Raw genomic sequence first — 55187 nt, forward strand, 5'->3', positions numbered from 1 at the left:
TCCGGTCTTGAGCCCCGGGGCCTTCTGCTTCTCCGCCTCCATGGCATTGGAGCCCTCGCTGATGGAGGAGTGGACCTCCACGTCATCGTTCGGGTCGGTGGGCTCAGGAACATGCGCTGACTCTGTGGGTTTTGATGTCCCCGCCAGGTCCTCCATGGCGTTTTCTGCTGCCTTGCCGATGCTGTCGCCGATACCCATGTGACTGCTCCTTCTCACGTCGCGTGCCGGGCGCCCCAGCGGATGCCCGGAGCATTACCCTTCCAGAATTATCAGCATGCTTACAATTAGTCCAGAGCCGGGGCAAGGAACCGCGGCCGGGCAGGAAGGACGCAAGCACCATGAGCAGCTACCATCCCGAAAATGATCCAGCAAACCCGGACCAGCCGGGCAAGACCCCGCCTGCCGATGCCAGGGAAGGCGTGAGCCAGCCAGCTGCCGGCCAGCCCGGCGGCGCCGGTCAGGGCGGGAAAGACTCTGCCGGCTCGTCGAATCCGGATCCCGCCGAGGGCAACATCACTGGGCTGGAACCGGGCGGGGGAGTACCTCCGGGCGAGACGCCTCCGGCGGAAGACCAGATGAGCGGCGACCAGGGGCACAGCGAATAGCACCAGCGGCGGCTGGTCCTCCGGATGTCCGCCGGAGGGCCGCCGGCCCCGCTGACGGCGGGGTCAGTGCGATTCGTTGGCCACCGACGATTCGCCGGCCTGCCCGCTTCCCGCAAGATGGCGGTTGATCCCATCCACGTCCAGGCGGCCGTTCCAGCTGGCCCAGTCTTTGGGCCGGACAGAAGGCCTGCCCAGCAGGTAGCCCTGCCCGGCGCTGATGCCCAGCTCGGTGAGGACTTTGAGTTCCCCCACGGTCTCGACGCCTTCGGCGACGAGGGTGGTGCCGATCTGCTCCGCGAAGTCCACCAGGCAGGCGGCCAGGGCGCGCTGGATGCCGTCATTGTCCACATCGCCGATCACGTTCCGGCCCAGTTTCAGGAAGTCCGGCCGGAGGTGCACCATCCGGCTCAGGGCTCCCGCCCCTGAGTGGGTGTCGTCCACGGCGATCCTCAGGCCCCGGTCCCGCAGCGGATTGATGGCGGAAATGAACTGCGGGTATTCCTCGTCCTTGACGGTCTCCGTCATTTCGAGCACAACCCGGTCGATGGGCAGGTCGATGTGGTCGAACAATTCAGGCAGGCGGGGGTCCAGGCAGGAAGCGGGCGAAATATTGAGGGACACGAACAGGTTCCCGGGAAGCGACTTCGCCGCAGCGGCCGCAGATCCCAGCGCTGCGAATTCCAGGTTCGCGCCGAGGCCGACGGCGGCGGCCTCGGCAAACCACAGTTCCGCGGCAGCTCCGTCATCGCTGACGAACCGGGACAACGCCTCGACTCCCACCACGGTTTTTTCTTCCAGCCCATAGATTGGCTGGAAGGCGGTCATGAGCATCTGGCTTTCGAGCAGCGCGCTGATGCGTGACATGCTGCGGATCGCGTCGATTTGTTCTGCCACTTTTGGCGGGACCGCGGGGGTGATCCGCATTTCCCGGGCGCTCTCCAGCGTTTCCACGGTGTTGGCGTCGCTGCGCCGCGTTTCCAGGAGATATTCGAGCAGCGCCCGTTCCGGCACTCCCGGATTTTCGTCCAGGCTGTTGCTCAGCCGCTGCCGGACAGCCTCTCCGGACGGATCAGTATCCGCCAGCACAGCGGCAATAATTCCCCATGCTTGTGTACGAACCGACATTAGCTACGCCCCCAGTTGACGAAGTAATGACCCAGTGGCCCCGATGTTGTTCAATTTCCAAACGCCTTTTAATTCCGGTGTCCATGCTGAAACCTGATTTTCGCGGCGACGAAAACCAGACACCGCACGATGATCGTATATCGCGGGAAACAAAAGCGCAGTACTTTACCCCTGTTGGGCTGCGCTTTCAGCCCGGCCCGCCAACAATTCGGGAATTTGCTCGGGCGGGACGGGCCTGCTGAAGAAGTAGCCCTGCGCGCTGAGGCAGCCCAGGCCGCGAAGGAGCTCGGCCTGCTCCGCCGTCTCCACGCCTTCCCATACGGCCTCCAGCCCGCAGGCCCTGACCAGTTGCAGGACCGCTGCCACCAGTGCGGGCTGGGTCGGATCGGTTCCCAGACCGGTGATGAGGGACCGGTCCACCTTCACCCGGTCCACGGGAAGCCGGCGCAAATAACTGATGGACGAGTACCCGGTGCCAAAATCGTCGATCTCGATGCCCACGCCCAGGCCCCGCAGCCCGCCCAGTGAATAGCGGTCCAGCTCGTTCCCTTTGACGATTGCCACTTCCGTCAGCTCCAGCACTACCTGCTCAGGCCTCACGCCGGTTTCCTTCAGGACATTCCTGACGTCCTCGATGAACTGCAGGCTCTGCAGGTCGGTGGCCGAGATATTGATCCGGACGGAGAACCGGCTGTCCACCAGCCCTGCGCCGATCCAGTCGCGGAGCTGGTGCACCGCGGCCCGGAGCACCCACAGCCCCAGCTCGGAGATCAGGCCGGCCTCTTCGGCGAGGGGAATGAACTCATCGGGCATGATGAAGCCGCGGGTCGGATGGTTCCAGCGGACCAGGGCCTCCACGCCTTCGATCCGTCCGGTAGCCAGCTCAACCACGGGCTGGTAGTAGAGGGTCAGGCCGCCATCCTTGAGGGTGGCACGCAGGTCCTCCACCAGCTGGCTGCGGAGCCTGCGGACCAGCAGGAGCCCGGGTTCGAAGCGGTGCAGCCGGTTCTGGCCTTCCGCCTTTGAGGCATACATGGCGACGTCGGCTTCCATCAGCATGTCCTCGGGGGTCTTGCCGCCACCGCCGGCGCTGAGCCCGATGCTCGCACCGCAGCGCACGCTGCGGCCGGGCAGCTCCACCGGCTGTCCCAGGGCCGCCAGGATGCGGTGCCCCACGATGCCTGCCTGGTCCGGGGACGCCGCGGGCAGGACAATGGCGAACTCGTCACCGCCCAGGCGGGCAACCACGTCGGATTCACGAACGGCGCCGCGGATCCTTTCTCCCACGGTCACCAGGACATGGTCGCCGGCGGTGTGGCCCAGGCTGTCGTTGATGGATTTGAAGGCGTCCAGGTCCATCAGCAGGAGGGCGGGGCCCTCCCCGGACTGGGGGCCGGCGTCGTCCGCCTCCAGTGCGCCCTTCAGCGCGTCGATCAGGGCGGAGCGGTTTGCCAGGCCCGTGAGCGGGTCCTGCATGGCCATCTTCTGCATTTCCAGGTGGGCCTCGTGCAGGAGCTGGGTCCGCACCTGCACGCGCTGCTCGAGCTCTTCGTAGATGATCTGCAGGTCCTCGGCCAGCAGGTTGGTGCCCATGATGATGGCGTCGAGTTCATCGCGCGCGGGAGACACCTCGATCCGGGAGGTGAGGTCGCCGGAGGCAAGGCGCACGATGCCTTCCAGGAGCTGGGAGAGCCGCGGGTCGTTATCCGCAAACATTCTGTTCCTGCATCGGGTTCAGTTTTCCTGGCTGCGGGTGTCAAGGGGGAGGCTGACGGTGACCGTTGTACCGCTGCCCAGGGTCGAGGACACATCGATCCGGCCGCCGTGCCGGGACACGATGTCCTTGGTGATGGCCAGCCCCAGGCCGGTCCCGGGAATGGCGCCGGACATGGCGTTGGAGGCCCGGTAGAAACGCGTAAAGACGTGGTCGATCTCATCGCTTGAGATGCCGATGCCCGTGTCCGCGACGCTGACGGTGGCCCAACGGGTGCCATCCGATGCCGAGTGCGACTCGCTGCCCACCTCGATCCGCCCACCGCTCGGAGTGAACTTGATGGCGTTGGAGACAAGATTGGTGAAGACCTGCTGCAGCTGCACCTCATCGGCAAGAATCTCCGGGTCCTCGGGAACCGGGTCCACCGCGATTGTGACGTTTTGCTGCGTGGCCAAGGGCCTGAGTGCTGCCGCAACCAGGTCCAGTGTTTGTCCCAGCCGCACCGGGGTGAGGTGCAACAGGCTGTCATCCAGGCCATTGCGCGAGACGCTCAGCATGTCCTCGATCAGGATCCGGAGCCGCTCCGTGTTCCGGACCACGATGTCCAGCATCTGGTGGACTTCGGGGGAGACGGGCTGCTCGGTGCTCTCCTGGATCATGTCCAGGTAGGCCATGATGGACGTCAGCGGAGTCCGCAGCTCATGGTTCACCGTTGCCAGGAAGTCCGTTTTGGCCTTGTCGAGCTGCTGCAGCTGCTTCACCACCTGCTGCTGGCTGCTGATCAGGTGGCTCTGGATGAGTCCGTACGCCGCATTGCCGGCCACGTGCTGCATGAGCCCGAGCTCGGTGCCGGACCATGTCCGCGGTCCGTCAAGCATCGCGATCCAGATGATGCCCAGCGACGAGCTCCCCTCGCCCATGGGCACTGCCAGCGACGAAACGGCATTGGCGATTCCCGGTGCAGGCGCATCTCCCGCCGCAGGCTCGTCCGTCCCGGCAGTGGACATGGTCTCGGCATTGGCCCAGAGCCGGTCCGCCGTCTGCTGCGCGTATTCTTCATCCGGAAGCGCCTGTTCGGGGAGGGGCTCAAGGCCCGGCCTGCTCCAGGCAGCGTTGATACGGGGAACCCGGCTGTCTTCGAAAGTGGACAGCCATACGTGATCCGCCTTGAACGTCCGGCCAAAGCCGGCCACCACATGGCGGGCTATCTCCTGCGGATCGTTCGTTGCCCGGACCGCTGCCGATACCTCCCGCAGCTGTTCGCGGAGGGCTTCGGTTTCCTGCCGCGCGGCTTTGCGGCGGGCCACCTGGTCGATCAGCGCGGTGGCGCGGTGGACCAGTTCCCGGGGCGGCGGCGGCTTGGCGATGCAGTCGTGTATGCCGGAGGGGCTCATGGCTGCGAGCTCCGCAGGATCGTCCAGGTCCAGTACCACCAGGACCGGCGCGGAAGTTTCCACGGCGGAGAGCGAAGCGTCCGCCACCACCACGGAGGGCTGGCAGGAGTCCACTGCCGCCGCAAGCTCGTCAGCGTTCCCCGCACACTGGACGCTGTAGCCGGCGTCCCGCAGCGTCCGGGCGTACGAATCCAGCCGCCCGCCGTCGGGATCAGCCACGACGGCGCTGCGATCGCTCAGGTCACGCGGCGATTCAGCCGCCACAGTGCCCCCTTCCCTCCCAGTTGACTCTCATTGTATGGCGACGCCGGGCGGGCGGACCGGTGAAAAGGGCACGTTAAGGGGGCGGCGGACTTAAAGGTCCCGGCGGGGGCGGGGGAAGCGCCGGAATTACGGGCATGCAGCCTGCAGCAATCCGGCAGATCGCATCCGGGAGCAGCAGACACCTATATTTGTTCCGTGTCCTCCCCAGCGAAGTCCCCTGCCGCAAAGTCTGTGCGTTCCGCCCTGCAGAAATACCTGATGGTTCCCAAGCTCATCAGGCTGTCCCGCTCTGCCCCCAAGGACCGGCCGGTGGCATGGGACACGTACTGGGCGGGCATCCGGGGCAGGGGAGCAGGAAGTGAAATTCTGTGGGATCCGGGTACGGACAATGAGTTCCTCGGCTACCGGGACGTGCTGCTCCGTCACCTGGACCGTGGACTTCCCGTCATAGATATGGGGTGCGGGCACGGACGCTTCACCAGGGCACTGGCCGGCGTCTTCGCTGAGGCTGTGGGTGTGGATGTGTCCGGGCACGCGGTAGCCCATGCCGAAGCCCAATCCGGCGCGCAGCCCGGTGCCGGCGGCCGGGCAAGCAGGGTCCGCTACCAGGCCCTGGACATGACCAAAACCGGCGCGGCCGGAGCACTCGACATCCAGGGCGACGCCAACGCCTTCATCCGGGGCGTCCTTCACGTCCTGGATGCGGCTGACCAGGCGGCGATGGTGGAAAACCTGCGGCTGCTGGCCGGCAGCCGCGGCACAGTGTTCCTGGCGGAGACGAATTTCCAGGGCAACCCGGTGGAGTACGTCTCCCACCTCGGCGCCACGCCCCGCAACATCCCGGCTCCGCTGGAACGTGCGATCCGCGGGCTGCCCATGCCCGGACACTTTGGCCCCGATGAACGCTCCCGGGCCTTTCCGCCGGAGGCTTGGGAGCTCCTGGCAGACGGCGAGGTGGCCATTGAAACGAACCCAATGACCGGAGTTGGCGGACAAAGCCGGGTTCCGGGCTATTTCGCGGTGCTGCGGCCGAGGAAGTAGCCGTCCCCGGTTCTCTTTCCGCAACTGTCGCTTGTCCCGGCTGGTGTTCCCCACAGTTGTTCCACAAGGTACTTCCAGAACCCTTGACACATGGCCGGATCTGGAGGCTAGATGGTAAGTAGACTTACTAGTTAGCGACCTTGGGGAAAGGACGGCCACCGTGGCACAGGACAAGGGCAGCAAGGCCAGCGAACGCGGAACGGAACCGGAAGATCTGGGAGCCGGCCCCGACGAAGGCAAGATCCGCACTGGCCCCGAGTCATCAAAATCCCTCAAGTACTCACAGGAGGTCACCTCAACGGAGGACGAACCCGAGCGCGAAGGCCGGAGCCTGGCCACCACGCACCACGAAGTGATCCGGCAGTGGGCCGAAGAACGCAACGGCGTTCCGGCCACCGTGGAAGGCACCGAGCACGGCGACCATCTCGGAGTGCTCCGGATCGATTTCGGTGGCGAGAACGACAAGCTCCGCCACATCAGCTGGGAGGAATGGTTTGAAACCTTCGACTCCCGCGGGCTGAACTTCATCTACCAGGAACAACGCAGCGACGGCCAGCAGTCCAATTTCTTCCGGCTGGAAAATCCCGGCCGCGAAGACGCTTAAGCCGTTACCCTTCCAGCCGCACACGGCCCAGCACCGGCCACCCACGCCGGAGCTGCTTTGCCGCCGGCGGAAGCAGAACCCACAGGAACTACCATGCGCAAACTTATTCCTTCCGGTGGCCTCCGGACGATGCTGCTGCCCCCCACCTACGGCCAGCACGTTACCCGCTCCACGGAATTCACTGTTCTCTCGGTCGAGATCTGGGCCACCGGGCTGGTGGTCAACATCCATATGGCTTCCGATGGCGGACCTGAGCCACGCATCATCCTTGAGGACCACTTCGGCACCGAGTACTTCTTCCAGGACTCCGCCACGCTGGGGTCCCGGAATTTGCAGGTTTTCAGCCCGTCCGTGCCGCCCGGAACCAGGAGCCTGACCATAAGGTCCGCCGATGATCCCGAAGGCCGTCCGGTGGTGACCTTCGCCGTCCCGCTGATGGCCGTGCCGGAAGCGGAACACTCCGCACAGGACGGCGATACCCGGCAGGAGGAACTCCGCCGCCCGGCCTAGCCAGCTGAGGAGCAACTCAGCCGTCATCCATCCACGTACTGCCCCGCTTGACTGACTGAAAGGCTGCCACCATGCAGGACACCGCAGGATTCACCCCAAGCACCGCCATCGTGACGGGATCGGACTCGGGCATAGGGAAGGCTGCCGCCGTCGCCCTTGCCCGGGCGGGGATGGATGTCGGCGTCACCTGGCACTCGGACAAAGCTGGGGCCGAGGACACTGCCGAGGAGGTCCGCCGGCTGGGACGCAAAGCTGTGGTGCGGCAGCTGGACACCACCGAACTGCGTGCCGCTGCCGCCGTCATTGAGGAACTGGCAGACGAACTGGGCGGAGTCGACGTCTTCGTCAACAACGCAGGTGCCGGTGACGGGACCAAGTTCCTGGACCTGGACATCGACACCTGGATGCGAACCCTGGACACCAACCTCAACGGCGCGTTTGCCTGCCTGCAAGCAGCGGCCCGCCGGATGGTGAAGGCGGGCAGCGGAGGGCGCCTCATTGCGGTCACCAGCGTCCATGAATTCCAGCCGCGGGTGGGGGCGTCCGCCTATGACGCATCCAAGCACGGGCTTGGCGGGCTCATGAAGACGCTGGCCCTTGAGCTGGCGGAGCACGGCATTACAGCCAACAGCGTGGCCCCGGGTGAGATCGCCACGCCCATGACCGGGCAGGAAGATGAGGACCCCACCACAAAGGACCGGCCGGGTGTCCCGCTGGGAAGGCCCGGCGACGCGCGGGAAATTGCTGCCGTCATCGCCTTCCTCGCCTCGCCGGCGGCCAGCTACGTCAACGGCGCCTCCTGGGCAGTGGACGGCGGGATGCTGCAGATGGGCCCGCAGGCAGGATCGCACATCACCAGCCACGAGTGGCGCGAAGGCTGACCCAGCCTCCGCCCCCGCGCCAGTCACGCTCCTCGCCCTGACACAGGGCGCCCCGCTGTCCGCATTTCGGATTTGGCAAGCGCTTTCCAATCGCCGGCTGGCATGATGGAGCCCATGCGCATTCTTATTGCTCCGGACAAGTTCAAGGGTTCCCTGACGGCGGCTGAAGCCGCTGCTGCCATCGCGGAAGGTGCGCTGCGGGTGTACCCGGAGGCCATTGCCGCCCAGTTCCCCATCGCCGACGGCGGCGAAGGAACCTTGGAGGCAGCCGTGGCCGCCGGCTTCGAGGAGCGGCTCAACGCCGTCGTGGGTCCCATCCTGGCACCCCTCGGAGCCGCATGGGCCATCCACAAGTCCGACGACGGCAAGGTCACCGCCGTCATCGAAACGGCCCAGGCCTCCGGCCTTGCGGACATGGAGCCCACCCCGGCCAACGCGCTCCGGGCCCACAGCTACGGCTGCGGCCAGCTCATCGCTGCGGCCCTGGATGCCGGGGCCACCGAAATCGTGCTGGGGCTGGGCGGATCGGCAATGACCGACGGCGGCAGCGGCGCCCTGCGGGCCCTCGGGCTGAAGCCGCTGGATTCCGCCGGGAACGTAGTACCGCTGGGCGGCGGATCACTTGCCGATGTCGCCTCGCTGGACACCAGCGGCCTTGACCCCCGGCTGGTCGCCACCACTTTCAGGATCGCCGTGGACGTCCGCAACCCGCTTTTTGGGACGTCGGGCGCCGCGCATGTCTTCTCACCGCAAAAGGGCGCGGACGCGGACACCGTGGAACTGCTCGACGCCGGCCTCCGCAACTGGGCATCGATCCTCCGTGAGGCAACTGGCCGGGACGTGAACGTCCCCGGGGCTGGCGCCGCGGGCGGCTTCCCGGCGTCGTTCCTTGCCTTCACCGGGGCCACGCTGGAAGGCGGCTTCGCGCTGGTGGCAGGCCTCACCGGCCTGGCGGGACAGTTGGGCGGGGCTGACCTGGTGATCACCGGCGAGGGTTCCATGGACTCGCAGTCCTTGACCGGAAAAGCGCCCATCGCGCTCGCGGACGCGGCACGGGAGCGCGGAATCCCCGTGATCGTGGTGGCCGGGCGCATCCTGGTGACGCCTGAAGAGCTTGCTGAACATGGGGTAGTGGCTGCCGCGCAGCTGCTGGACGTTGCTCCCAGCCCGCAGGACGCCGTCGCCCACGCCGCCAAGTACCTGGCCTGGGCAACAAGCCAGGTACTTGAGGGCGCCTGAATAACTACACGATGGTGGTGTTGCGGCGCCGCCGCCAGACCAGGATCAGGATCAGCACCACGACGGCTATCCCGGCGATGAACCATGGGGCGTAATTGACCCTGGTGGCCTCGTTTTCAGCCGACTCGCCCGTGCCCGGATTCGCAGGGCCGGTGGAAGCGGTATCGCCGGGGGAAGGCGTCGGGGATGTGCCCGTTACTGCCGATCCGGCCGCGGACGGTGCGGTGCCTTCCTGCGCTGCAACAGGCGCCGCGCCGGCGGAGGGCATGGCCTGCGCCGCTCCCAGCGAAAACGCGGGTGCGGCGATGAGCAAAAGTGCCAGGAGTGCAGATTTCAGGATCGTTCGCATGCTCTTTACCTTTCGGGGGGAAGCGGCTTAGGCGCCGGTGTCTTGATGGGGTTCTGCGACGGGCTTGGACTCGGGTGATCCTTTTTCGCGCAGGTAGACCGACGCCCCCACCAGGACGGCGACGGCCAGGAATTCGCTTTGCCAGTTCTGGAATGATTCGAACCAGAAGCGGCTTGTGCCCACATACTGAAGGGCTGTGACGGTGGGCTGGCCGTGGCTCTGCTGTTCCTCGTTGTAGGCCTCTACCCCGCCCAGCGCGTGCGCCGTAAATGAGCCCAGGAACAGCAGGAACAGGAGGATCGACAGTGAATGCTCGTAGACCTTCAGGACGGCGCCGCCTGCCTTGACCGGCCAGGGGGTGGCCTTCGTGATGGCCGCCTGCCTCGGGTCCTCGTCCTGGGGAGCGTCCTTGCCCACCGGCTTGGATTCGGATGAGCCCTTCTGGAACAGGAAGACAGTCAGGACCACATACATGGCCATCTGCAGGAACTCGGACTCCCAGTTTTCAAAAGTGGCCTCGATGAATTCGCCGGTGGCCATGAACTGGAGGACTGAGACTGCGGGTTCGCCGTGCGCCTGCTGCTCCTCGCTGTAGTTGGCGGCCCCGCTGAGGACCATGCCGGTGAAAAACACCAGGAACAGGCCCGCGTTCACAAGGAGCAGCCCGTGCTCCTTGACCCACTTGCCCATTGCTATTCCCCGTTCGTGCCGGGCGATGCCTGCCCTGCCGCAGCGCGCCTGTTCAAATGGAGGGGGACATACACCAGCAGGATCACCATGACAGCCATCAGCGCTCCGCCGGCTGTAAGGCCGGCGGAGCGTCCGGCGGCCACGTCAAAGACCAGTGCAGCGGTGCCTGCGCTCAGGAGAGCGATGCCGGCGAGGGTGATCTTCGCGATCGTATCCCCGCTGGAGACCAGGGTTTCCTTAAGGCGTTTCCGGAAGAGACGCCGGTGCACGCTGACCGGGAGGAGGATGAGCGCCGTAGTCAGCGCGGCAATCACCACGTTGGCCAGGTAGAGGACCACCTGGAAATCATCAAGGTCTTCAAACCGTTCCTGGAAAGGCAGCGTCAGCAGGAAGCCGGCCAGGATTTGGACGCCCATCTGCAGTACCCGCATCTCTTGCAGCAGTTCGGCCCAGTTCCGGTCCAGCTGCTCCTCACGGGTTTCGTTCCTGCCCGTTCTGCCCGTGTAATCCTCCACCTCGGACATTGCCTCTCCTTCCTCTGCCTGCGCCTTGTTCCCTTTCTACTCTTCCCGTACCCAGAAACAAGGCAGCCGTTGCACCCACAGCAACATTTGATAAGTTTACTGATTATTCGCCCTGATCGGTGGACTTTGCTCCTCCGGCCGGGATAGCTTCGAAGAGCAGGTGAACGGCGGAGCTCTTCGAAAACCGACACAGTGAGCAGGCGGACTATGAGCGACACAGACAAGCAGGTGGACCAGCCCAAGGATCCCCGGGGCGGCTACCACGCTGGCCCGTTCCCGGAGCAGGAGCAGAAGCAGCCCGGTCTCACGGGGCCCATGGAACCGAAGCCGGACCACGGGGAGCTGAGCTACGAGGGCCACGGAAAACTGCAGGGCAAGGCGGCACTCATCACGGGCGGCGACTCCGGGATCGGCAAGGCCGTGGCCATAGCGTTCGCGCGTGAGGGTGCGGATGTGGCCATCTCCTATCTCCCGGAAGAGGAAGAAGACGCCCAGGACACCGCGGACTGGATCCGCAAGGCCGGCCAGCGCGTCCTCCTGTTCGCCGGGGACGGCCGCGAAGAGGCATTCAGCACCCGTATTGCCGAGGAAACAGCAGCCGCATTCGGCCGGTTGGACGTGGTGGTCCTGAACGCCGCCTACCAGAAGAACCGCGAGAGCCTGGAATCACTGCCCACAGAGGAATTCGACCGGGTCTTCAAGACCAATCTCTACTCGCTGCTCTGGACAGCGAGGGCAGCCGTGCCGCACCTCAAGCCGGGCGCCTCGATCATTACCACCGCATCGATCCAGGCTTTCAATCCGTCCCCGGGACTGATCGACTACGCCATGACCAAGGCTGCCCAGGTGGCGTTTACCAAAGCACTGGCCCAGGAACTGGGCCCCAAGGGCATCCGGGTCAACGCCGTGGCCCCCGGGCCTATCTGGACGCCCCTGATCCCGGCCACTGAATGGCCGGAAAAGCTCCCCAAGTTCGGCCAGGACACGCCCCTTGAACGGGCAGGCCAGCCGGCCGAACTCGCCGCCGCCTACGTGCTGCTGGCCTCCGAGGACGGCTCCTACATCTCCGGGGCGGTAGTGCCGGTAACCGGTGGCAAGGGCCTCTAGGCAGGAAGCGGCCGGCAGCAAGAAGTTTCATCCCAACGGACAACAGGAGGAAATGATGACGCAGGAAAACCAGCACGCACAGCCCGAGACGGACCCCGGCGGCTACGGCACGCCCACCGCGGAGCAGGAACTGGGCGAAGGTCAGGGCGCTGCGGGCGGCGGATCGGACAGCGTAGGCACCAATGAGCCCCAGTCCGGCAGCGGCGGGAATCCCGTGCCGCGCGACGCGGACCTTCCCTCCAGCGCCGCCGAAATCGATGAGTCCAACGACGACTCCCGGGGCTCCGCTCCGGTCTCCTCCGAACCCGGACAGGAAGCCGCCGGAATTCCGGACGGCAGCGGCAGCGACCTCCCCAAAGAGAAGTCACCGAACGACGACGACGAGAGCTTCGACGCCGGCTGATCGGCTGGCCGCCGCCTTTTGACGGCATGGCACCCATTCCCTGAAGGCCTCCGCCCTGGTTCCCCGGAACCGGGGCGGAGGCCTTCGGCGTGCCCGGCATAGACCGGCCGTGAGGTGGGTAAGGATCACGGCGAACCCCATTCGCAATCAATGCCCTCATGCAGGCGCCAGGAGGCGGGACGTGGCCAGGAGATCATCAGAACAATGGGCGCAGCGCGTGGAGCTGCCGGACACCGTGGACGTGGATGTCCTGTTGCCCACCTGCAACCGCCCGGCTGAACTTGCCGTCACCCTTGCAGGTCTTGCCGCGCAGGCCGAGCCGTCCTTCGCCGTCGTCATCAGCGACCAGTCAGCCGGCAGCCCCGGCTGGGAACATCCTGCTGCGGCGGCCATGGTGCGGGTGCTTGAAGCCCAGGGCCGGCCGGTGACCCTCCTCCGCCACCTGCCGAGGCGTGGCCTGGCTGAACACCGCCAGTTCCTGCTGGAGCAGTCCAGCGCTGAGAAGTGCCTGTTCCTGGACGACGACGTCTGGCTGGAGCCAGGGGCGCTCCACCGGCTCAGCTGTGCCCTTGACGAGCTGGGGTGCGGTTTCGTGGGAATGGCACCGCAGGGCCTGTCCTATCTTGAAGACAGGAGGCCCGAGCAGACCGCAGCCTTTGAGGCGTGGGAGGGCCCGGTTACGGCTGAGCGGATCCGGCCCGGCGCGCCGGGTTTTGAGCGGTGGCCCCTGCACAGCGCCGCAAACCTCAGCCATATCAGTGCCGACCTGTCCCTGCAGCCTGGCCAGTGGGTTCCGTACAGGGTGGCCTGGCTGGGCGGTTGTGCGATGTACCGCCGCGATGCACTTACCGCCGCCGGGGGCTTCGCCTTCTGGGACAGCCTGCCGCCGGACCACGCCGGGGAAGACGTCGTGGCCCAATGGAGGGTGATGGAGTTGCACGGGGGAGCCGGCATCCTGCCCTCAGGGGCTGTACACCTCGAGTCGCCCACCACGGTGCCCCGCCGGGATGTGGAGGCGCGCGACGTCGTGCTGAGCCAGGAGCAGGCCGGCTGATCCATACGTCCCCCCTCCCTTGAAACGCGCGGGGGACGTATTCTTAGAAAGAGGTTTTGCAGTAGGCCGGAGCGCTTCAACCAAGGCGTTGATTATGGCCGCGGAACCCACAGGTCAGCTCGGCTGGGGACCCCTTCCAGTACCCCCGGAACAGGTGTTCGACAGCAAGGACGTTGAAACCTATCTCTGGGACGTCACGCGCGACTTCATGGCCGATATCAAGGGCAGCCAGCGCGGCATCAGCTGGGCTGCCACTATCCTCCGGCTGGGGCAGGCACGTACGGTGGCGGCCAGCACGGAGAAGGCGCTCGAAGCGGACAGGGAACAGTGCTCCTTCGCGGACGGGCCCGTTATGGAAGCGCTTCGCACCGGCGAATTCGTGCTGCTGTCCGACGTCAGCCGCGACCGCCGCTGGCCAGGGTACTCCAGCGCGGCCGCCGGGCATGGCGTGCAGTCCCTCCTGTCCGTGCCCATCGCATCCGAGGGCGGAACGAGCGCTGCGATCAACCTTTATGCCGCCTCTCCGCACGCCTTCAGCAGCGACGACCTCCTGCGGAGCCGGACCTATGCACAGCAGGTGGCCAGGGCCCTGCGTGTCGTAGTGCGGGTCGCGGAGCGCGCTGAAGCGACGGCGGGGATCGCCGTCGTGCAAAGCTCCCTTGTCCTGGTGGACCTGGCAGTGCGCAGCCTCATGGATGAGTACGGCCTTAGCCGCGAGGGGGCGCTTCGGTTCCTGCAGACGCAGGCGCTGCACCACGAACTCGACCTGCGCGATGCCGCCCTGAACGTAGTGGTGCCGGGTGCCGGGAGGGAGGGGCCCGGACCCCAGCCGGGCAGGGAGCCTGCCGGACTGAGGCAGGGACCGCCCGACGGCGTCGCGGACTTCCGCCTGCTGCCTCCCGCCGAGCTGGACCAGGAGGAGCAGCCCCGCCGGCGTAAAGCCCGGCGCGCCAAGGACTCATCGCACACTGAAGAGGGGAGGACGGCATGACAACGCCGATGCAGGAGCAGCGGCCTGGCCAGCCGGTTGGCCCGGGATTGGTGCGCCCGGCGGAGCAAGCTCCTGAAGCAGGGCGGCACCCATGGCACCGCTTTGTGGCACTCGGCGATTCCTTCACCGAAGGGGTGGGGGATCCCGAGCCCCTGAACCAGGGCGGGCTGCGGGGCTGGGCTGACCGGGTGGCTGAGGAGCTCAGTGCGCGGCAGCCTGATTTCGCCTACGCCAACCTGGCGGTCCGGGGCCTGCGGCTGCAGGAGATCCTCGATCAGCAGGTGGGCCCGGCGCTGGCGGCGATGCCTGACCTGGTGACGCTGTCCGGCGGCGGCAACGACATCGTGTTCCGCCGCAGCGATCCGGACAAGCTGGCCGAGAAGATCGACGCCGGGGTGGAGCAGCTCACCCGCTCCGGAGCCACGGTGGTTCTTTTCGCCGGCCCGGACTGGGGCACCACACCGGTTTTCGGCCAGATACGCGGCAAGGTGGCCATCCTCAACGAAAACCTGCACATGGTGGCCGCCCGGCATGGCGCCGTCATGGTTGACCTCTGGTGCCTGCGCGACCTTACCCGACCCGGCATGTGGGACCCTGACCGACTGCATTTCTCGCCGCTGGGCCACCACACCATAGCTTTGGGGGTGCTGCAGGCCCTGGCCGTTAGCCACAGCCTTGAACCGCTGCAGCCCAAGGCGCTTCCACCGCGCAACTGGAAGGAAGCCCGGGCGAACGACCTCGCCTGGGCCCGAGAGTACCTTGTTCCCTGGGCGATCCGCCAGGTCAGGCACCCCGTGGGGGCTCCGCTGGTTCCCAAACGCCCCCGTCCCGGGCCCGTCGTCGGGCACGGGCATCTGCCGGTCATCCATCCGGAGGGCGTGCCCGCCGAGCCCGTTTCCCTGAAGGAGGCCTAGCGCCTTTTCGGTGCGCGTTTCGCGGCGGCCTTGGCCTCCGGCGGCAATCCGGCGTGTTCGGTTTCGGGCTCGGCTACCGTGCCCCGGGCCTTCGCGATGGCCTTCATGCCGTGGTAGATCACCAGCGCGGCGGCTGACCCCAGGGCGATGCCGGTGAACTTCAGGTCACCAATTGTCCAGGTGTAGTCTGCGATGCCGACGATCAACGCGACGGCGGCAGTGGTCAGGTTCACTGGGTTCGAGAAATTAACCTTGTTCTGTACCCAGATCTTCACGCCGAGGATTCCGATCATGCCGTACAGCATGGTGGCTGCGCCGCCCAGCACTCCGGGCGGGACGGTGGCGATGAGCTCGCCGAACTTGGGGGAGAAGCTCAGGAGGATGGCGAAGACGCCCGCCACCCAGTAGGCCGCCGTCGAATAGACCTTGGTGGCGGCCATGACGCCGATGTTTTCGGCGTACGTGGTGGTGCCGGAGCCGCCGCCAAAGCCGGCCAGGACGGTGGCTGCGCCGTCAGCCATCAGCGCACGTCCGGAGACGCCGTCGAGGTTCTGGCCCGTCATTGCGGCCACGGACTTCACGTGGCCGATGTTCTCCGCCACCAGGACCAGCACTACGGGCACAAACAGGCCCAGGACGCCAACATGGAACTCGGGGGTCTGGAACTGCGGCAGGCCAACCCAGGCCGCGGCCTCCATCTTGTCGTAGCTCACCTCGCCGCGAAGCATCGCCACAAGGTAGCCCACCACGACGCCCACCAGGATGCTGAGGCGGCCCAGGATTCCCCGGAACAGCACGCTGACCAGGATGATGGTAGCCAGCGTGACCACGGCGGTGACGGGGGCGGCGTCGAAATTCTGCTTTGCCGCAGGCGCAAGGTTGAGCCCGATCAGCGCCACGATGGCGCCAGTGACGATAGGCGGCATCAGGCGGTTGATCCAGCCCGCGCCGAACTTCTGGACGATGGCCCCCACCAGCGCCAGGGCCGCGCCGGCCATGACCACTCCACCCAGGGCTCCGGGCACGCCGAACTGCTGCTGGGATGCCATGATGGGCGCGATGAACGCGAAGCTTGAGCCCAGGTAGCTGGGAACCCGGCCCCTGGTGATCACCAGGAACAGGAGCGTTCCGATGCCGGAGAAGAACAGTGTGGTGGCAGGCGGCATGCCCGTGATGATGGGCACCAGGAAGGTGGCGCCGAACATGGCCACCACGTGCTGCATGCCCACGCCGATGGTCAGCGGCCAGGCCAGCCGCTCATCAGGGGCCACCACATGCCCCGGCTTGATGGACTTGCCTGTGCCGTGCAGCTTCCATTTGATTCCGAGCATGCTCATGGGCGGAGGCCTTTCGGGGGCTTTGGGGGGGTGCCGCGAGGGGCGGAGATTGACTGGGATAAGAATACCGCCCATGCACTCGCGCCGGACTGCTGTGTCCGAGGTCACGGGCCGTCACGGGAAGAGGATGCGGCTGCTTGAAGTTGCAACCTTTGGAAAGCAACGAGGCCAGCCCCAACAGTCGGGGAGGCACAGCGAAAGGTAAGCCAATGACCATTGCCCACGAAGAAGCGGTTATCGATTCGGCCGCCGTCGACGCTATTTTCGCGCAGGCCCGCACCGCCAACTCCTTCACCGGAGAGGTGAGCGACGAGCAGGCACAGGCCATCTACGAGCTCACCAAGTTCGGCCCCACCGCTTTCAACTCCCAGCCGTTGCGCGTCACCTATGTCCGTTCGGACGAAGCCCGCGCCAAGCTGGTGGACGCCCTCATGGCAGGCAACCGCGCCAAGACGGCCTCTGCCCCGCTGGTGGCCATCCTCAGCTATGACACGGACTGGGCCGGCCAGTGGGACGCCTTCCTCCCCGGCTACAACGCCCCCAAGGCCATGTACGACGCCAACCCGGAACTCGCCGCCGCCACGGGCAACAACAACGCGCACCTGCAGGCCGGCTACTTCATCCTGGCTGTCCGCTCCCTCGGGCTCGCAGCAGGCCCCATGACGGGAGCCGACTTCGGAGCCATCGATGAGGCGTTCTTCCCCAACGGCGGCCAGAAAAGCTTCCTGGTGGTCAACATCGGCCAGCCGGCCGAGGACGCCTGGGGGGAAGCGAAGCCCAAGTTCGCCTACGAGGATGTTGTCCGCACCGTCTAGGACGCTCTCTCACTTAATGTGCACTTTTTGTCAACGCTCCTTCACCCGGTGAAGGAGCGTTGGTGGTTAAGGCGCATTAAGTGAGAGAGCGTTGGGCTGTGCCGGCGCGGGTGGGGGAGTGGGAGACTGGTGCCATGCCGATGCGGAACCTCATCTTCGTGGCGTTCGCGGAGCCGGTGGCGGAAGGCTCCGTTTTCCTGCGCACGGACTGGCCCCTGCACATCACGCTGGTGAGGTTCGACGTCGGGACTGCCGATGGTGCCGACGTCGCCGTCCGCCTCGCCGAACTGGCAGGCCCACATGCGGCCGCGGCCCTGGGCCTGAACCTCCTGATGGGGGAGGACGCGGGTTTCGGCCGGAACGGCTCCGTGCCCGTCAGCCTTGTCCAGCCGCAGCCGGACCTGCAGGCCCTGCACGAGCAGCTGGCCACGGCAGTTGAAGGCTCTGGCGGAAGGATCCTTACGCCGGCCCACACCAGGTCCGGCTACCGGCCGCATCGCCCACCAGCACGGCCGCCGCCTGCATCCGGGCGAAACCCTGGTGCTTGACCGGATCGCGCTGGTGGACATGGCGCCGGACGGTGACCATACCGTCCGGCGCATCCTGCGGCTGTGGGCCCTGCCGGAAAACCGGGGCAGCTAGGCGATAACGCTGTCCACCAGGGCCTTGGCTTCCGCCTGGACCTGCTTGAGGTGCTCCTCGCCCTTGAAAGACTCGGCGTAGATCTTGTAGACGTCCTCGGTGCCGGACGGGCGGGCGGCGAACCACGCATTCTCGGTGACCACCTTGAGCCCGCCAATCGAGGCGCCGTTGCCCGGCGCCTCCGTCAGTTTGGCCAGGATGGGTTCCCCGGCCAGGCTCGTCGCAGTGACGTCCGACGGCGACAGCTTGCCGAGTGCCGACTTCTGGTCCCGCGTGGCTGCTGCGTCAATGCGCGCGTAGACGGGAGCGCCGAACTGGTCCGTGAGGCCCTTGTAGAGCTGGGACGGCGACTTGCCGGTGACGGCAGTGATTTCCGAAGCGAGCAGCGCCAGCAGGATGCCGTCCTTGTCCGTGGTCCAGACACTGCCGTCCAGCTTGTTGAAGGAAGCGCCGGCTGATTCCTCGCCGCCGAACGCACCCTCGCCGGAGAGCAGGCCCGGCACGAACCACTTGAAGCCCACCGGAACCTCAACGAGCTTGCGGCCCAGGCTCTCGGCCACGCGGTCGATGATGGAGGATGACACCAGGGTCTTGCCCACCACGGAGGCCGGGTTCCAGCCGCTGCGGTTGCGGTAGAGGTAGTCGATGGCCACGGCGAGGTAGTGGTTCGGGTTCATCAGCCCGCCGTCAGGTGTAACAATGCCGTGCCTGTCGGCGTCGGCGTCATTGCCGGTGGCGACGTCGAATGCGGCCGAGCCGTCCGCACCAGCAGACATGCGCTTGATCAGGGAGGCCATGGCCGCCGGGGAGGAGCAGTCCATCCGGATCTTCTCGTCCCAGTCCAGGGTCATGAAGGCCCACTGGGGATCCACGGTGGGGTTCACCACGGTGAGGTTCAGGTGGTGGCGCTCGCCGATCTCGCCCCAGTAATCCACGGACGCGCCGCCCATGGGGTCCGCCCCGATGCGCACCCCGGCGTCGCGGATGGCATCCAGGTTCAGGACGGAGGGGAGGTCGTCCACGTAGCTGCTGAGGAAGTCGAACTTGCCGGTGCTGTCCGCAGCCTGGGCGTCGGCCAGCGGAATCCGTTTAACCCCGCGCAGGCCGTTCTCGAGAAGCTCGTTGGCACGGTTGGCGATCCAGCCCGTGGCATCGGAATCGGCGGGCCCGCCGTGCGGGGGGTTGTACTTGAAGCCGCCGTCTGCCGGCGGGTTGTGGCTCGGCGTCACCACGATGCCGTCTGCCTGCGGGGCGCCTGCGGCGGCCTTGCGGTTATACGTCAGGATTGCGTGGCTGAGCGCCGGGGTGGGGGTGTAGCCGTGGCGGGCGTCCACGAGGACCTGGACGCCGTTGGCTGCCAGGACCTCCAGCGCGGAGTTCTGCGCCGGCTCGCTGAGGGCGTGCGTGTCCTTGGCCAGGAACAGCGGCCCGGTGATGCCCTGCCCGGCCCGGTACTCCACGATGGCCTGCGTGATGGCAACGATGTGCTGCTCATTAAAGGATGCCTTCAGGCTGGAGCCGCGGTGTCCGGAGGTACCGAACGCCACGCGCTGGCCGGGATCACCCAGATCGGGCGTGATGTCGTAATACGCGTCAAGAAGCGCAGTGATGTCAACAAGGTCCTGGGGTTGGGCAACTGTGCCCGCGCGGCTAGCCATGCCACCAGCATGCCAGACAGGGACCTGAGTCAAAACGATCCGTCCGGAATCCGGCCACTGTGTCCGGCCTGTGACGGAAGATCGTCATCAAACGAGTAGTGAACCTGAGTACCGGGCCCACCAAAGTACTTATATACCGCCTGCTGCACGCCCTGTTACTTTCGAGAAAGTCGGGGAAATCATCCGTAAGCAAGGCACGACGGCGGCCCTCCGCCGTCGTCCTTCCGGCAGGGAAGCAGGGGCGGCCATGGGGGCAGGAGACGGGAAAGCCGAGCAGTCCAGGCTGGCCGCCGAAAGGGTGGCCAGGCTCAAGCGCCGGCTTGACGAAGCGGAGGTTTCGACAAAGCCCTGGGACGCGGATGCCGTAAGCGGGAAGGTGGTCGCGGACAAGCTGGGCGAGCTGGTGCCGCGCGGCTGGTACGTGCTCCATGACGTGCACTGGCCCGGCCGGCCGAAAGCCAACCTGGACCACGTGCTCGTGGGGCCGGGCGGAGTTGTGGTGGTGGACTGCAAGAACTGGACGGGCGAAGTCCGGGTGTTGTCCGGGGTGCTCTGGCAGGGGCGGTACGCAAGGACGCAGGCTGTGGAAGGCGCCCTGGCCCAATGTGCCGCGGTGTCCTCCGTGGTTTCGCCGCCGTACCGGAGGCTGGTCCGTCCGCTGATCTGCATGGCCGCCCAGCCGGACCTGTTTGGGGTGACCGGCTCCGACGTGGCCGTGGCCGGAACGCAGCGTGTGGTTGGCGCCATCGAGGCGTTGCCCCAGGTGCTGGACCAGCAGGCGGTGGCGGGACTGTATGCGCAGCTGGGCCAGGAGCTGACGCATGAACAGGAACCGGGCATCATGGCGTTCCGGCACGTCCGCCCGGGCACGGTGGTTCCGCCGTCGGCGCCACCCGCGAATGCCGCAGCCCCGGCGCTGAGGCCGGGTCCACCAGCGCGTCCGGTGGCCCGGCGCGGTTCTTCGGCAGTCCGGGCCGGGGGAGGCCACACTCCAGCGGGACGCCGGCCGGGTTCAAAAGCCCGCCGCCCCGGTACCGCCGGTGCCGGACAGCTGGCCCTGCTTGCGGCGTTCGTCATCTTCGCCATGTACGTGTTGCCCTACTGGGGCCAATAGATCCGCCCCTGGGGCGGGGGTAGGCTGGAACCAAAATCCGTAGGGGGAACCATGTCTGACCAGCCCGGCCAGCGGCCTGAATCCGGCCAACCTGAGTCCAATGCACCGTCCGGCCTCGAGCCGCCCCGGTTCGCGCCGCCGTACGGCAGCCAGCCGTCCCCGCCGCAGTACGGGCAAGGCGGCTACGCGCAGGACCGCTTTGGGCAGGACAGCTCCGGACAGGACAGCGTGCGGCAGGACAGCTACGGGCAAAGCGGGTCCGGGCAGGGCACGTACGGGGAACCCGGCCAGTATGGCGGAGCCTACGGCCAGCCGCCGAGCCCGTTCAGCCAGCACCCCGCTCCCTACGGCCAGCCCGCGGGCCCGTACCCCCAGCAGGGGTACTACGGCATGCAGCCGGAACCGAAAACGCTGAGTATCGCCAGCATGGTGTGCGGCATCGCCTCGGTGATCATGGGGTGGCTCCTGCTCCCGCAGATTGCAGCAATCATCACCGGCCATCTGGCGCTCAAGCGCGAACCCGCCGGCAGGGGCATGTCCATCGCGGGGCTGGTCCTGGGATACCTGTGCCTCCTGGGCTACGGCGCGTTCTGGCTGCTGGCCATCATCGGTCTGGCGATTGCCGGGTCCAGCAGCGGTCCGACGTACACGTTCTAGGCGGCACCTGACGCCAATCCTGCGTGAGCGCTGTGCCAGGCGCAACGCGGCGGCCCGCGCCCGCGGACGTGCCGGCGTCGTGCATTCACCGCCGGCGCCCGCCCCATCAGCGCCGGCGCCCATCCCTTATCCGGGCGCCTGCGTTGGCGGGATGTTGTGGTTGAGGCGGAAGACATTCTGGGGATCGTAGCGGTCCTTGAGTGCCACCAGGCGCTCGAACTTTTCCGGACCGTACGCTCTTCGCGCGGCGTCCACGCCCTTCAGCCCCACCTCGGCGCCGAGGAAATTGACGTACTCGCCGTGCTCCGCGAACGGCTGCATGAGTGCGTAGGCTTTCCGGGCAAACGCGGTCAGCCGCTCGTCCTCTGAAGGGTCGCGCCAGAAGCCGTAGACATTGAGCCAGTACCGGGCAGACCGGTTGGGGAACGCCGTCGCGTCCTCCGGCACCTGCCCGAACTTCCCTCCCATGTGGTGGATATCGATGCCCGTGCCCTCCCACGCCAGCTCGGATGCGAAACCGAGCAGCACATCCGCCGAATCCTCGTCAAGGCGGGAAAAGGAAACGTTCTTCCAGTAGCCGCGCGAGCCTTTGGGAAAGGCGCTGTCCATGGCGCTCTGCCAGGTGGTCCACGGGGCAGGGCCCACCTCCTCCTCGTCAGGCGGGGCAGCGGCACGGAGCCGGTCTGCCAGGGCGAGGCCGGCCTGCTGGTCCTCCGCCACCCACGCGAATCCGATGACCATCCATGGATCGCCGCCCATCCCGAACTCCGCCGGAAAAACCAGGAACGAAACTATGGGGTTCATTTCCTCCGGCAGGTCCCGGGCCCACTCGGCAAAAGCCAAAAGGGCGCTGCGCCAGTGCTCCCTGCGGTAGAACAGGTTTCCCCCCAGTGGCTCCGGCGGCAGTGGGCGGGCACGGAAGGTGAAGGAGGAGACCACGCCGAAATTTCCGCCACCGCCGCGCAGCCCCCAGAACAATTCCGGGTTCTCCTGCGCGCTGGCGTGCAGATGCTCTCCGGTGGCGGTGACAACGTCCACAGCTTCAAGATTGTCCAGGGTCAGGCCGTCGGAGCGGGTCAGCCACCCCACGCCGCCGCCAAGGGTAAGTCCCGCCACGCCAGTTCCGCTGATCACGCCCAGCGGGACGGCAAGGTTGTGGGCGGCAGTGGCACGGTCGACGTCGGCAAGGGTGGCTCCGGGCTCCACGGTCACCAGCCTGCTCCCGGCGTCCACATCGACGCGTTTCAGCGGTCCCAGATCCAGTACCAGTCCGCCTTCAACACTGCCGTGCCCGGCGACGTTGTGCCCGCCGCCACGGACTGCCAGCGCCAGCCCGCTGCGCCGGACGGCGTCCAGTACGGCGTCGATGTCGGCGGTCGCCCCGGCACGCACGACGGCGCGTGGCCGGAGATCGACCATGCCGTTCCATACCGTGCGGGCTTCTTCGTACAACGGATCATGCGGCTCGATGAGGGTGCCGGACAGCCGCGTGCGCAGTTCGCGGAGCGTCTGCTGTACTTCCAGTTCCCTGTTGGTGTGATGGACGGTGGACATCATCAGTGCTTCCGTTACGGGTCTGAGCCCTTGCCTATGAGGGGAAGTGAGAAGCGCCGGGGCGCCTCGACGGAAGAAATGCCTGCGGGAACCGGCGGGCAGGCTCATGCGATGTCCAGATTTTAGGATCGCCGGAAGGCCGGGTCAACAAGTTTCTGGCCACGGTCGCGGCTTGCGTTCGCACACAGCCATGCGGCGGCCGCCTGTGTTTGACCCTGCGGACACTGTGGCCGGATGCTGCTAGCGGAGCAGCTCCACGTCCGAGACCAGCTCAATGTGGGCAAGCATGGCTTCCGCTGCTCCCGCAGCGTCCTGGTTCCGAATGGCCTCGGCGATCTTCCGGTGCGAGGCGAGCGACTGCTCGGGCCGGCCGGGCTGGCCCAGGGATTCCATCCGCGTTTCCAGGATCATTTCCGCGATAAAAGCCATCAGCTGCGCAAGCACGGAGGAATGGGCCGCAGCAGTGATGGCCTCGTGGAAGAGCTCATCGCCGTGGGCGCCGCGCTCGCCGTCCTTGATCTCCCTGCCCATGACGTCGAGGGCGTTGTCAATGGCAGCGAGGTCCTCATCAGTACGGCGTGCCGCGGCGAGGGCGGCAAGCTTCCCCTCCAGGGTGCTGCGCGCCTCGACGATCTCAGGCAGCCTGCTGCGGTGCTCGCGGAGGCCTTTGATCACGGAGGCGACACTGGGCCTCCGCGCCAGGACCGCCCCGGTCCCGTGCTGGACGTCAATGACGCCGAGCACTTCGAGGGCCACCAGGGCCTGGGCCAGGGTGGCTCGGGAAACACCCAAACGCTCCGCGAGGTCTCGTTCTGCCGGCAGCAGGTCGCCGGGCTTCAGTTGCGCAGATTCGATGTAGGACAGGATCTGCTCCACCAGCTGTTCATACAGCCGGGGGCGGGTAACGCGTTCAAGTCCCAGCCGTGATGCCTTCTCCACAAAGCCCTCGCTACGTCGTCGGTGCTTCCAGACTACAGCCACTGCTATTGACAGATTGACTTGGTGTCTAGGAGGCTAGTCCAGTGAGCCAGTTACTCACGTCACACTTTTCGTTCCCCAATGGAGGACCAACGATGTCCGCTCCTGTTTTATCGATCATCATCCTGGCGGCGATGTTTTTGCTCGCCACCGTCCTGCCCCTGAACATGGGCGCGCTGGCCTTCGTTGGCGCCTTCCTCCTGGGCACCGTAGTGCTGGGCATGACCACCAATGACATCCTGGCCAACTTTCCCGGCGGGCTGTTCCTGACCATCGTTGGCGTCACGTACCTCTTCGCCATCGCCCAGAACAACGGCACCATCGACCTGCTTGTCCGCGGGGCGGTCAGGATGGTTGGAAGCCGCGTCGCGCTGATTCCCTGGGTCATGTTCGCCGTCACCGCCGTCATTACCGCAGTGGGCGCACTGTCTCCCGCCGCCGTCGCCATCATTGCCCCCATCGCGCTCAGCTTCGCGGGCAAGTACAAAATCAACCCCCTCCTGATGGGCATGATGGTGATCCACGGTGCGCAGGCCGGCGGGTTCTCTCCCATCGCCGTCTACGGCGTCACGGTGAACGGCATCCTGGCCAAGACGGGCCTGGACTTCAGCCCCACCGCGCTCTTCCTGTCCAGCCTCGTGTTCAACCTCATCATCGCCCTGGTCCTCTTTGTTGTCCTTGGCGGACGGAAGCTGCTGTCCTCGCGGGTGAGCCACTTCGTGGAGCAGGCCGCGGAGGCACGGATGGCAGTGAGCGTCGGTGCCAAGGCCGCCTCCGACGTTCCCTTCAAGGGCTTCGGCTCCGGCATGTACGGCCCCCGGGATCCGGCTGGCGACGGCGTGGCCGCAACCAGGGAGCGCTCCGAGCGCATCCCGCAAATGGTCACCATCGCCGGCCTCATTGCGCTGGCCGTCATCGCCCTCGGCTTCAAGGTGGACGTCGGATTTGTCTCCATCACCATCGCGATCGTGCTGGCCCTGGTCTCGCCGGCAGCCCAGAAGGGTGCCATCAACAAGATCAGCTGGTCCACCGTGCTGCTCATTTGCGGCATGCTGACGTTCGTCGGGGTGCTGGAGGAAGCCGGAACCATCGAATTCGTCTCCAACGGCGTGGCCGGGTTGGGGATGCCGCTGCTGGCGGCGCTGCTGATCTGCTACATCGGGGCCGTGGTGTCCGCCTTTGCCTCCTCCACCGCCATCCTCGCAGCCCTCATCCCGCTGGCCGTCCCGTTCCTTTCCACCGGCGAAATCGGCGCTGTCGGCGTGATCTGCGCCTTGGCCGTGGCCTCCACGATCGTGGACGTTTCGCCGTTCTCCACCAACGGCGCACTGGTCCTGGCCAATGCTCCCGAAAGCGTGGACAAGGACCGGTTCTACAAGCAGATCCTGGGCTACAGCGGCGTGGTCATCGTGGCCGGGCCGGTCCTGGCCTGGCTCGCGCTGGTGGTCCCCGGGTGGCTCTAGCCGGCATCAAAACCAGAACATTCCCTCTCATGAGACAAGGAATTAGCGCATGAGCAGAACCGATAGCACGCAAGGCCCCCTCTCCGGCCACCTCGTGGTTGACCTGAGCCGGGCCCTGGCCGGGCCGCATGCCGCCATGATGCTGGCCGACCTGGGGGCACGCGTCATCAAGGTGGAAAACCCGGGCACCGGCGACGACACCCGCGGCTGGGGCCCGCCGTTCGTCGGCCCGGAGGATGATCTCCAGTCCACCTACTTCATGTCCTGCAACCGCAACAAGGAATCCATCAGCCTGGACCTGAAGAGCGGGGACGGGCAGGCTGTGCTGCGGCGTCTGCTGGAACGTGCGGACGTGGTGATCGAGAATTTCCGCCCCGGCGTCATGGACCGGCTGGGCTTCTCCACCGCCGCCATGCACGGGATCAACCCCCGGCTGGTGATCCTCTCCATCACCGGATTCGGGCACGACGGTCCCGAGTCCCAGCGCAGCGGCTACGACCAGATCCTCCAGGGCGAGGCCGGGCTAATGTCCCTCACCGGCTCCGGGCCCACGGATCCCCAGCGTGTCGGCGTGCCCATCGCGGACCTGCTTGCCGGGATGAACGGCGCCTCCGGCGTGCTGGCGGCCCTGGTTGAGCGGGGCCGGACGGGCCGCGGGCAGGTTGTGCGCACCTCCTTGCTGGCCTCACTGATCGGGGTGCATGCCTTCCAGGGGACCCGCACTACCGTTGCGGGCGAAGTTCCGCAGGCCCAGGGCAACCACCATCCGTCCATCGCGCCCTACGGACTGTTCGCCTGCCGGGGCGGGAGCGTGCAGATCAGCGTCGGCAGCGAACGGCTCTGGACCTCCTTCGCGGCCGCCTTCGGCCTGGACCCGGCGGCGGCGGGCTTTGCCAGCAACGCTGAAAGGGTGCGGAACCGCTCCGGGGTGATTGCCGCCGTCGAACGCGTCTTTGCGGACTACGACGCAGCGGAGCTGCTGCAGAAACTGAACGACGCCGGGATCCCGGCAGGCAAGGTGCGCTCGCTTGACGAGGTGTATGCGTGGGAGCAGGTGGCATCCCAGGGCCTCGTGGTGGACGTGGACCATCCGCTGCTCGGCAAGGTCAGCCTGCCCGGCCCGCCGCTGAGGTTCTTCGCCCCCGGGGACGCCGCGGAAACCACGCTGACCCAGCACGACGCGCCGCCGCTGCTGGACGAGGACGGCCAGGACATCCGCCACTGGCTGGGCATGGCAGCCGCTGTTGCGGCCGGGGCGAAATAGCATGCCGACGACGGAAAAGGTGCGGCACCTGAGTGCGGCTGAACTGCTGGACAACGTGGTGGACCAGGGCTCCTTCGTCTCCTGGGATGCGCCGGCACAGGAACCCGAGGTGTCTGCGGAGTACTGCCGCGACCTGTCAAAGGCCCGGGAGCGGAGCGGCACCGACGAGTCCGTCATCACGGGGGCGGGGCTTATCAGGGGCCGCAGGGTGGCGGTGATCGTCAGCGAATTTTCCTTCCTGGCCGGGTCTATCGGCCACGCGGCGGCGCAGCGGATCGTCGCCGCCGTCGAACGCGCCACCGCCGAGGGGCTGCCGCTGCTTGCCGGCCCGGCCTCCGGAGGCACGCGCATGCAGGAAGGAACGCTGGCCTTCCTGTCCATGGTAAAAATCACCGGGGCAGTGCGGGCGCACCGCCAGGCCGGGCTTCCGTACCTGGTTTACCTGCGGCATCCCACCACCGGCGGCGTTATGGCGTCCTGGGGGTCCCTGGGCCACATCAACATCGCCGAGCCCGGGGCATTGCTGGGATTCCTGGGCCCCAGGGTCTACGAAGCGCTGCACGGTGAGGTATTCCCCGGCGACGTGCAAACAGCGGAGAACCTGTTCAACAAAGGGCTGATCGACGGCGTGGTGGAGCCAGGCCAGCTTGCCGACCTCGTGGCCCGGGCACTGGATATCCTGTGCGCAACGGCGGGACCCGTACCTGCCCCGCCCGCGACGCTCACGGTGAGGCCCGCCGCCGCGGACGCCTGGGCCTCCGTCGGCATCTCCCGCCATCCCCGGCGGCCCGACCTGAGGCAACTCCTGAAGTACGGTGCCGTAGACGCCCTGCCGCTTAACGGCACAGGCCAGGGGGAGAAGGACCCCGGGCTGCTGCTTGCCCTGGCACGCTTCGGCGGGCAGTCCTGCATCGTCCTGGGGCACGCGCGCCCACTGCGCAAGGACGCCGCCGGCATGGGTCCCGGTTCCCTCCGCGAAGCCCGGCGCGGCATGAAACTTGCGGAGGAACTGCGGCTGCCGCTGCTCACGGTCATCGACACTGCGGGCGCGGCGCTCTCGCCGGAGGCGGAAGAAGGCGGGCTGGCGGGTGAGATAGCGCGGTCCCTGCACGAACTCATCGGGCTGGCGGCTCCGTCAGTCTCGGTGCTGTTGGGCCAGGGGTCCGGGGGAGGGGCGCTGGCGCTGCTGCCCGCGGACAGGACCATCGCGGCGCAACACAGCTGGCTCTCCCCGCTGCCTCCCGAGGGGGCCAGTGCAATCGTGCACCGCACAGTGCAGCATGCTCCCGCGATGGCCCAGGCACAGGGAGTGAACGTGGCTTCCCTTTACGCCGACGGACTGGTGGACCACATCGTGGATGAGCGGGACGACGCGTCCCTTGAACCCCGCGAGTTCTGCCGGCGGATGGCCCAGGCCATCGAATACGAGCTGGCGTCGATCGCCGGCCTGCCCGTGCCGGAGCTCGTTGCCGCGCGGTCCGCGAAATACCGAAACCTCGGCGCGGGGTAACCGGCCCGCGGCGGGCGAGGAGCCGCCGTCGGGCCTTCAGCCCGGCTGTTGGTGCCCGACTGCTGGCGCCAGGCTGCCGGTGCCCATGCGGCTGGTGCCCAGGCTCCCGCTGCGCATGGCTGATCCTGTCCCCGGTTGCTTTGCGGCGGCCCGCTTGCAGCGGGTTGGCGCTACTTCCGCTGGCGGAGCCGTGCGCGGTGGGCGTTCCTGCGGAGCTGGAGGATGCTGGCGCCCCCGGCCACGGCAACCAGGACCCCTCCGGTCACGCTGGCAATAAACAACGCCATGCCCAGCGGTACAAGGCCTTCGAGGCCGAAGTACCGCACGGCCACCTGGTCCTGGTTTTGCAGGATAAAGATGATCAGCAGGATCAGCAGCACCAGGGCGGCCACCACTGCCGCCCACACCACTCCCGCGCGGGTCACTCCGGGCTGATCCCCAGCAGAAGGTTGTGGCACGGGAGTGCCCGTGCCTGCCGGCAGGGATGCGTCCGGGCGGGACTGTGCCAGGTCGGCGGAGGTGTCTGCAGTGGAATCCGGAGTGTAACCCGCAGCGTAATCCGCCGGGAAGGGTGTGCGGGACGGTGCCGAGGGGCCGCCGGCATGGTTTCCGGGTCCCTGCTCCGGCTGTCCGGCGGGTGGGTAGTTTCCGGTACTCATGCTGGTTCCCTTCGTCACGCGTCAATGATAAGCATGCTTATGGTTACACCTTAGTGGGAGCGTTTACCAGGGCACAATGCGGGGCGCTCCTGCTCCAGCCCACCTCAGGCGCTTTTCCGGTTCCTATGGTGCCGGAAACAGCGGAGGGGCCTTCACTGAAGACCCCTCCGCGGACCGTGACGTGGCCTTAAACCTTTTCCCTGCTTCGTTCAGCTGAAGGGGCGCCGGGCGTCCGGGTCTTCCGCCATCCGGGGAATGCCCAGAACGTGAAGTCCTGGGCCTTCACCGGCTTCTCCGGGGTTTCCGCCGGGGTTTCGTGCTTTGCCTCGGGTTGGCGTTCAATGTCTTTCCTGCCCCACCCGAAGTCCTTGCTGGATGAATAGCACATCACAAACCTCCTCACCGTGACTGCCCTTTAATCGTCCTCCCGATCGGCGGCGGAGTCGACACTTTCGCCTATAGCCCTGGCGCTGCTTGTGGCGCTGCCGCACTCCTGCGCGGCCGCCGGCCCGTCACGCGCCAGTGGCCCTCACTCGTCCGGCGCCGGTCACCTGCCGGCGGCAACGTCGTCGGCTTCCTGCGGCCGGTGGAAATCGCACGGTCCGTGGTGCCGGAGCGGCAGGAGGCAGGTCCGTCCGGTGGGGAGATGGACCAGGGCGCAGCGGCCCTGCCCGGCCAGGTCCTCCCTGATATTGGCGTTGCTGAGGTCAGGCCTGGCTCCATCCGGTTGAGGTCGCGCGTCGCTGGCAGTAGTGACGGGATTTTCAGCTTTCATACGGCGACTCCTCGTCGAGCAGTGGCCGGCGGAAGGTACCGCGGCCTGTGGCACTGCCACAAGTCTGCTCCGCACGGGTTACGGGTGCATTAAGCCGGCGTTAGGAGGAGGTCAACAGTGGCGCCGCGGGCGGCCAGTTCAAAAATCCAGTTGGCGGGCCACCTGGAGCAGGAGGGTCTCTGATCCCATGGGCCCCACGAGCTGTACTCCCATCGGCAGTCCCTGTCCTGGCGTCCCGCCGGTCCAATGCACGGGCAGCGTAATGGCCGGCAGGCCGCACACGTTGACCATGGAAGACCAGGGCGCGAATTCGCACTGTTTTCGGTAGTCGCCGTCGGCATCGCCCGGCCACTGCGCAGCGGGCCAAAGGTCGGTGCCGTGCATGGTACCGGTGAACCAGCCCACCGGGCGCGGTGTCTGGGCAAGGGAGGGCATGAGCATCAGGTCCCACTGCGCGTACTGCGCCATGGTGTCGTGCTGGAATTGCCGCAGGAACGCCACGGACTCAGCGAGTTTCGCCGGGCTCCGCTGCTGGGCCCGGCGCCTGAAGGTCCGGGTCAGGGGCGCCAGCAGCGCTTCGCGGTGGGGACTGATCCTGGCCGCCCCTACTGCGGCGGTCCACGCGGTAGTAAACGCGTCGGGGTACCGGTTGTCGTACCGGATGGAAGCGTCGCTGAGGGCATGTCCGGCATGCTCCAGCAGGTCCCCGCCCATCCGAAGGGCGTCCAGCGCATCCTGCTCGGGCACAAACGGAAAAGTGCCGGACCACGGGCTGTCCAGGCTGATGCCGATCCGCAGCTTTGGCGGCTCTTGGCTGACCGCTGCAAGGTAGCCGCCGTCCGGCCTGCCGGAAGCGTCAGAATCGGTCGCAGGTCGCGCGCCGGGTCCCGCCAGGGCATCCATCATGAGCGCCGCATCAAGGGAATTCCTGGCGAGGGGGCCGGCCACCACCAGGCGGGCAGGATCACCAGCGCTCTCCCCGGCAGGGACCACACCGCGGCCCGGCTTGAGCCCTACCAGTCCGCAGGCGGCAGCGGGGATCCGGACGGAGCCGCCGCCGTCGGTGCCCGGTGCGAATGGGAGCAGCCCCGCGGCCACGGCAGCAGCGCTGCCGCCGGAGGACCCGCCTGAGCTCCTGCTCAGGGCGTGGGGATTGCGCGACGGCGGCGCGATCCTGTTTTCGCTGTAGGCAGTCAGTCCGAATTCGGGAACCTGGGTTTTGCCCAGCGCGATTGCGCCCGCTTCCTTGAGCAGGGCCACCAAAGGGGCGTCGCTGGGCGCCGGCTTGTGATCCAGCGCCGCGCTGCCGTGTGTGGTCACCACGCCGGCCACATCCGTTAGGTCCTTGAAAGCCAGGGGCATGCCGTGCAGCATCGACAGTTCCCCGGCAGGCACCTGGGCCCGCGCCGAGTCCGCAGCGCGGGCGTCTGCCATCGCCTGTTCCGCCGTCACGGTCACAAAGGCGCCCAGCAGGGGGTTCTGCTGCTCAATCCTGGCGAGGAAATGCCCCGCAGCTTCCGCTGCTGACACATGCCCTTGGCGCAGGAGGTCCCGAAGGGCCACGGCCGACAGTTCGTGAAGTTCAGTCAAGGCCGCACGCATCCACACCAGGGCATTGATCGGGCAGGAAGCTTCGGCCTCCTGTGATGGCACGGGCCTGCTGCTCAGGGAACAACGGTTCCTCCTAGGGTCACTCAGAAGCTTAACGCGGGTGGAGCCGGACGCCGGATGGGGCCCAAAGCACTAGGCTTTAAAACGACACCGATCCGCGAAGGCAGGACCCTCCATGAGCGATTTCGATAACGTCCCCGTCGGCGACATCCCCGATGACGCCGTCATTCTTGACGTCCGTGAGGACTATGAATGGGTGGCCGGCCATGCAGATGGCGCCCTCCACATTCCCATGGACCAGCTTCCGGTGCGGCTGGAGGAACTCGATCCGGACGAGGACGTCTACGTCATCTGCCGCACCGGCGGGCGCTCATTCCGCGTTGCCCAGTGGCTCACCGGCCAGGGCTATACCGCCATCAACGTTTCCGGCGGCATGGACATGTGGCTGGAGGCCGGCAAGCCGCTCGTCTCCGATAACGGCCTGAAGCCGATGGTCATGTAGCTGATGGTGCTGTAAGCCGGGCCCGCCGCCCGGCACGCGTCTGTTCACGTCCGGACCGGGCTTCCGCTGCTGCCGCCGTCTCTGCCCCCGGCGCGCCTGCCCGCGCTCATACCTCAGAAGGAATGTTTATGTCTGTCTCCTCACCCGTCTATGCCTTCCTTGGGCCAGAGGGTACCTTCACCGAGGCAGCCCTCCTTCAGGTGCCGGACGCCGCGCAGTCCACCCGGGTTCCGGCGTCGAACGTCAACGCGGCACTGGACAAGGTGCGTGACGGCTCAGTCCATGCCGCGATGGTCCCCATCGAAAACTCTGTTGAAGGCGGCGTCTCCGCCACCCTGGACGCGATCGCCGGCGGCGACGAACTGCGGATCATCCGCGAGGTCCTGGTGCCCATCAGCTTCGTGCTGGTTGCCCGCCCCGGAATCCGCCTGGCCGATGTGCAGCGGGTATCAACCCACGGCCATGCCTGGGCGCAGTGCCGCCGGTGGATGGACGCGAACATTCCGTTGGCCGAATACGTGCCCGGCTCATCCACGGCTGCTTCAGCCATGGGGCTCGTGGAGGAGGGCTGCCATTATGACGCCGCCATCTGCGCTCCGCTGGTAGCCCGGGACCAGCCCGGACTCTCGGTGCTGGCTGAGGATATCGGGGACAATTCGGAGGCCGTCACCCGCTTTATCCTGGTCAGCCGCCCGGGTGTCCTGCCTGCACGCACGGGGGCGGACAAAACCACGCTGGTGGTCCCGCTCCCCGAAGACCGGCCCGGTGCCCTGATGGAAATCCTGGACCAGTTTGCCAGCCGCGGAGTGAACCTCAGCCGGATTGAGTCCCGGCCCACCGGACAGTATCTGGGCCATTATTTCTTTAGCATCGACGCCGACGGGCATGTGGGCGACGAACGGGTGGCCGATGCCCTTGCTGGGCTCCACCGCATCAGTCCTGCGACCCGATTCCTGGGGTCATATCCCCGGGCCGACATGCAGGCGGCGCCGGTGGAACCGCACACTGCTGACCAGGCCTTCCAGGCAGCACGGGCGTGGGTTGCGGAGATTCTCAGGGCCGCTGATGAAACCGCCGAAAGCGGTTCCCACGCTTCGCCCAAAGCGTAGGTGAATGCCGTTCGAAGTACTTCCGCGGGTTGTGGACAATGCGTATGCTTACTTGATCCACACGGGGGATGGCCCCTAACGAAGGGAGCGCGTCATGACTGCCAGCGGCACCGAAAACGACGGCCAGGGGATGATCGTCAACCCCCGGCCCACTGCCGACAACCAGGACTGGGACGGGGATGACGCCGACCGTGCTGACCGCCTGCGCTTTGAAGAAGAGCAAGCCATGATCCGTGAGCAGTCCGAGGCCCATGCCGCGGCAAAGGCCGCCGAGGAGAAGAAGCGCAGGAGCGAATAGCCCCTAATCCTGCGCCTTCACCCGGATCAACAGGGACCGGGGCTCCACCTGGACGGTGAGCCTGGTAGCTTCTCCGGCCGTGTCGCCGTCCAACTGGATGGCCATGGGTTCCGGGCATTTGATGACCACCCTGCCGGACCGGTAGACGGTCATAACGGGCAGTTTCCCGCTGTGCTTGAACATGATCTTGACGTACATCAGCAGCCAGCCAAGGGCACTGCGCGGACTCATCACCACCACGTCCAGCATGCCGTCGTCAATCATGGCCTGCGGAATGAAATCGATGCCGCCCGGGATCAGTCCGCAGTTCGCGAACAAAACGCTGCGAATGTTGCGGACCTGCTCCGGGCTCCCATCCAGGGAGATCGAGACCTTCTTGCGGCGTCCGGGCAGATGCCGCATGCCGGCCTCGGTATATGCCAGCCAACCCACCGCTTTCTTCAAGCCGGCGTTGGTGTCGGCGAGGATCTCGGCGTCCATGCCGATGCCGGCTATCACCAGGAACACGTGCTCTGAGGAGCTTCCGGCGCGGGAGTTTTCGATGCCCATCCGGGCTGTGTCAATGTACCGCTGCCGGCCGAACAGTGCGGTGTTGACGTTGGCGTGGAGGTCGTTGAGGTCCAGGTCCACGTTCCGTGCCAGAAGGTTGCCGGTACCCAGCGGGATGAGCCCCATGGCCACGTTGGTGTGCACGAGGGCCTCGGCCACCACCCGCACTGTCCCGTCCCCGCCGCCCACCAGGACGACGTCGGGCTTGTACGCAAGCGCAGCCTCTACCTGGGAATGGCCGGGGTCCTCCGCCGTCGTTTCGAAAAAGACGGGGTCCTCCCAGCCTGCCGCCAGGCAGCCGCGCTGGATGAGGCGTTTAGCTTCTTCCGAGCGCACCTTGATGGGATTCAAAATCACTGCGACGCGCTGGCGGGTAAGCCCTGAGTCCTGCGCCTCCCCGCCCACCGCACTCCGTACGTGCAGGGCCTTGAGGCGCCGCACGCCCCACCAGCTGGAGATGGCAAAGGCAAGCGCCACCGCAATCAGCAGATAGAGAATCAGGTCGCTCATGGTGCTTCAACAGTAGCCCGGCGGAAAGGCTCCGGCTCCGGCGCGCCCGTTGCCGCCCGCCGTCGTGCGCGGGATTGGATACCCTTGTGTGGTGATCGACGTAAAAGACCTCAGCGAAAACCCTGATAAATACCGTGCCAGCCAGCGTGCCCGCCGCGCGGACGAGTCAGTGGTGGACGCGATCATCTCCGCGGATGCCTCCCGCCGGGCGGCGCTGATCCGCTTCGAGAACCTCCGGGCTGAACAGAACGCGTTCGGCAAGAAAGTGGCGCAGGCGAAGGGCGACGAGAAGAAGGCCCTGCTGGCCGAGGTCAAGGAACTGGCCAACGCAGTCAAGGCCGCCTCCGCCGAGGCCGATGCCGCGCAGACCAAGCAGGAAGAGCTGCTGCGCACCATCCCCAACGTCATCGAGGACGGCGTCCCGGAGGGCGGCGAGGACGACTACGTGGTGGTCAAGACCGTGGGCACCCCACGCGAGTTCCCCGACTTTGAGCCCCGGGACCACCTGGAAATCGGTGAGCTGATCGGCGCCATCGACATGGAGCGCGGCGCCAAGGTTTCCGGTGCCCGGTTCTACTTCCTCCGCGGCGTCGGCGCCCGGCTGGAGATGGCGCTGCTGCAGATGGCCATGGACCAGGCCATCGAAAACGGTTTTGTCCCCATGATCACACCCACGCTGGTGCGCCCGGAGACCATGCAGGGCACAGGCTTCGATGTAAAGCACGACGCCGAGATCTACCGGCTCGCCGAAGACGACCTCTACCTGGTGGGCACCTCCGAGGTGGCCCTGGCCGGGTACCACGCAGACGAGATCCTCGACTTCTCCGCCGGCCCCATCCGCTACGCGGGCCAGAGCTCCTGCTACCGCCGCGAAGCTGGCTCGCACGGCAAGGACACCCGCGGCATCATCCGGGTCCACCAGTTCAACAAGGTGGAAATGTTCATCTACACCACGGTCGAGGAAGCCGCGGCCGAGCACCAGCGGCTGCTGGCGTGGGAAGAGGAGATGCTGGCCAAGTGCGAGCTGCCGTACCGGGTAATTGACACCGCCGCCGGCGACCTCGGCACCTCGGCAGCGCGGAAGTACGACTGCGAAGCCTGGGTTCCAACCCAGGGCGCGTATCGCGAGCTGACCTCCACCTCCAACTGCACCACGTTCCAGGCCCGGCGCCTGAACATCCGCGAACGCGTGGTCAACCCGGAGGGTGTAGCCAAGGGCACCCGCGCTGTGGCCACCCTGAACGGCACGCTTGCCACCACGCGCTGGATCGTGGCGCTGCTGGAGCACCACCAGAACGCGGACGGTTCAGTCAACGTGCCCAAGGCGCTGCAGAAGTACCTGGGCGGCCTTGAGGTGCTCCCCGTCCTGTAGCTGGCTGCCTGTTCCTAAGCTTGTTCGCGGATCCGAACCTTCAAGAGGAGGTTCTGCGAACAAGCTTCTGACCTGGCGCGTTCGAGAAGTTCTGGCGTTTCGGGCCGCGCGCCGCTTTGTCCACATAGCCCGGCCACACTGCTGACTCCCCATACTGTTCCGGCCAGCCTTGACCCATGGAGATTTTGCCGGGGCTCATCGATTCCGCTGCCATCCTTCGTGAGCGCGGGACTACGGACGCTATCCACCGCGAGTTCCGGGCCGGAAGGCTTGTCCGTATCAGGCGGGGATTCTATGTGCAGACCGCCGACTGGCTCAGGGCGCGGCCGTCGGAGCGTTTCGCCTGGTCGACGGCGGCAATCACCAGATCCGTCAAGGGCGCCGTGCTGTGCGGGGAGACGGCAGCGCTGGCCAGTGGATTGCCCACCCTTCGCACGCCTCCCTGCGTTGAGCTGGCCACCACCCTGCCGGGACGGAGCGGGGTGCGGAGGTCGCCCCTGATGGTCGTGGGGGAGGACAGTGCAGCACAACAGGTACGGGGAAAGCGCTCGTACCCGCTGCGGTACTGCCTCAAACCGGATGTGGAACCAGTGGCTTACGGGGAGTTCCATTGCACAAGCCGGATCCGGACAACCGTTGACGTTATGGGCACGGCCAGCTTCACCGAAGCCCTGGTGGTGGCTGACGGGTTGGCTCGGATACTTAGCCGCGAGGGAAGGCTGCCGTCGGATGCGGGTCTTCTTGCCATCCGGGCAATAGCTGATGGCATAGCGGCCCACCCTCATGCTTCCGCTCGACGCCGGGCGGAAAGGGTGGCAGTTCTGGCCAGCCCCCTGGCAGAGTCCGTTGGTGAGTCCTACAGCCGGGCGGCTTTCGACTTGCTTGGATTCGAACAGCCCGTATTGCAGCACGCCTTTCATGACGGGGAGGGCTTTATCGGCAGGGCAGACTGCTGGTGGCCCAAGCAGCGGGTGGTGGGGGAATTCGACGGAAAGGCCAAGTATGTCGAGGCCGCTGTCCGGGGCAAGGCCTCAGCAGAGGAGGCCGTATACCGGGAAAAGCTCCGCGAGGATCGGATCCGGCGGTTGGGCTTCGGCTTTGTGCGCTGGAGTTGGGCCGACCTGGAAGACCCCGGCCGACTCAAACGTAGGTTGCTCGCAGCCGGGCTGCGCCCTCGGATCAGAAGCTAGTTCGCAGATCGGAACCTTGAAAGCCATGATCTGCCAACAAGCTTGGGAGTGGTCGGCGCTCTCGGATTAACACCCGCACGGGCAAACAAACTTAGGATGTTAATGCGGTGTTCAACATATCTGTGGGCTGCGTCCTAGCGCGGCAGGGGGACGTCTGGTTCACTATGTGAATGACAACGCTGACTGAAACCTCAGTCGCCGGCAACGATGACCGGCGAGACAACGAAAACAACAACAACGGGCAGAAGCTGATGGTCGCCCTGGACGTGGACGGCACGCTGGTTGACCACGACGGACACATGTCCCCAGGCGTCCGTGAATCGGCGCAGGCGGTAGTGGCTGCCGGGCACGAGGTCATGATCGCCACTGGCCGCTCCCTCAACGCCACGTTGCCCATCATCGAGAAAATCGGGATCGAGCGTGGCTACGCTGTCTGCTGCAACGGCGGAGTCACCCTGCGGCTCCACCCCGGGCTGGACGGCGGCTACGAGGTCATCCACAAAGCCACCTTCGACCCCGGACCCGCCCTCCGCGCGCTCCGCGAGCGGCTTCCCTCGGCCAAGTACGCGCTGGAGGACGCTGACGGGAACTTCCTGTCCACCGAGCGCTTCCAGGACCCCAGTTTCGGCGTCGAGGCAGTGGGCGTGGATTTCCACACCATGCTCGAAGCCACGGCTGTGCGCGTGGTGGTTTTCAGCACCGAGAACACCCCTGAAGAGTTCAACGAGGCGATCCAGCACGTGGGCCTCGCCGGGGTCACCTACTCGGTGGGCTGGACGGCCTGGCTGGACATCGCCGCGGCCGGTGTGACCAAAGCGAGCGCGCTGGAGAACCTCCGGGGAAGGCTCGGCATCGAACAGCACCTCACGGTGGCCATCGGCGATGGCCGCAACGACATCGAGATGCTCACCTGGGCCGGACGGGGAGTGGCCATGGGACAGGCGCCGGAGGAAGTCATCGCCGCTGCGGACGAGGTCACCCACTCAGTGTTCGACGACGGCGCCGCCCACGTGCTGCGCAGCCTGCTCTGACGCACTACAAGGCAGAATGGACAGCATGACCCTCACGACCTTCGCCTCATCCGCCACGGCCAGACAGACTGGAATGCGCAGCGCCGGCTGCAAGGATCCACTGACATTCCCCTGAACGACGTCGGCCGGGCCCAGGCGCGAGACGCCGTCGCCGTGTTGTCCGCTTACGAATGGGACGCGATCGTGTCCTCGCCGCTGAGCAGGGCCGCCGAAACCGCGGACCTGATCGCAGCCGGCCTGGGCCTCAGCGATGTCCGCCGCATTCCGGAGCTGGCCGAGCGCAGCTTTGGTCCCGCCGAGGGTATGCAGGCTGGGCCTGAGCTGGAGGCAATGCGCGTCCCCGGTGGTTTCCGCGGCGCCGAAAGCGAGGAGGAGGCAGCGGACCGGGGCCTGGCGGCGCTCGAGGCACTGGCCGAGGAATTCCGCGGCAGCCGGCTCCTCGTCGTCGCCCACGGAACGCTCCTGAGGGTCACCCTCAGCCGCGCCGTGGGAAGTACCCTGACCAGCATCGACAACGCGGTGCTGAACCTGGCGCACCACCATGCCATTGACGGCTGGCAGCTGGAATACTTCAACGGCGAACCGGTGATGGCCGCGACCCAGCGCTAACGCAGGCAGCCGCTAGCGCACCTCAAGGATCAGGGCCAGCAACCTGGCCGCCGCCGGCCTTGCCGCGTGCTCCTCATTCCACTGGGCCCGTGCCACCGCCTTGCTCACGGCCTGCGTGGTGATGCCCAGTTCCTGGGCCACCGCCTTCTGCTGGCCGCGGACGCCGGGGGTCATCAGGTCAAGCACCCGCCACTCGGCGCCGGACCTGTCCCGCACGATGTGCCCCAGCAGCCGCAGTACGGCCTCTGCGTCATGGGCGATGTCCGCCAGCGGCCCCTCCACCGCAACGGGAACCCGTTCCTTGCTGTTCCGGAGCCGGTCCACGGCACGCCGCGCGTACACCAGTCCGTGGCCGGACGCGTCCTTGATCTGGTTTGGCAGCGGCTCGTTGACAGGCCCGACGCCGATCCCCACGTACCAGGAACCGCAGCGGAGCGCGATCATTGCGGCTTCCACCGCCTGGTGCGGACAGTCCACGATGCCCTGGACCTCGTCCTCCACCGACCGGTCGAAGTCGAGGCGCGCAGGAATATGCCGCAGGTCCTTGAGGAGCTGCGGCACCCGGTCGCCATCGCGCCGGCTATCGGTCTGGTTGATTGTCAGCGTGAACATCTGAATCCAAAGACTACCGGTTGGTAGCAGCCCCAGGGCAAGCGGGGTTGCCTCGCGCTGGCCCATCTGGTGCGATGGGGGAACGGCCGGCCCCGGCGGCGACCAACAAAGGGGCCATACGCGACGTGAGGACGGTTATGACCAGCAGTATTGGGCCCGACGAACTTGAACTTGTGGACCGCTGGTGGCGCGCCGCCAACTACCTTTCCGTAGGACAGATCTACCTCCGTTCCAACCCGCTGCTGCGTGAACCGCTGAAGGCGGAGCACACCAAGTCCCGGCTCCTGGGCCACTGGGGCACCACTCCCGGCCTGAACTTTGTTTACGCCCACCTCAACCGCGTGATCCGCCGCGACTCCGCCGAGATGCTCTTCGTGGCAGGTCCCGGCCATGGCGGCCCCGCCGTCGTCGCCAACGCCTGGCTGGAAGGCACCTACTCCGAGGTCTATGGCCATGTGGGCAATGACGCCGACGGCATGGCCGAGCTTTTCCGGCAGTTCTCCTACCCGGGCGGCATTCCCAGCCACGCGGCCCCCGAAACGCCCGGCTCGATCAGCGAGGGCGGTGAACTCGGGTACTCCCTTGCCCACGCCTACGGCTCGGTGCTGGACAATCCCCAGCTGGTCACCGCCGTCGTCATTGGCGACGGCGAGGCGGAAACCGGGCCGCTCGCTGCCAGCTGGCACTCCCACAACTTCCTGGACCCGGCCACGGATGGTGCCGTGCTGCCCATCCTGCACCTGAACGGCTACAAGATCGCCAACCCCACTGTCCTGGCGCGGATGCCCGAAGAGCAGCTGGAACAGCTCCTGCGCGGCTACGGGCATGAGCCGTATTTCGTCACGGTCAAGGACCCGGAGAATACCGAACAGGCGCACCGGGATTTCGCCGAAGTACTGGACCGGTGCCTGGCAGATATCCGGGCCATCCAGGACGCCCGCCGCACGCCGCAGGCCGGGACGGAGGAGCTTGGCGGTGCCTCGCGCTGGCCCATGATCGTCCTGCGCTCGCCCAAAGGCTGGACGGGGCCGCGCGTGGTGGACGGGCTGCAGGTTGAAGGGACGTGGCGGAGCCACCAGGTGCCGCTCTCGGAGGTGCGCACCAACGGGGAGCACCTGGGGCAGCTGGAAGAATGGCTGCAGTCGTACCGGCCGGAGGAATTGTTCGACGGCGACGGGCGGCTCCGGCCCGACGTCGCCGAGGCTGCGCCCACGGGCGCGTTCAGGATGAGCGCCACGCCGCATGCGAACGGCGGGCTGCTCCGCAAGGCGCTGAAGCTTCCCGCGTACGGGGACCACGCCGTCGAGGTCCCCCAGCCGGGCACGGAACGCGTCAGCCCGATGATCACGCTCGGCTCGTGGATGCGGGACGTCATCTCGCAAAACATGGAGACCTTCCGGCTTTTCGGCCCGGACGAGACCGCGTCCAACCGCCTGCAGAACGTCTACGAGGTCACCGACAAGGTGTGGCAGTACCGGATTGACGACGCCGACGAGCACCTTGCGCGGTCCGGCAGGGTGATGGAGGTGCTGAGCGAACACCTGTGCCAGGGCTGGCTGGAGGGCTACCTCCTGACCGGCCGGCATGGGGTCTTCAGCTGCTACGAGGCCTTCATCCACATTGTCGATTCCATGTTCAACCAGCACGCCAAGTGGCTGAAGGTGCACCGGCAGCTGCCCTGGCGCCAGCCGGTGCCCTCGCTGAACTACCTGCTGTCCTCCCACGTCTGGCAGCAGGACCACAACGGCTTTTCGCACCAGGACCCCGGTTTCATTGACCACGCCGTGAACAAGAAGGCGGAGGTCATCCGGGTGTACCTTCCCGCCGACGCCAACACGCTGCTGTGCGTCATGGCCCACTGCCTGGCCTCCACGGACTACGTGAACATCGTGGTCAGCGGCAAGCAGCCCTCGCCCACCTGGCTCGGCCCGGCCGACGCCGCCAACCACTGCCGCCGGGGCCTGGGGATCTGGGATTTCGCCGGGTCCGAGGTGCCCGGGGAGGAGCCCGACGTCGTGATGGCCTGCGCGGGCGACGTGCCCACGGTGGAGACCGTGGCCGCGGCGGAACTGCTGAAGGAGGGTGTGCCCGGGTTGAAAGTCCGGGTGGTGAACGTGGTGGACCTGATGCGGCTGCAGGATGAGAGCGAGCACCCGCACGGGCTCCCGGCACGGGATTTCGACGGGATCTTCACGGCGGACAAGCCCATTATCTTCGCCTACCACGGCTATCCCGCGCTGATCCACCGGCTTGCCTACCGGCGCAGCAACCAGGACGGGCTGCATGTGCGGGGCTACAAGGAAGAGGGGACCACCACCACACCGTTCGACATGGCCATGCTGAACGGCATCGACCGGTTCCAGCTGGCCATTGACGCCATCGACCGGGTTCCCGGGCTGGCGGAGCGGCATTCATCCCTCCGCCAGAACCTCCAGGACCGGCGGATGCGCGCCCGGGAGCACACGCGCACGCATGGTGAGGACCCGGAGGAGATCCGGAACTGGCAGCTCGGCTGACCCCTTGGAGTTTTTGTCCAGATATTCAGAGTTCCGGCGGTGCAAAGCCTGCATATCTGGACAAAAACTTCTTTAGGTGGCCAGCCCGTCGAGGCCGCACGAGGGCAGGTGGATCCAGCCCTCGGTGCGGGCGGCCTCCACATGGGCTTCGCCAGGACGCTCCGTCAGCCCGAGGGCAACGGCGCGGGCCGTGAGCGAGGCGATGACGGCGTCGAACATGTCGTCCGAGGCGGCTAACTGATCCCCGTAGCCCTCCAAGTCCAGCCACGGAGCCTGCTCCCTGAGGGTGCCAAGGAGCGCGGCACGCCGTTCCGCCTCGGAACTGCCCCGTCCCTTGTAGCCCCGGGCGTTCAAGCCCCAGAGCTTGAGCGAAGCGGCCGGGTAAACCTCCGCAAGGCCTCCGGAACCGTCCCGGAGCTGCGGCCCGTGGAGCGCGGCGATCTTCGCCTGGATCACGGCGCACCGCATTGCGGGATGCGCCAGCCTGTCGGCGGAAACGCTCAGCGGTATCAGCCCTGTCCTGCCCGTGACATACCGGTCCGTGTCCCGGTAGGCCAGCAGCCGCCGTCCTTCTATGCCGTCGTACTCCAGCACGGGGCCGGCGTCGAAGGCCAGGTGGCCGGCAAGGAACGGAATCAGCGCATCCGGCCAGCCGACCGGGCAGTCCACACCGGTCATGTCGCTGGCGCCGAAGAGCGAAACGATTTCCTGGTCCTGGACGTCAAGCCCCAGGTGCACCAGCCGGGCCGATCCGCGGTTCCACTCGATGACTGCCACGGCCGTCTTTTTCGCAGCCGCGGCCAGGTCCACTCCGAGCGTCTTCACGTGACCAGACTCTACCGCCGCCTAGCGCCGCCGTCTGACGCCGTCTGCCGCCGCCGCCGGCGTCCGCGGTGGACATTGGATGACGCCCTGCCGTGGTTCTGCAACGCTGGTGGGTGGTGGGCCGCCCGGCTGGCCAACGCGAAAGGAAGATCCTCATGCCATGGCTCGATGTGCTGGGCAACGACATCCACTACACGGACTCAGGCCGCGGCCGGCCGGTGGTGCTGCTGCATGGGCATGCCTCGGCCGCGGCGTGCTGGGAACCGATCATCCGGGACCTCGAGCGGGACTTCCGGGTGCTGGCGTACGACACGTACGATCACGGCTGGTCGTCGAACTCCCCGCGGCAGGGCCCCCTGGTTGACCGGGCCGCGGAGCTGGAGCAATTCATAAGCTCCTTGGGCCTTGAGGACCCCATTGTTGTGGGGCAGTCCATGGGCGGCATGACCACGCTCCGGTGGGGCGTCCGCCACCCCGGCAGCGCGGCTGCCCTGGTGGTCTGCGGGATGGGATGGCCGCTGGTGGTGCCGCCGCCGGGACAGGAAGGCCAGCCGGAAAAGTTCGAGGTCTTCAGCTCGCTCGACCAGGATGAGCGGATCTGGCTGGGTGTGGGAAACTCGTTCACGGAGCGGTGGATCGCGGACAACCCGAAGGACTTTGCCCGCTATATCAGGGTCCGTTCAACCGCTACGGCCATTGAAGCTGCCAGGCACCCGCGCAGCCTCGAACAAAGCCAGGGGGAGTTCCTCAGCGCGGACCCGCAGGACGTTGAGGCTTTCCAGCGGGGCCTGGAATCAGTGGCCACCCCGCTGGTGGTGCTGATCGGGGACGGGGAGAGGCCGCGTATCCGCCGCGGGGCGGAGCACGTTGCCGCCACGGTGCCGGGCGCCCGCCTCCTGGTTGTAGGCGACGCCGGCCATAATGCCTACTTCCAGCGCCAGGACATCCTGGTGGAGGCTATCCGCACGGCAGCTTCCACTGCCCGGGGACGCCGGCGGGTCTGATGAGGCCGGCGCTCGGAGGTGTAGTGGAGGGCGCCCGGGATGCCGCCCTTTTCGCCAAGGTTGTCACCGCGCGCAAAACGTGACCAAAGGGCCCGCAATTCCCGCCCTACGGCGTCCACGTCCTCCCAGCCGGCACCGGAGACCAGGCCCGCGCCATCCCAGGTGTTCCGGTTTCCGAATAGCAGCGGAAGGTCGATGGTGTGCGCGGCGCCGAGGACGTTCCCCGGGGCATGCCAGTGCAGCTCGTAGCGGTGGGCCCTGCCGCCGGCGAGGACGTGCCGGCGCGCGAATTTCCGGGCCGCCCGGCCGTAGACGGTTTCGGTGACCACCCAGTTGATGGCTCTGAGGGCGGTGGGGCCGGCAACCGGGATACGGTCCAGCCGGCTGAGGTAGGGGCTGCGGGGGAGGAAGAGCCTCGCCTCCTCCGAGGTGTGTCCGATCAGGATCTCAATGCCGGGCGCGGAGCGGTTCCAGGCGTGTTCGATCCCGGCTTCCTCCGGCAGCGGCGCATGCCCGTACTGTGTTCCGAACGGCATCGCGGCCAGCATGCCGAATTTCCGGGCCACCTGCGCCACGTGGTCCTCCCGCTCCACCACTTCCATGGCGGGAGTCTCTTCGGTCACGGCCTCGGCGGCGATGCCCATGGCATGGTTCATTTTTGCCCGGCCCCGGGAGATGCCCAAGGGGGCGCTCTGGATGATGGCACGCTGGAACAGGGCCGGCGCGTCCGGCGTCGCCATCAAGTGGGCGATCGCGTCACCGCCTGCGGACTGGCCGAAAGCAGTCACCCGGCGGGGGTCGCCGCCGAATGCGGAGATGTTGCGCTGCACCCAGCGGAAGGCCTCGAGCTGGTCAAGGAGCCCCAGGTTGGCAGGCCGGCCGGAGCGGGTTGCCAGGAACCCGAACAGCCCCAGCCGGTAGGTCACCGAGACCACGATCACGCGGTTCTCGGCCACCAGCACTGCGGGGTCAAAGATGGCAAGGTCGCCGGATCCGGTGGTGTAGGAGCCGCCGTGGATCCACACCATCACGGGCAGCTGCAAGCTTTCCGGGCTGGAAAGGTCCACGTCAACGGGCATGGTGATGGACAGGTTCTGGCAGTCCTCGCTGCCCGGCAGTTCGCCGTATCGGGTGCCCAGGATGTCGTCCAGGAACGGCACCGGCCCCTGCGGGCAGGCGGGGGCGGCGGAGGTTGCAGCGTACGGTTCAGTCCAGTCAGGTGCCGGAACCGGCGGCTGGAAACGCCCGGCGGTGGCGTACGGAATCCCGGTGGCGCGGAGGACGTTGCCGTCCCGCCAGCCTGTGACAGGACCGCATGGAGGAGTAAACAAGGGCTCGGAACTCACAGGGCAACGATTCCACAGTTTCCTGGGAGTTTTTGTCCACTTGTGCAGGGTTGCCATGCGGGGAAGCCTGCATATCTGGACAAAAAATCCAGGAATGACGACGGCGGGTGGTGGGGTTCCTAAAGAACCGCACCACCCGCCGTCGAGCGTTGAATGGGGACTAGTGGCCGGTGGGCACGTAGCGCTTGATGGAGGCTTCCAGCTCCGCCTCTGCGGCGGCACGGTCGCCCCAGCCCTCGGCCTTGACCCATTTTCCGGGCTCCAGGTCCTTGTAACGGGTGAAGAAGTGCTCGATCTCCTTGATCAGGAAGTCATTGACGTCGCTGACTTCCTGGATGTGGTCAAAGCGGGCATCCACAGGGACGCACAGGATCTTGGCGTCGCCGCCGCCGTCGTCAGTCATGTTGAAGACGCCGATAGGGCGGGATTCAACGATGACGCCGGGGTGCAGGTCGAAGTCCTGCAGGAGCACCAGCGCGTCCAACGGGTCACCGTCCTCGCCGAGGGTGTTCTCGAAGTATCCGTAGTGCGTGGGGTACTGCATGGAGGTGAAGAGGACGCGGTCCAGGCGGACGCGGCCGGTCTCGTGGTCGACTTCGTACTTGACGCGTGATCCCTTGGGGATCTCGATGGTCACGTCATGCTTCATGGAATGCTCCTCGGCAATTCGGGGGGTTCGCGGCACTTCTGACGGGCAACAAAAAGGACTGTCAGTGCCGCCGACTATTATCGAGGATATAGCGAGAGGCCCTGGAATCAGGAACTTGTGGGGAAATTTCAGGACTTGAGGACCGGCACCGGCATGACCAAAACGAGCGGCACGAACCAGTGGCCCGGCCGTGCCCGGCAGGCGGCGCGGAGCGGCGCCAGTGGTCTGCGGAGGTCCTGGCCGGCGGTCCTGCTGTCCATGCTCCTGGTGGCCCTTGCCGTCCCGGCAGCCCTGCTGGTGGCACCGGGCTTCCTTGGACCGGAACCACCGGCCCCCGCCCCGCCCGCACCCGCCTGGCAGCAGGTTCCGGCCACTCTTTCCACCGTGCAGGGACTCGCCCCGCCGGATGGGTCGGCCCCGGCGCCCCTTCCGTCCAGCGTCAGCGCCCGGCTGGAGCCGCTGTTGAAGACCGACGGCGGCGGGACCTTTACCGGGCTGGTGCAGGACGCCCTCACGGGCCAGGTGCTGTTTGACCGTGGCGGTTCCGAGAACCGGGTGCCGGCATCCAACATGAAGTTGCTGGCGGCCGTCGCCGCCCTGCGGTCGCTGGGCCCGGAACACCGCTTCACCACCCAGGCTGCAGCCGGGCCGGCGCCCGGCCAGGTGGTGCTGGCCGGCGGCGGCGACGTCCTTCTTGGACCCGGTGAGTCCGCCCCGGAGCAGGTGATGGGCCACGCAGGACTGGCAACGCTGGCTGCACGGACCGTGGAGGCGCTGCAGGAGGGCGGTGCGGCAGGGGAAATCAAGGTACTGGTGGACGATTCCCTTTTTTCCGGCCCCGCCCTGAACCCGGCGTGGCAATCAGGGGACGTGGCGGCCGGTGAAGTTGCTCCCGTGTATCCCCTGGCTTTGAACTCCGCCCGCTACGATCCCGCCGTTACCACTGGTCCCCGCCCGCAGGATGCGGCGATGGCGGCAGGGGAGGAGTTCGCCGCCCGGCTGCGGACGGCAGGTGCCGCCGCGGGACTCACCGTGGCAGCCGCCGTCGAACGCCTGCCGCAGGCGGGAGGCACGCCGGCGCTGCCAAGCCCCGAGGGAGCGAGCCAGCCGGCGGTGCTGGGAGAGGTGCAGTCGGCCACCGTTGCTGAGCAGGTGAACCTGATGCTCCAGGACTCGGACAACTACCTGGCGGAGGCGTTGGGCCGGCTGACGGCATTGGCTGGCGGGCTGCCGGGCAGTAACGACGGCGCCACGGCGGCAGTGGGCGCGCAGCTGGCCGCTGCAGGCCTGGCTTCTGAAGGGATGAAGCTGGTGGACGTGTGCGGCCTCGCCATGGGCAACCAGGTCCCGGCCCGGCAGTTTGCCGAGGTGGTGCGGGCCATCGCGTCCGGTACGGATACCCGGCTCCGGGCTGCCCTGGACGGCTTCCCGGTGGCCGGCCTCTCCGGAACCTTGGAGACCCGGTACCGTGACGCGGCCACCGCCCGGGGCGCGGGGCTGGTGCGTGCCAAGACCGGCACGCTGAACACCGTGCTGGCATTGAGCGGCTACGTGGTGGATGCGGACGGCCGGCTGCTGGTCTTTTCCTTTATTGGGAACGGGCTGGCCCCGGGCGCGGCGGGTAACAAGGAAGCGCTGGACCGCGCCGCCACCGCGCTCGCCGGCTGCGGCTGCCGCTAGGGTTGGGACGCGAAGCGAAAGGGCGGTCCTGCCCCACATGAACGGCCCTGGTCCCCGGATGCGCCAGCATCGCCCATGCGGCGCCGCGACGCCCCTGCGCGGGCAGATGGTTCGCCGGTGAGCGAACTTAAGGACTATCCCAAGCCTGCTGTGTTCTGATGGGAACCATGGAGTCAACTGCACGCGAGTCGTCAGCCAAGACGTTGTCCGCCACGGCACAGTCCCTGATCAACTGGGACCTCGCCGCTTCCACCGCCGCGCGCCTGGCTCCGGCCGGGCCCATGCTGGACCAGGCCGCCATCAGCGAGGCCGTGGACAGCCTGCGGCGCCTGGCGGATGTGTCCGTTGACCATGTCCATCAGATCACCGGGCTGGAAGCCGCCCGCGATCTCCGCGACTCCTCCGTGCTGGTGGTGGACCGCGCGTCCTGGGCCAAGGCCAATACGCAAAGCTTCGCCGTGATGCTCAAACCCGCCATGGAAAAGATGCTGGAAAGCAGGCAGGGCAACCTGAGCCCAAGCGCCGCGAGCGTCAGCGGGGCCATCACGGCAAGCCAGCTCGGCGCCGTCCTGGCATTCCTGGCCAGCAAGGTCCTTGGCCAGTACGATCCCTTCGCGGCCCTTGCGGAAGGGTCCACCGCACCACCGGCCGGCCGGCTCCTGCTCGTGGCCCCGAACATTGTGGCCGTGGAGCGCGAACTCAACGTCACCCCGGAGGATTTCCGGCTCTGGGTGTGCCTGCACGAGCAGACCCACCGTGTGCAGTTCGCCGCCGCCCCGTGGCTCCGGCACCACATGCTCGAGCAGATCGACCAACTCAGCGTGCACCTGCTGGGCAACGTCGATTCCCTGATGGACCGTGCAACCGCCGCTGCCCGTTCCCTGAAGGACCGCAGTGCCTCCGGAAACACCCCCGGCCGCGGTGCCATCCTGGACCTCCTCCAGGACCCCGAGGAGAAGGCCGCAATCTCGCACCTCACCGCTGTGATGAGCCTGCTGGAAGGCCATGCGAACGTGGTGATGGACGCCGTGGACGCCAGCATCATTCCGTCCGTCAAGACCATCCGCCAGCGGTTCAACGACCGCGGCAAGGACCGCGGCGTGATCGAAAAGTTCATCCGCAGCCTCCTGGGACTGGACGCGAAAATGCGGCAGTACTCCGACGGCGCCAGGTTTGTGCGGGCCGTGGTGGACGCAGCCGGCATGGAGGGCTTTAACAAGGTATGGGAATCTGCGGACCACCTGCCCACCGAACCCGAGATCCACGACGCCAAGCTGTGGCTTGAGCGGATGGGACTCTGATTGCCGGGCATCCAACCACCTGAGGCCGCTGCTGCTGTTGATGAGGCCGCCGCGGATTCCGCCCAGCGGGCTGGAACCGGCGGTTCCACGGCCGGTTCCAGGAGCGGACGACGACGGCCCGGCAGGCTGGCGCCCACCGTCGGCAAGGCGCGCAAAGCCCTGGGGGACGCACTGGCGCAGGCCGGCTATCCGCGCCACGTCCTGGTTGCCTGCAGCGGCGGACCGGACTCCCTGGCACTGGCCGCCGTGGCGGCCTACTTTGCCCGGCGCGGCCATGTGGACGGCCACCCGGTGACGGTGGGCGCGGCAGTCGTGGACCACCAATTGCAGGAAGGCTCAGCGCAGGTCGCCGCCAGGACCGCGGAAACCCTGAAGGAGCTTGGGTTGGCCCCGGTGGAAATCCGGACCGTCACGGTGGCCGGCGCCGGCATGGGCCCGGAGGCGGCGGCGCGGGAGGCCCGGCACGCGGCACTCGAAGAGGCAGCGGCAAGCCAGGGGGCCGCGGCAATCCTGCTGGGCCATACCCTGGACGACCAGGCCGAACAGGTGCTCCTGGGCCTGGCGCGCGGCTCGGGCACACGGTCCCTCGCGGGGATGAGGCCGGCCCGCGGCAAGCTCTTGCGGCCGTTCCTGGGGCTTCGCCGGGCGGATACGGAAGAGATCTGCGAGGTGGAGGAGCTCGAGCCCTGGCATGATCCCACCAACCGGGACCCGTCCTATGCCCGGTCCCGGACGCGGGTGGAGGTCCTGCCCCACCTGGAGGAAAAACTCGGTCCCGGCGTCGCGGAATCCCTGGCCCGCACAGCCTCCATCCTGCAGCTGGACGCCGACTACCTTGAGGATGTGGCCGAAGCCACGTTTGCGTCCATGGTGGAGCGCAACGGTCCGGAACTGAGCCTTCCGGAGGAGGCGTTGCGCGCCCTGCCCCCTGCCATCCGGTACCGCGTGATCGCCAAGGCCGCGGCCGACGTCGGCGGGCAGCAGCCCAGCTACCAGCGCCTTTTGGCGGCGGAGGCGCTGCTGCGGCGGCACGGTTCGGCGGGGCCGGTGGAACTCCCCGGCGGAGTGAGTGCCTACCGCCTGTCCCTCGTCCAGCTGGCCGGCGCGGAAGCAGCGGACGGCCCGGCTGCCGGCAGCGAAGCCAAACCCGTTCCCCGCGGAGCCGCACGCTGTGGGAAGCTAGTACTCCGGCCTCAAAAGCCGCCCGCAAAATAGTCGCACCCCCGCATCTACACAGGAGCCATTGGTGGATTCAAACGACGTCCAGGCAGACCTCAAGCACGTTCTCTACACCAAGGAACAGATCCAGCAGCGGATCACCGAACTCGCTGCCCAGATCGACAAGGACTACGAGGGCCGCGAAATCCTCATCGTGGGTGTGCTCAAGGGCGCGGTGATGGTCATGGCGGACCTGGCCCGGGCGCTGCACAGCCACATTTCCATGGACTGGATGGCGGTGTCCTCCTACGGATCCGGCACCCAGTCTTCCGGGGTTGTCCGCATCCTGAAGGACCTGGACACGGACCTGATGGGTAAGGACGTGCTGATCGTCGAGGACATCATCGACTCCGGCCTCACCCTGTCCTGGCTGAAGACCAACCTGGAATCGCGCGGCACGGCGTCGGTGGAGATCTGCACGGCCTTCCGCAAGCCCACCGCCGCCAAGGTGGAAATCGACGTCAAGTACGTGGGCTACGACATCCCCAACGAATTCGTGGTCGGCTATGGCCTGGACTACGCCGAGAAGTACCGCAACCTGGACTTCGTGGGCACCCTGGCCCCGCACGTTTACGAGTAGGCTGCACCTTCCGGACCGCCGCCGAGCCGCCGTCGGCACTTCCTTGAAAACACCGCCCTTGGGGCAGGCACTCCGCCGTCCTGGCAGCGCTACGCCCACAGGGAACTTTTGCCGTCCATCATGCGTGATCTACTCCGGACGGTGTATAGCTAGAAGCTGACGCAGCACCATCACGCGCGCAGACTACTCGCCGTGCAGCACTACCAGAAGGGACGGGGTTAGCCCCCGAACAGATGAAAGCTAAGAACTTCTTCAAAGGCCCGGGCATCTGGATCGTCGTCGTGGTCGGTCTGCTCCTGGTGGCCTTTGCAACGCTTGCCCCTGGTGGTGCGGCACGGATTGACACCGACAAGGGCCTTGAACTGCTCTCCGGGGACCAGGTGGAGCAGGCCAAGATCTTCGACGGCGAAAACCGCGTTGACCTGACTTTGAAGGACAACCTGCAGCTGGACGGCCAGGACAAGGGCAAGAGCGTCCAGTTCTTCTTCGTGGACGCCCGGGCCGAAGACGTGGTCAAGGCCGTCACGGAATCCAAGCCGGCCCAGGGCTACACGGACCAGCCGATTGAGAGCAACTGGTTCTCCGGCCTGCTCTCCCTCCTGATTCCCGTTATCCTCCTGGGCGCCCTCTTCTGGTTCCTGATGACCCGTATGCAGGGCGGCGGCTCCAAGATCATGCAGTTCGGCAAGTCCAAGGCGAAGATGGTCAGCAAGGACATGCCGCAGGTGACGTTCGCCGACGTCGCAGGATCCGACGAAGCCGTGGAAGAGCTCCAGGAGATCAAGGAATTCCTCCAGGAGCCCGCCAAGTTCCAGGCCGTCGGCGCCAAGATCCCTAAGGGTGTGCTGCTGTACGGCCCTCCGGGCACCGGCAAGACCCTCCTTGCCCGCGCCGTTGCGGGCGAGGCCGGCGTCCCGTTCTTCTCCATCTCTGGCTCCGACTTCGTGGAGATGTTCGTGGGTGTGGGCGCCTCCCGTGTCCGCGACCTTTTCGAGCAGGCCAAGGCCAACTCCCCGGCCATCATCTTCGTGGACGAGATCGACGCCGTGGGCCGCCACCGCGGTGCCGGCATCGGCGGCGGCAACGACGAACGCGAGCAGACCCTCAACCAGCTCCTGGTGGAGATGGACGGCTTCGACGTCAAGACCAACGTCATCCTCATCGCGGCCACCAACCGCCCGGACGTGCTGGACCCCGCACTGCTCCGCCCCGGACGTTTCGACCGGCAGATCGGCGTGGAAGCGCCGGACCTGATCGGCCGCGACCAGATCCTGCAGGTCCACTCGAAGGGCAAGCCGATGGCGCCCGGTGTGGACCTCAAGGCCGTGGCCAAGAAGACTCCCGGGTACACCGGCGCGGACCTGGCCAACGTCCTGAACGAGGCAGCGCTGCTCACCGCGCGCTCCAACGCGAACCTCATTGACGACCGCGCCCTGGACGAAGCCATCGACCGCGTCATGGCCGGCCCCCAGAAGCGCAGCCGCGTGATGAAGGAGCACGAGCGCAAGATCACCGCGTACCACGAGGGCGGCCACGCCCTGGTGGCGGCAGCGCTGCGGAACTCCGCCCCGGTCACCAAGATCACCATCCTGCCCCGTGGCCGCGCCCTGGGGTACACCATGGTGGTCCCGGACAACGACAAGTACTCCGTGACCCGCAACGAACTGCTGGACCAGATGGCCTACGCCATGGGCGGCAGGGTGGCGGAAGAAATCGTGTTCCATGACCCCTCCACCGGCGCGTCCAATGACATCGAAAAGGCCACCGGCACCGCACGCAAGATGGTCACCGAGTACGGCATGAGCGAACGCGTCGGCGCAGTCCGCCTGGGCCAGGGCGGCGGAGAGCCCTTCCTGGGCCGCGACGCCGGGCACGAGCGCAACTACTCCGACCAGATCGCCTACGTGGTGGACGAGGAAGTGCGCCGGCTCATTGACCAGGCCCACGACGAGGCTTACGCCATCCTCACCGAGAACCGCGACGTCCTGGACCGGCTGGCGCTCGAGCTGCTGGAGCGCGAAACACTGAACCAGGCCGAGATCGCCGACATCTTCCGCGACATCCGCAAGCGCGATTTCCGCGAGGTGTGGCTGTCCAAGGAGTCCCGTCCGGTCCAGATGGCGGGCCCGGTGGAGTCCCGCCAGGAGAGGGCTGAGCGCGAGGCCCAGGAGGAAGCCAAGCAGGCGCGCCTGGATGAGCCGCTCGACGCCCGGCCGCCGCACCCGCAGGGTGTTCCCGAGGATGCTCCGTTCCAGGGCGGCGTCACCGACGCAGGCCCGGACACCCTTCGCGGCTAAGCTTTCTACGTGACCCACTTCGACGACGACGACGTTCCCGCCTCCGCCGGATACCCGGCGGAGGGCGGATCCCACCACTCCAAGCACCACAAGGTGGACCGGCCCCGGATCGAGGCGGCCGTCCGTGAGATTCTCCTGGCCATTGGAGAGGACCCGGACCGCGACGGCCTCATCGACACCCCCAAGCGCGTGGCCAAGGCCTACGCCGAGGTGTTCGCCGGGCTGCACCACGATCCCGCGGACGTCCTGTCCACCACCTTCGACCTTGACCATGAAGAACTCGTGCTGGTCAAGGACATCCCCTTCTACTCCACCTGCGAGCACCACCTGGTGCCGTTCCATGGAGTGGCACACGTGGGGTACATCCCCTCGCATGAGGGCAAGGTGACGGGCCTGAGCAAGCTCGCCCGCCTGGTGGACATTTATGCCCGCCGCCCGCAGGTCCAGGAGCGGCTCACCACTGAAATCGTCGAGGCGTTGGTGCGCTACCTCAAACCCCGTGGCGCCATCGTCGTTGTTGAATGCGAACACATGTGCATGTCAATGCGCGGTATCCGCAAGCCCGGAGCGAAGACCGTCACCAGCGCGGTCCGCGGGCAGCTTCATGACCCGGCCACCCGCGCCGAAGCCATGAGCCTCATCCTCGGAAGGTAAACCATCAGACCATGGACTCACTAGCTGCAGCGCCGGGAACCGGCCCCGCAACATCGCCACTGCCCATCCTTCGCAAACCGCGCCCGGCCGCACGGTTCGAAGACCTCCCCACGGACCGCACGCTGGTCATGGGCATCCTGAATGTCACCCCCGATTCCTTCAGCGACGGCGGCCGGCACGCCACGGCGGACACCGCCATCGCGGCAGGGCTCCGGATGTTCTATGCAGGTGCGGACATCATCGACGTCGGCGGTGAATCCACCCGGCCCGGCGCCGAGGACGTCACCCCGGAGGAAGAGCAGCAGCGCGTCATCCCCGTCATCCAGGCGCTGGTGAAGGCCGGGGCGCTCGTCAGCATCGACACCACGCACGCCTCCACGGCCGCAGCCGCGGTGGAAGCCGGCGCTGCCATTGTCAATGACATCTCCGGACTCAGCATCGAACCGGAAATGCTCGAGTTCGTGGCCGCCGCTAAGGTCCCGTACATCCTCACCCACCGCCGTGGTGACGCGCGCACCATGAATTCGCTTGCCGACTACAAGGACGTGGCGGGCGAAGTGGTGGCCGAACTCGCGGGGGTGCGGGACAAGCTGTACGCAGCCGGTGCCACCCCGGAGCAGATCATCGTGGACCCGGGGCTGGGATTCGCGAAGAACGACGCCCAGAACTGGGAACTCCTGCAGAACCTGGACCAGTTGGATAGCCTCGGCCACCGCGTCCTGGTGGGTGCCTCCCGCAAGCGGTTCCTCGGCACGCTGCTCACGGTGGCCGGAAAGTCCGCGGCCCCGGAGGAGCGCGACGGCGCCACAGCCGCCATCACCGCCATCAGCGCCTACCGCGGCGCCTGGGCCGTCCGCGTGCACGACGTCGGCCCCAGCCTTGACGCCGTCAAGGTTGCCGCGCGCATGGCCGCACCCCGCGCCCGCAGCTAAGCCGCGCCCCATGGACAGGATTACGCTGACTGGTGTAACGGCCGTGGGCCATCACGGCGTGTTTGATTTTGAACGCCGCGAGGGCCAGCCTTTTGTTGTGGACGCAGTGCTGTACCTGGATTTCACCAAGGCCGCGGAATCCGACGACGTCCTGGACACGGCCCACTACGGCGAAGTGGCGCAGCGCATCACCCAATGGATTTCGGGCGAGCCGCTGAACCTGATTGAAGCCCTGGCCGTGAGGATCGCGGACGGCCTGCTGGACGAGTTCCGGCTGGCGGCCGTGGACATTACCGTGCACAAGCCGCAAGCCCCCATTGAGGTTCCGTTCGGCGACGTTGCGGTCAGCGTCCACCGCACTCGCCGCGACGGGGAAACGCGCGCCGGGGGACAGCAAGCCCAGGGGGAGGGGCCATGAACAGCGGCTATACCAAGGCGGTCCTGGCGCTCGGCAGCAACCTGGGTGAGCGCAATGACACCCTTTCCGAGGCTGTGGCAGACCTCGTTGATCCGCCGGAGGTGAGGCTGCTCGCCGTGTCCCCGGTTGTGCAGACGAAGGCCGTGGGCGGCCCGCCCAACCAGCCGGATTTCCTCAATATGGTCATCACGGTGGAAACCAGCCTGTCCCCGCACGAACTGCTGGACCACTGCCAGGCCGTGGAGAACAAGCACCACCGCGTGCGGGAGGTGCGCTGGGGGCCGCGGACGCTCGACGTCGACATCATCACCTACGGCGACCTCCGCAGCGAGGACCCCTCCCTGACATTGCCCCACCCCCGGGCCGCCGTCCGCGCCTTTGTGCTCTACCCGTGGTCGCTTATCGAGCCGGCCGCCACCCTGGACGGCGAACGGATCAGCGTACTGGCGGCACAGGCTGACGATTTTGCCGACCTCGCCCCGTTCGACGGCTTCGGCGATTTCGACGGCGTGCCTACCGCCGGAGCGGTGGAAGAACGA

General features: G+C 66.9%; 56 protein-coding genes and 1 pseudogene (3 of these 57 cut by a window edge). 37 read left to right on the plus strand and 20 right to left on the minus strand.

The genetic code is table 11. The features are described from left to right. Window positions 1-198: the beginning of a hypothetical protein gene (locus tag ACIQF4_RS13575; protein ID WP_400516979.1), read on the minus strand. 270 nt of this gene lie to the left of the window's left edge; 198 of the gene's 468 nt are visible here — the first part of the coding sequence; it begins with the start codon at window positions 196-198; its stop codon lies off the left edge, out of view. 140 nt (window positions 199-338) lie between these two features. Between ACIQF4_RS13575 and ACIQF4_RS13580 the strand changes: the two genes are divergently transcribed. Next, window positions 339-605 (plus strand): DUF6480 family protein, encoded by a 267-nt coding sequence (locus tag ACIQF4_RS13580; RefSeq protein WP_231456350.1) that lies wholly within the window; start codon window positions 339-341, stop codon window positions 603-605. A 63-nt stretch (window positions 606-668) separates the two neighbouring features. On the opposite strand, the gene ACIQF4_RS13585 is transcribed toward ACIQF4_RS13580, so the two are convergent. From ACIQF4_RS13585 to ACIQF4_RS13595, 3 genes are all read right to left on the minus strand, one after another. Beyond that, window positions 669-1730 (minus strand): EAL domain-containing protein, encoded by a 1062-nt coding sequence (locus tag ACIQF4_RS13585; protein ID WP_350001419.1) that lies wholly within the window; start codon window positions 1728-1730, stop codon window positions 669-671. A gap of 165 nt (window positions 1731-1895) precedes the next feature. After that, window positions 1896-3446, minus strand: coding sequence for a putative bifunctional diguanylate cyclase/phosphodiesterase (locus tag ACIQF4_RS13590; RefSeq protein ID WP_400516978.1), 1551 nt, complete (start codon window positions 3444-3446; stop codon window positions 1896-1898). 18 nt (window positions 3447-3464) lie between these two features. After that, the gene (locus tag ACIQF4_RS13595) at window positions 3465-5102 is read right to left on the minus strand and encodes an ATP-binding protein (RefSeq protein ID WP_400516977.1); all 1638 of its coding nucleotides are present in this window, start codon (window positions 5100-5102) and stop codon (window positions 3465-3467) included. Between the two features lie 258 nt (window positions 5103-5360). On the opposite strand from ACIQF4_RS13595, the gene ACIQF4_RS13600 reads away from it, so the two are divergent. The 5 genes from ACIQF4_RS13600 to ACIQF4_RS13620 all read left to right on the plus strand — a co-directional run bounded on the left by ACIQF4_RS13600 (window position 5361) and on the right by ACIQF4_RS13620 (window position 9377). After that, complete coding sequence (locus ACIQF4_RS13600; RefSeq protein WP_400517027.1) at window positions 5361-6143, plus strand: class I SAM-dependent methyltransferase; 783 nt, start codon at window positions 5361-5363, stop codon at window positions 6141-6143. Between the two features lie 160 nt (window positions 6144-6303). After that, window positions 6304-6747 (plus strand): hypothetical protein, encoded by a 444-nt coding sequence (locus tag ACIQF4_RS13605; protein WP_400516976.1) that lies wholly within the window; start codon window positions 6304-6306, stop codon window positions 6745-6747. Between the two features lie 93 nt (window positions 6748-6840). Continuing rightward, window positions 6841-7257, plus strand: a complete 417-nt coding sequence (locus ACIQF4_RS13610; RefSeq protein ID WP_350001412.1) for a hypothetical protein — start codon at window positions 6841-6843, stop codon at window positions 7255-7257. A gap of 71 nt (window positions 7258-7328) precedes the next feature. Further along, window positions 7329-8138, plus strand: a complete 810-nt coding sequence (locus tag ACIQF4_RS13615) for an SDR family oxidoreductase (protein ID WP_350001411.1) — start codon at window positions 7329-7331, stop codon at window positions 8136-8138. Window positions 8139-8252: 114 nt separating this feature from the next. After that, window positions 8253-9377, plus strand: a complete 1125-nt coding sequence (locus ACIQF4_RS13620) for a glycerate kinase (protein WP_400516975.1) — start codon at window positions 8253-8255, stop codon at window positions 9375-9377. 4 nt (window positions 9378-9381) lie between these two features. On the opposite strand, the gene ACIQF4_RS13625 is transcribed toward ACIQF4_RS13620, so the two are convergent. The 3 genes from ACIQF4_RS13625 to ACIQF4_RS13635 are packed head-to-tail and all read right to left on the minus strand — an operon-like array spanning window position 9382 to window position 10940. Then, entirely contained in the window at window positions 9382-9726 is a 345-nt protein-coding gene (locus tag ACIQF4_RS13625; RefSeq protein WP_400516974.1) for a LuxR family transcriptional regulator, read from the minus strand. 27 nt (window positions 9727-9753) lie between these two features. After that, on the minus strand, window positions 9754-10416 hold the full coding sequence (locus tag ACIQF4_RS13630) for a DUF6766 family protein (protein WP_400516973.1): 663 nt from the start codon (window positions 10414-10416) through the stop codon (window positions 9754-9756). Window positions 10417-10418: 2 nt separating this feature from the next. Beyond that, complete coding sequence (locus ACIQF4_RS13635; protein ID WP_400516972.1) at window positions 10419-10940, minus strand: DUF6328 family protein; 522 nt, start codon at window positions 10938-10940, stop codon at window positions 10419-10421. 207 nt (window positions 10941-11147) lie between these two features. Between ACIQF4_RS13635 and ACIQF4_RS13640 the strand changes: the two genes are divergently transcribed. The 5 genes from ACIQF4_RS13640 (at window position 11148) to ACIQF4_RS13660 (ending at window position 15409) form a co-directional block, all read left to right on the plus strand. Beyond that, window positions 11148-12047, plus strand: a complete 900-nt coding sequence (locus tag ACIQF4_RS13640) for an SDR family oxidoreductase (protein WP_400516971.1) — start codon at window positions 11148-11150, stop codon at window positions 12045-12047. Window positions 12048-12102: 55 nt separating this feature from the next. Continuing rightward, window positions 12103-12450: a hypothetical protein gene (locus tag ACIQF4_RS13645; protein WP_400516970.1), complete on the plus strand. Its 348-nt coding sequence runs from the start codon at window positions 12103-12105 to the stop codon at window positions 12448-12450. Window positions 12451-12631: 181 nt separating this feature from the next. Then, window positions 12632-13504 carry a glycosyltransferase family 2 protein gene (locus ACIQF4_RS13650; RefSeq protein ID WP_400516969.1) on the plus strand — a complete coding sequence of 291 codons (873 nt, stop codon included), beginning with the start codon at window positions 12632-12634 and terminating at the stop codon, window positions 13502-13504. A 94-nt stretch (window positions 13505-13598) separates the two neighbouring features. Then, window positions 13599-14495 (plus strand): GAF and ANTAR domain-containing protein, encoded by an 897-nt coding sequence (locus ACIQF4_RS13655; protein WP_400516968.1) that lies wholly within the window; start codon window positions 13599-13601, stop codon window positions 14493-14495. After that, a complete protein-coding gene (locus ACIQF4_RS13660) occupies window positions 14492-15409 on the plus strand; it encodes an SGNH/GDSL hydrolase family protein (protein ID WP_400516967.1) in 918 nt (305 codons plus the stop codon). Before ACIQF4_RS13655 ends, ACIQF4_RS13660 begins: the two co-directional genes overlap by 4 nt. On the opposite strand, the gene ACIQF4_RS13665 is transcribed toward ACIQF4_RS13660, so the two are convergent. Next, on the minus strand, window positions 15406-16746 hold the full coding sequence (locus tag ACIQF4_RS13665) for a uracil-xanthine permease family protein (protein WP_400516966.1): 1341 nt from the start codon (window positions 16744-16746) through the stop codon (window positions 15406-15408). The two genes, ACIQF4_RS13660 and ACIQF4_RS13665, sit on opposite strands and share 4 nt — an antisense overlap. 209 nt (window positions 16747-16955) lie before the next feature. Here ACIQF4_RS13665 and ACIQF4_RS13670 point away from each other — a divergent pair, with 209 nt between their 5' ends. Both ACIQF4_RS13670 and ACIQF4_RS13675 read left to right on the plus strand, forming a co-directional pair. Then, the gene (locus ACIQF4_RS13670) at window positions 16956-17561 is read left to right on the plus strand and encodes a malonic semialdehyde reductase (protein ID WP_400516965.1); all 606 of its coding nucleotides are present in this window, start codon (window positions 16956-16958) and stop codon (window positions 17559-17561) included. Between the two features lie 80 nt (window positions 17562-17641). After that, window positions 17642-18109, plus strand: a complete 468-nt coding sequence (locus ACIQF4_RS13675) for a 2'-5' RNA ligase family protein (RefSeq protein ID WP_400579985.1) — start codon at window positions 17642-17644, stop codon at window positions 18107-18109. A 90-nt stretch (window positions 18110-18199) separates the two neighbouring features. Here ACIQF4_RS13675 and pgm read toward each other — a convergent pair whose 3' ends face one another. Further along, complete coding sequence (gene pgm, locus ACIQF4_RS13680) at window positions 18200-19861, minus strand: phosphoglucomutase (alpha-D-glucose-1,6-bisphosphate-dependent) (RefSeq protein ID WP_400516963.1); 1662 nt, start codon at window positions 19859-19861, stop codon at window positions 18200-18202. Between the two features lie 247 nt (window positions 19862-20108). On the opposite strand from pgm, the gene ACIQF4_RS13685 reads away from it, so the two are divergent. Beyond that, window positions 20109-20975: an NERD domain-containing protein gene (locus ACIQF4_RS13685; RefSeq protein WP_400516962.1), complete on the plus strand. Its 867-nt coding sequence runs from the start codon at window positions 20109-20111 to the stop codon at window positions 20973-20975. Between the two features lie 51 nt (window positions 20976-21026). Then, window positions 21027-21632, plus strand: coding sequence for a DUF4190 domain-containing protein (locus tag ACIQF4_RS13690; protein WP_400516961.1), 606 nt, complete (start codon window positions 21027-21029; stop codon window positions 21630-21632). A gap of 126 nt (window positions 21633-21758) precedes the next feature. Here ACIQF4_RS13690 and ACIQF4_RS13695 read toward each other — a convergent pair whose 3' ends face one another. Together ACIQF4_RS13695 and ACIQF4_RS13700 are read right to left on the minus strand one after the other, a co-directional pair. Then, on the minus strand, window positions 21759-23186 hold the full coding sequence (locus ACIQF4_RS13695; protein ID WP_400517026.1) for an FAD-binding oxidoreductase: 1428 nt from the start codon (window positions 23184-23186) through the stop codon (window positions 21759-21761). 240 nt (window positions 23187-23426) lie between these two features. Then, window positions 23427-24125 (minus strand): FCD domain-containing protein, encoded by a 699-nt coding sequence (locus ACIQF4_RS13700; RefSeq protein ID WP_350001387.1) that lies wholly within the window; start codon window positions 24123-24125, stop codon window positions 23427-23429. Between the two features lie 134 nt (window positions 24126-24259). Here ACIQF4_RS13700 and ACIQF4_RS13705 point away from each other — a divergent pair, with 134 nt between their 5' ends. From ACIQF4_RS13705 to ACIQF4_RS13715, 3 genes are read left to right on the plus strand one after another with little or no spacing between them, the layout of a single operon-like run. After that, window positions 24260-25627 (plus strand): SLC13 family permease, encoded by a 1368-nt coding sequence (locus ACIQF4_RS13705; RefSeq protein WP_400516960.1) that lies wholly within the window; start codon window positions 24260-24262, stop codon window positions 25625-25627. Between the two features lie 49 nt (window positions 25628-25676). Next, window positions 25677-26891, plus strand: coding sequence for a CaiB/BaiF CoA transferase family protein (locus ACIQF4_RS13710; protein ID WP_400516959.1), 1215 nt, complete (start codon window positions 25677-25679; stop codon window positions 26889-26891). A gap of 1 nt (window position 26892) precedes the next feature. Then, window positions 26893-28401 (plus strand): carboxyl transferase domain-containing protein, encoded by a 1509-nt coding sequence (locus tag ACIQF4_RS13715; RefSeq protein WP_400516958.1) that lies wholly within the window; start codon window positions 26893-26895, stop codon window positions 28399-28401. Between the two features lie 170 nt (window positions 28402-28571). On the opposite strand, the gene ACIQF4_RS13720 is transcribed toward ACIQF4_RS13715, so the two are convergent. The 4 genes from ACIQF4_RS13720 to ACIQF4_RS13735 form a co-directional block, all read right to left on the minus strand. Beyond that, entirely contained in the window at window positions 28572-29078 is a 507-nt protein-coding gene (locus tag ACIQF4_RS13720) for a lipopolysaccharide assembly LapA domain-containing protein (protein WP_400579987.1), read from the minus strand. Between the two features lie 169 nt (window positions 29079-29247). Next, on the minus strand, window positions 29248-29448 hold the full coding sequence (locus ACIQF4_RS13725; protein ID WP_400515783.1) for a hypothetical protein: 201 nt from the start codon (window positions 29446-29448) through the stop codon (window positions 29248-29250). Window positions 29449-29607: 159 nt separating this feature from the next. Beyond that, complete coding sequence (locus ACIQF4_RS13730) at window positions 29608-29835, minus strand: hypothetical protein (RefSeq protein WP_400515784.1); 228 nt, start codon at window positions 29833-29835, stop codon at window positions 29608-29610. A gap of 138 nt (window positions 29836-29973) precedes the next feature. After that, on the minus strand, window positions 29974-31425 hold the full coding sequence (locus ACIQF4_RS13735; protein WP_400515933.1) for an amidase: 1452 nt from the start codon (window positions 31423-31425) through the stop codon (window positions 29974-29976). Between the two features lie 196 nt (window positions 31426-31621). Here ACIQF4_RS13735 and ACIQF4_RS13740 point away from each other — a divergent pair, with 196 nt between their 5' ends. The 3 genes from ACIQF4_RS13740 to ACIQF4_RS13750 all read left to right on the plus strand — a co-directional run bounded on the left by ACIQF4_RS13740 (window position 31622) and on the right by ACIQF4_RS13750 (window position 33355). Further along, a complete protein-coding gene (locus ACIQF4_RS13740; RefSeq protein ID WP_400515785.1) occupies window positions 31622-31948 on the plus strand; it encodes a rhodanese-like domain-containing protein in 327 nt (108 codons plus the stop codon). A 128-nt stretch (window positions 31949-32076) separates the two neighbouring features. After that, window positions 32077-33057 (plus strand): prephenate dehydratase, encoded by a 981-nt coding sequence (pheA, locus tag ACIQF4_RS13745; RefSeq protein ID WP_400515786.1) that lies wholly within the window; start codon window positions 32077-32079, stop codon window positions 33055-33057. A 94-nt stretch (window positions 33058-33151) separates the two neighbouring features. After that, window positions 33152-33355, plus strand: coding sequence for a hypothetical protein (locus tag ACIQF4_RS13750; protein ID WP_350001367.1), 204 nt, complete (start codon window positions 33152-33154; stop codon window positions 33353-33355). 3 nt (window positions 33356-33358) lie between these two features. Here the strand turns inward: ACIQF4_RS13750 and ACIQF4_RS13755 are convergent, their stop codons facing one another. Beyond that, entirely contained in the window at window positions 33359-34414 is a 1056-nt protein-coding gene (locus ACIQF4_RS13755; RefSeq protein ID WP_400515787.1) for a diacylglycerol/lipid kinase family protein, read from the minus strand. Window positions 34415-34505: 91 nt separating this feature from the next. On the opposite strand from ACIQF4_RS13755, the gene serS reads away from it, so the two are divergent. The 4 genes and pseudogenes from serS to ACIQF4_RS13775 all read left to right on the plus strand — a co-directional run bounded on the left by serS (window position 34506) and on the right by ACIQF4_RS13775 (window position 38616). Continuing rightward, window positions 34506-35786 carry a serine--tRNA ligase gene (gene serS, locus ACIQF4_RS13760; RefSeq protein ID WP_400515788.1) on the plus strand — a complete coding sequence of 427 codons (1281 nt, stop codon included), beginning with the start codon at window positions 34506-34508 and terminating at the stop codon, window positions 35784-35786. A gap of 176 nt (window positions 35787-35962) precedes the next feature. Then, a complete protein-coding gene (locus ACIQF4_RS13765) occupies window positions 35963-36976 on the plus strand; it encodes a hypothetical protein (RefSeq protein ID WP_400515789.1) in 1014 nt (337 codons plus the stop codon). A 170-nt stretch (window positions 36977-37146) separates the two neighbouring features. Then, the gene (locus tag ACIQF4_RS13770) at window positions 37147-38007 is read left to right on the plus strand and encodes an HAD family hydrolase (RefSeq protein WP_400515790.1); all 861 of its coding nucleotides are present in this window, start codon (window positions 37147-37149) and stop codon (window positions 38005-38007) included. Window positions 38008-38032: 25 nt separating this feature from the next. After that, window positions 38033-38616, plus strand: a pseudogene (locus ACIQF4_RS13775) (histidine phosphatase family protein). Window positions 38617-38628: 12 nt separating this feature from the next. Here ACIQF4_RS13775 and ACIQF4_RS13780 read toward each other — a convergent pair. Beyond that, window positions 38629-39228, minus strand: coding sequence for a hypothetical protein (locus ACIQF4_RS13780; protein WP_066273089.1), 600 nt, complete (start codon window positions 39226-39228; stop codon window positions 38629-38631). 137 nt (window positions 39229-39365) lie between these two features. Here ACIQF4_RS13780 and ACIQF4_RS13785 point away from each other — a divergent pair, with 137 nt between their 5' ends. Continuing rightward, the gene (locus tag ACIQF4_RS13785) at window positions 39366-41744 is read left to right on the plus strand and encodes a phosphoketolase (RefSeq protein WP_400515791.1); all 2379 of its coding nucleotides are present in this window, start codon (window positions 39366-39368) and stop codon (window positions 41742-41744) included. A 72-nt stretch (window positions 41745-41816) separates the two neighbouring features. Here ACIQF4_RS13785 and ACIQF4_RS13790 read toward each other — a convergent pair whose 3' ends face one another. Further along, complete coding sequence (locus tag ACIQF4_RS13790) at window positions 41817-42569, minus strand: DUF429 domain-containing protein (protein ID WP_400515792.1); 753 nt, start codon at window positions 42567-42569, stop codon at window positions 41817-41819. 155 nt (window positions 42570-42724) lie between these two features. Between ACIQF4_RS13790 and ACIQF4_RS13795 the strand changes: the two genes are divergently transcribed. Next, window positions 42725-43573 (plus strand): alpha/beta fold hydrolase, encoded by an 849-nt coding sequence (locus ACIQF4_RS13795; protein WP_400515793.1) that lies wholly within the window; start codon window positions 42725-42727, stop codon window positions 43571-43573. Here ACIQF4_RS13795 and ACIQF4_RS13800 read toward each other — a convergent pair. Together ACIQF4_RS13800 and ACIQF4_RS13805 are read right to left on the minus strand one after the other, a co-directional pair. Continuing rightward, window positions 43495-44919: a carboxylesterase family protein gene (locus ACIQF4_RS13800; RefSeq protein WP_400515794.1), complete on the minus strand. Its 1425-nt coding sequence runs from the start codon at window positions 44917-44919 to the stop codon at window positions 43495-43497. The two genes, ACIQF4_RS13795 and ACIQF4_RS13800, sit on opposite strands and share 79 nt — an antisense overlap. 160 nt (window positions 44920-45079) lie before the next feature. Then, a complete protein-coding gene (locus ACIQF4_RS13805; protein ID WP_079596875.1) occupies window positions 45080-45568 on the minus strand; it encodes an inorganic diphosphatase in 489 nt (162 codons plus the stop codon). 153 nt (window positions 45569-45721) lie between these two features. Between ACIQF4_RS13805 and dacB the strand changes: the two genes are divergently transcribed. After that, on the plus strand, window positions 45722-47248 hold the full coding sequence (gene dacB, locus ACIQF4_RS13810) for a D-alanyl-D-alanine carboxypeptidase/D-alanyl-D-alanine-endopeptidase (protein ID WP_400515795.1): 1527 nt from the start codon (window positions 45722-45724) through the stop codon (window positions 47246-47248). 167 nt (window positions 47249-47415) lie between these two features. Continuing rightward, window positions 47416-48549 (plus strand): zinc-dependent metalloprotease, encoded by a 1134-nt coding sequence (locus ACIQF4_RS13815; RefSeq protein WP_400515796.1) that lies wholly within the window; start codon window positions 47416-47418, stop codon window positions 48547-48549. Between the two features lie 159 nt (window positions 48550-48708). After that, on the plus strand, window positions 48709-49764 hold the full coding sequence (gene tilS / locus ACIQF4_RS13820) for a tRNA lysidine(34) synthetase TilS (RefSeq protein ID WP_400515934.1): 1056 nt from the start codon (window positions 48709-48711) through the stop codon (window positions 49762-49764). Window positions 49765-49795: 31 nt separating this feature from the next. Further along, window positions 49796-50347 carry a hypoxanthine phosphoribosyltransferase gene (gene hpt, locus ACIQF4_RS13825; RefSeq protein ID WP_041651844.1) on the plus strand — a complete coding sequence of 184 codons (552 nt, stop codon included), beginning with the start codon at window positions 49796-49798 and terminating at the stop codon, window positions 50345-50347. Between the two features lie 233 nt (window positions 50348-50580). Further along, on the plus strand, window positions 50581-52644 hold the full coding sequence (gene ftsH / locus ACIQF4_RS13830) for an ATP-dependent zinc metalloprotease FtsH (RefSeq protein WP_400515797.1): 2064 nt from the start codon (window positions 50581-50583) through the stop codon (window positions 52642-52644). A gap of 9 nt (window positions 52645-52653) precedes the next feature. Further along, on the plus strand, window positions 52654-53298 hold the full coding sequence (gene folE, locus ACIQF4_RS13835) for a GTP cyclohydrolase I FolE (RefSeq protein WP_400515798.1): 645 nt from the start codon (window positions 52654-52656) through the stop codon (window positions 53296-53298). Window positions 53299-53309: 11 nt separating this feature from the next. After that, on the plus strand, window positions 53310-54230 hold the full coding sequence (gene folP, locus ACIQF4_RS13840; RefSeq protein WP_400515799.1) for a dihydropteroate synthase: 921 nt from the start codon (window positions 53310-53312) through the stop codon (window positions 54228-54230). A gap of 10 nt (window positions 54231-54240) precedes the next feature. After that, window positions 54241-54648 carry a dihydroneopterin aldolase gene (gene folB / locus ACIQF4_RS13845; RefSeq protein WP_400515800.1) on the plus strand — a complete coding sequence of 136 codons (408 nt, stop codon included), beginning with the start codon at window positions 54241-54243 and terminating at the stop codon, window positions 54646-54648. Beyond that, window positions 54645-55187: the 5' portion of a 2-amino-4-hydroxy-6-hydroxymethyldihydropteridine diphosphokinase gene (folK, locus tag ACIQF4_RS13850; RefSeq protein ID WP_400515801.1), read on the plus strand. Its footprint extends 3 nt past the window's final position; only the first 543 of its 546 coding nucleotides appear in the window; its start codon is at window positions 54645-54647; the stop codon falls past the right edge of the window. The genes folB and folK overlap by 4 nt, the downstream gene beginning before the upstream one ends. After that, window position 55187: a 1-nt sliver of a DUF3180 domain-containing protein gene (locus ACIQF4_RS13855; RefSeq protein ID WP_350001338.1), read on the plus strand. The gene runs 572 nt beyond the window's last position; just 1 of its 573 coding nucleotides falls inside the window; only part of the start codon is in view: it crosses the right edge, with 1 base visible at window position 55187; the stop codon falls past the right edge of the window. Before folK ends, ACIQF4_RS13855 begins: the two co-directional genes overlap by 4 nt.

Origin of the sequence: Pseudarthrobacter sp. NPDC092202, assembly GCF_044755505.1 — a bacterium.
Classification (GTDB): Bacteria; Actinomycetota; Actinomycetes; order Actinomycetales; family Micrococcaceae; genus Arthrobacter.

Bases quoted from the DNA above. Each gene is read 5' to 3' on its own strand.
- ACIQF4_RS13615 (WP_350001411.1), top strand. From the start codon at position 7,329: ATGCAGGACACCGCAGGATTCACCCCAAGCACCGCCATCGTGACGGGA.
- ACIQF4_RS13625 (WP_400516974.1), bottom strand. From the start codon at position 9,726: ATGCGAACGATCCTGAAATCTGCACTCCTGGCACTTTTGCTCATCGCC.
- ACIQF4_RS13585 (WP_350001419.1), bottom strand. From the start codon at position 1,730: ATGTCGGTTCGTACACAAGCATGGGGAATTATTGCCGCTGTGCTGGCG.
- ACIQF4_RS13770 (WP_400515790.1), top strand. From the start codon at position 37,147: ATGACAACGCTGACTGAAACCTCAGTCGCCGGCAACGATGACCGGCGA.
- ACIQF4_RS13645 (WP_400516970.1), top strand. From the start codon at position 12,103: ATGACGCAGGAAAACCAGCACGCACAGCCCGAGACGGACCCCGGCGGC.
- ACIQF4_RS13805 (WP_079596875.1), bottom strand. From the start codon at position 45,568: ATGAAGCATGACGTGACCATCGAGATCCCCAAGGGATCACGCGTCAAG.
- ACIQF4_RS13670 (WP_400516965.1), top strand. From the start codon at position 16,956: ATGACCATTGCCCACGAAGAAGCGGTTATCGATTCGGCCGCCGTCGAC.
- ACIQF4_RS13695 (WP_400517026.1), bottom strand. From the start codon at position 23,186: ATGTCCACCGTCCATCACACCAACAGGGAACTGGAAGTACAGCAGACG.
- ACIQF4_RS13620 (WP_400516975.1), top strand. From the start codon at position 8,253: ATGCGCATTCTTATTGCTCCGGACAAGTTCAAGGGTTCCCTGACGGCG.
- folP (WP_400515799.1), top strand. From the start codon at position 53,310: ATGGACTCACTAGCTGCAGCGCCGGGAACCGGCCCCGCAACATCGCCA.
- ACIQF4_RS13780 (WP_066273089.1), bottom strand. From the start codon at position 39,228: ATGTTCACGCTGACAATCAACCAGACCGATAGCCGGCGCGATGGCGAC.
- ftsH (WP_400515797.1), top strand. From the start codon at position 50,581: ATGAAAGCTAAGAACTTCTTCAAAGGCCCGGGCATCTGGATCGTCGTC.
- ACIQF4_RS13740 (WP_400515785.1), top strand. From the start codon at position 31,622: ATGAGCGATTTCGATAACGTCCCCGTCGGCGACATCCCCGATGACGCC.
- ACIQF4_RS13725 (WP_400515783.1), bottom strand. From the start codon at position 29,448: ATGTGCTATTCATCCAGCAAGGACTTCGGGTGGGGCAGGAAAGACATT.
- ACIQF4_RS13765 (WP_400515789.1), top strand. From the start codon at position 35,963: ATGGAGATTTTGCCGGGGCTCATCGATTCCGCTGCCATCCTTCGTGAG.
- ACIQF4_RS13795 (WP_400515793.1), top strand. From the start codon at position 42,725: ATGCCATGGCTCGATGTGCTGGGCAACGACATCCACTACACGGACTCA.
- folB (WP_400515800.1), top strand. From the start codon at position 54,241: ATGGACAGGATTACGCTGACTGGTGTAACGGCCGTGGGCCATCACGGC.
- dacB (WP_400515795.1), top strand. From the start codon at position 45,722: ATGACCAAAACGAGCGGCACGAACCAGTGGCCCGGCCGTGCCCGGCAG.
- ACIQF4_RS13755 (WP_400515787.1), bottom strand. From the start codon at position 34,414: ATGAGCGACCTGATTCTCTATCTGCTGATTGCGGTGGCGCTTGCCTTT.
- ACIQF4_RS13705 (WP_400516960.1), top strand. From the start codon at position 24,260: ATGTCCGCTCCTGTTTTATCGATCATCATCCTGGCGGCGATGTTTTTG.
- pheA (WP_400515786.1), top strand. From the start codon at position 32,077: ATGTCTGTCTCCTCACCCGTCTATGCCTTCCTTGGGCCAGAGGGTACC.
- ACIQF4_RS13590 (WP_400516978.1), bottom strand. From the start codon at position 3,446: ATGTTTGCGGATAACGACCCGCGGCTCTCCCAGCTCCTGGAAGGCATC.
- ACIQF4_RS13710 (WP_400516959.1), top strand. From the start codon at position 25,677: ATGAGCAGAACCGATAGCACGCAAGGCCCCCTCTCCGGCCACCTCGTG.
- ACIQF4_RS13610 (WP_350001412.1), top strand. From the start codon at position 6,841: ATGCGCAAACTTATTCCTTCCGGTGGCCTCCGGACGATGCTGCTGCCC.
- ACIQF4_RS13715 (WP_400516958.1), top strand. From the start codon at position 26,893: ATGCCGACGACGGAAAAGGTGCGGCACCTGAGTGCGGCTGAACTGCTG.
- ACIQF4_RS13690 (WP_400516961.1), top strand. From the start codon at position 21,027: ATGTCTGACCAGCCCGGCCAGCGGCCTGAATCCGGCCAACCTGAGTCC.
- pgm (WP_400516963.1), bottom strand. From the start codon at position 19,861: ATGGCTAGCCGCGCGGGCACAGTTGCCCAACCCCAGGACCTTGTTGAC.
- ACIQF4_RS13600 (WP_400517027.1), top strand. From the start codon at position 5,361: ATGGTTCCCAAGCTCATCAGGCTGTCCCGCTCTGCCCCCAAGGACCGG.
- ACIQF4_RS13685 (WP_400516962.1), top strand. From the start codon at position 20,109: ATGGGGGCAGGAGACGGGAAAGCCGAGCAGTCCAGGCTGGCCGCCGAA.
- ACIQF4_RS13665 (WP_400516966.1), bottom strand. From the start codon at position 16,746: ATGAGCATGCTCGGAATCAAATGGAAGCTGCACGGCACAGGCAAGTCC.
- ACIQF4_RS13630 (WP_400516973.1), bottom strand. From the start codon at position 10,416: ATGGGCAAGTGGGTCAAGGAGCACGGGCTGCTCCTTGTGAACGCGGGC.
- ACIQF4_RS13655 (WP_400516968.1), top strand. From the start codon at position 13,599: ATGGCCGCGGAACCCACAGGTCAGCTCGGCTGGGGACCCCTTCCAGTA.
- ACIQF4_RS13730 (WP_400515784.1), bottom strand. From the start codon at position 29,835: ATGAAAGCTGAAAATCCCGTCACTACTGCCAGCGACGCGCGACCTCAA.
- ACIQF4_RS13815 (WP_400515796.1), top strand. From the start codon at position 47,416: ATGGAGTCAACTGCACGCGAGTCGTCAGCCAAGACGTTGTCCGCCACG.
- ACIQF4_RS13750 (WP_350001367.1), top strand. From the start codon at position 33,152: ATGACTGCCAGCGGCACCGAAAACGACGGCCAGGGGATGATCGTCAAC.
- ACIQF4_RS13580 (WP_231456350.1), top strand. From the start codon at position 339: ATGAGCAGCTACCATCCCGAAAATGATCCAGCAAACCCGGACCAGCCG.
- ACIQF4_RS13785 (WP_400515791.1), top strand. From the start codon at position 39,366: ATGACCAGCAGTATTGGGCCCGACGAACTTGAACTTGTGGACCGCTGG.
- ACIQF4_RS13640 (WP_400516971.1), top strand. From the start codon at position 11,148: ATGAGCGACACAGACAAGCAGGTGGACCAGCCCAAGGATCCCCGGGGC.
- ACIQF4_RS13660 (WP_400516967.1), top strand. From the start codon at position 14,492: ATGACAACGCCGATGCAGGAGCAGCGGCCTGGCCAGCCGGTTGGCCCG.
- ACIQF4_RS13635 (WP_400516972.1), bottom strand. From the start codon at position 10,940: ATGTCCGAGGTGGAGGATTACACGGGCAGAACGGGCAGGAACGAAACC.